The following is a 49892-nucleotide window of genomic DNA, read 5'->3' on the forward strand; positions in this document are numbered from 1 at the left end:
ATCGACGGGTTCTCGCTCTTCCGGGCGACCTTGTCGATCTCGTCGATGTAGACGATGCCGGTCTCGGCCTTCTTGACGTCGTGGTCGGCGGCCTGGATCAGCTTGAGCAGGATGTTCTCGACATCCTCCCCGACGTAGCCGGCCTCGGTGAGCGCGGTGGCGTCGGCGATCGCGAACGGGACGTCGAGCATCCGGGCGAGCGTCTGGGCGAGGTGGGTCTTGCCGCAGCCGGTCGGGCCGATCAGCAGGATGTTGGACTTGCCGAGCTCGACCGGCTCCTCCTTCGCGGGGTGCTGCCCGTTCCCGCCGGCTCCCGGACGGATGCGTTTGTAGTGGTTGTAGACCGCCACCGAGAGCACCATCTTGGCGTTGTCCTGCCCGATGACGTACTGCTCGAGGAACTCGTAGATCTCCCGGGGTTTCGGCAGCTCCCGCTGTCCTGCCTCGGAGGCCGCACCGAGCTCCTCCTCGATGAGCTCGTTGCAGAGCTCGACACACTCGTCGCAGATGTGGACGCCGGCCGGCCCCGCGATGAGCCTCTTGACCTGCTTCTGGTTCTTCCCGCAGAACGTGCATCTCAACAGGTTGCCGTCACCGGCGATGCGTGCCACGTGGAAAGGTCTCCTCAACGGTTGTGCGGTCCGGAACGCGGGAGGACCACGTCGGACCTGGATGGTCAGAGGATCACGGTCAGCGACGCCAGACGCCAGGTGCCCGGGTCGGGGACACGTCCCGTGGCCTGCGCGTCGGCGAGCGACAGATCGGGGAAGCGGCGCAGCAGCGCGGTGAGTGCGACCTCGGTCTGCGCCCGAGCCAGCGAGGCCCCGAGACAGAAGTGTGGTCCGTGAGCGTACCCGAGATGTCCCGATGGTCCAGCGACGCGGCCGATGTCGAATCGGTCGGGGTCGGCGAACGCGCGTGGATCGCGGTTGGCGGAGACGATGGAGGCGGTGACGGGCTCGCCTTTGAGGATCGACACACCGAACATCTCGACGTCCTCCCGCGGCAGGCGGGGAATGGTCAGCAGCTGCGGCCCGGACCAGCGCGTCAGCTCCTCGACGGCGCGGGGCATGAGGCCGGCGTCCTCGCGCAGCGCGGCGAGCTGGCCGGGGTGGCGGAGCAGGGTCTCGACGGCGTTGGCGATGAGGTTCGTCGGCGTCTGCCCGGCGAGGACCAGGTTCCAGACCAGGGTGACCATCTCGGTGTCGCCGAGCCGGCCCTCGTCGTCGGCCTGGGCGCGGATGAGGTCTGAGATCAGGTCGTCGCCGAGCTCGGCCCTCCGGCTCGCAACCGCGGCCTTGGCGCCCTCCATGATGCCGGGTATGGCGTCGGCGAACGCCTGGCCCCAGCCGGCCGCCACGGCGGCGCCGTACTCCCGCCAGCGGGGGCGGTCGATCTCGGCGATGCCGACCAGCTCGCAGATCACCTCGATCGGCAGCGGTCGCGCGAAGTGCGCCAGAAGGTCCACCGAGCCGCCCTCGGCATGGTTCGGCAGGTCGTCGAGGAGGCTCTCGACGATCGGTTCGATCCGCGGCCGGAAATCGACGGCGCGGCGCGGGGTGAACGCGGGCGAGACCAGCCTGCGCAGCCGCGCGTGCTCCGGTCCTTCCATCTCCTGCATGGTCCGCATGTAGGCCAGGCAGTGCTCGGGGATGCCGGGGGGCCGCATGAAGCTGTCGGCGCCGAGCTCGAACCGCGGGTCGCTCAGCATCGCCCTGGCGTCCTCGTGCCGCGTCAGGACCCACATCGGGCGCATGCCGGGGGCCAGGAGCCGTGCCAGCGGCGAGAGCTCCCGGACGCGTCCGTAAGCGGAGGCGGGGTCGCGCAGCACCTCGGGGTCGGTCAGGTCGATCCCGGGAACGTCGCTCGCATCGGTCATGGATGCTCCAGATTTTCAGATGATGTAATCAGATGGTCTCATCATATGTATGGTCCCGGGTATCTTTGATCCCGACGATCGGGCAGCCGGAACGAAGAGGACGATGGGTCGGTTCACCAGGGCGGAAATGCAGGAGCACAACCGTGCCAAGGTGCTGGCGGCGGCCAGGGACGAGTTCACCGAGCGCGGCTTCCGCGACGCCAAGATCGACGGCATCGCCGAGCGCGCCCGGCTCACCCGCGGCGCGGTCTACTCCAACTTCCCCGGCAAACGGGCCCTCTACTTCGCCGTTCTGGCCGACCTCGCCGAGCGTGACTCCGCGCCGCCGCACGCCGCGCCGCCGCACTCGGAGTCCGGTCGAACCGCCGGCGAGGCGCTCGGCGCGTTCGCCCGCGCCTGGGTCGCCCGGCTCCCTCTCGCCACCGAGGAGCAGCACAGCTCGGCCCGGCTCGGCATGGACCTGCTGTCCGAGGTCCTCGCCGACGAGCGGACCCGGTGGCCGTTCACGCAGCTGATGAAGCTCGACGCGATCCTGCTCGGACTGGCCCTGGAGCGGCTGCGCCCGCCCGGGGCGCCCGCCGGCCGCCTGGTGTCCGTGGCCGAGGTCGCGCTCACGACCCTGTACGGCGCAAGCCAGATGGCCGCCGCCGCGCCAGGTTTCGTCGATCCCTTCACCATCGTCAGTGCCTGCGAACAGCTCGCGGACCTCGATCTGGGCGACGCGTGGCAGCCTCCGCACCTCGCCTACGTCCCGCGGGCGCGACCCGCCGACGAGTCGTGGTCCCCGCCTCCCGCCGTGGACGCCGTCCGCGGCGAACCCGCGCGGCTCGCGGACGACGGCGTGGTGGCGATCCTCGGGCTGCACCGGCTTGAGGCCGCCGAGGAGGCCGTACGGGCCGCGCCGCCCACGGCCACGGTCACCGTCGTCCTGGTCACCGGCGACCCCGGCGAGCTGGCGCCGCTGGCACGGCTGGCCATCGCCGAGCTCCGCGTCTGCCTGCGCCAGGCCTTCCCGCCGTCGGCGTGGCCGCGCCTGCAGGTGGTGTACGACGAGTCCGGCACCCTCGCCGCGGCGGCCGGCGTGCCCGCCGTCAGCGACGGGACCGAGGCCGCCGTCCGGGTCGAGGCGGGCCGGATCGTCGCCCGGGCCGACGGCCGCGGCGCGTGCCACGCGGCCGCGGCGGCCGGCGAGCCCGATCGGCCCGGTCAGGCCGGCTGAGCCCGGCGAGCCCGGTCAGCCCGGTGAGCCTGATCAGGCGGGTGGGCGCGGCCCGGTCAGGCCCGGACCCGATCGGTGAGACACCGCGGGCAACCGGAGCGGGGATCCCGGCAGGGACCCCCGCTCCGCCGTTGATCAGGTCGTCGACAGCGCCTCGGTGGGCGGCAGGCGGGCGGCGCGCATCGCCGGGTACAGCCCGGCGACCGTGCCGATGACCAGCGTCGCGCCGACCGCACCGCCGAACGCCCAGGACGGCACCACCGCGGGCCAGTCCTTGGACGTCGCGTAGCCGAAGGTCGCCAGCGCGCCGAGCACGGCCCCGGCCGCGCCGCCGAGCATCGACAGCAGCAGCGACTCGGCGAGGAACTGGGTGCGCACCTGCCCGCGGGTCGCGCCGAGCGAACGGCGCAGGCCGATCTCCTTTCGCCGTTCGAGTACGGAGATCACCATCGTGTTGGCCACGCCGACCCCGCCGACCAGCAGCGCCACCGCGCCCAGGCCGAGCATGAGGTTGGTGAACGCGCCGGCGGCCGCCGCCTTGGCGACCAGTGCGTCCGAGGGCTGGCTGACGTTCACCTCCTCGGGATTCTCCGGGTTGACCGTACGCGGCAGCACGTCGCGCACCGCCTCGACGGCCGTGTCCGCGGACCGCTCGTAGATCGTGGTCGGGTGCCCGTCGAAGCCCAGGTAGCGGGCGGCGGCCTCGAACCCGATCAGCGCCGAGCGCTCGATCTCGGGCGCCAGGGGCAGCGCGCCGAGCGTGCCGACCACGGTGAACCACCGGCCGCCGATCCACACCTGGACACCAGGCCCGGTGACGCCGAGCCGCTCGGCGGCCACCGAGCCGAGCACGACCGCCGGGTAGCGCCCGGTCGCCGCGTTGAGCCACGTCCCCGAGCGCATCTCACCCTCCAGCGTGGTGAGCAGCTCGCCGTCGGCGGCCCGTACGGCGATGCCCCCGGTCACGTTCTCGGAGATCAGGCCGGTACGCCGGACCGTGGCGTCCACGCTCCCGGTCGCGGCCGCGGTGGTGACCGGCGCGATCCTGCGCACCATGTCCAGGGAGCCGGTCGGCAACCGGGTCTCGCCGCCGAACAGGGTCTGCCCCGCCTCGACGGTCAACAGGTTCGTGCCGAGCCGGTCGAGCTGTCGCAGCAGGTCCTCCCTGGAGGAGGAGGAGATGCCGATCACTCCGACCATGGTGGCGATGCCGATCGCGATGCCCAGCGCCGACAGGAACACCCGGGCCGGCCGGGCGCGCAGCCCGGCCGCGCCGACCCTGAGCACGTCGCGCCCGCGCAGCCGCGACGGCGACAGCCGCTCGCGCACCTCGCTCGCCTCGCTCATCGAGTGACCTCCCCGGCATCTTCCACGTGGTCGTCGGCGACGATGAGACCGTCCCCGACACCGGCTCCCGAAGGTGTCCTGCGCGGCCGGGGAGTGCCGTCGGCGACGATCAGGCCGTCCCTGACCCGTACGCGGCGCGGCGCCCACCCGGCGACCTCGTTGTCGTGCGTGATCACGGCGATCGTGGTGCCCGAGGCGTGCAGGCCGCTCAGCACGTCGAGCACCTCGGCGCCGGCCGCGGTGTCGAGATTGCCTGTGGGTTCGTCGGCCAGCAGCAGGGGCGGCTCGCCGACCACCGCCCTGGCCACCGCGACCCGCTGCTGCTCACCACCGGAGAGCCGGCCAGGCCGGTGCCCGAGCCGGTGCCCGAGCCCGACCCGCTCCAGCGCGGCGGCGGCCCGCTCGCGCCGCTCGCGCAGGCCGGGGCCGCTGTAGAGCAGGCCGTCGGCGACGTTGTCCAGGGCGCTCACCCCGGCGGCCAGGTGGAACTGCTGGAAGACGAAGCCCAGGTGACGCGAGCGCAGCGCGGACAGCTCACGGTCGGAGAGCCTGCCGACGTCGTGGCCGGCGATCCTGATCGTGCCGGCCGTGGGCCGGTCGAGGGTGCCGATCATGTGCAGCAGGGTCGACTTGCCGGAGCCGGACGGGCCGACGATCGCGATCAGCTCGCCGGCGCGGATCTCCAGGTCCACACCGCGCAGTGCCGCCACCTCGCCGGCGTACACCTTGGTCACCCCGGCGAGCTCAACGACGTTCACGACTTCGGCACCCCGACCTTCATGCCCTCGGACAGTCCCTCGCCCTCGATCTCGACGCTGCCGCCGCCGTACGCGCCGGTCTCCACCGGCACCAGCCGGGTCGCCGAGCCCTCCACGACCTCGACGGCGAAGCCGCCCTCGCGCAGGGCGAGCAGTGCCTCGACCGGCACCCCGAGCACGTTCTTCACTCGCTCGCTCTCCATCCTCACCGTCACCGGCGCCTGGTCCAGCTTCCCGGTGGAGCCCTTGCCGAGGGTGATCTCGACGTCGATCGTCGAGGACCCGTCGTCGCCCTGCTCGCCGCCCGCGGCGGCCTGGGCGACCGACCCGACGAAGGTGACCTTCCCCTTGATCTCGCGCCCGCCGGGCAGCTCCACGGTCACCCCGGCGCCCTTGCGGGCCATCTCCTGGTCCTCGGTGTCCAGGTCCACCTGGACGACCCTGCGGGTACCGGTCAGGGTGAGGACCGGCGTGCCCGGACGCACCTTGTCGCCGACCTCCACCGTCGCGGCGGCCACGCGTACCGGGCCGTCCAGGAAGACCACCTGGGTGGCGTCGACGCCACCGGTCTCGGGCAGGCCGTGGTCCTCCTGCCACTCCTCGACCGCCGCGTGCGTGGCGTAGGTGAACTCCTCGTCCACCGTCATGTCATCGCCGTAGCCGAGCGCCCTGAGGTTGCGTTCGAGTTGCTCGACATCCGGCCCGTCGTCCACGCCGAGCCGCAGCGGGCGGTACAGCGGCACCCTGCCGTACATCAGAACCAGCGGTCTGCGGTCCACCTTCAGCAGCGAGCGACCCCGCCGGACCACGCCGCCCTCGGCCGGCACCGAGGTCACCGTGCCGCTCACCTCCGCGGAGATCTTGTGCTCTCCCGAGTACGTCAGCCGCCCTCCCACCGACTTGGTGTCCACCAGGTCGCCCCGGGTGATCTCCGTCACCGACGGCACGGGGGGCGCGGTCGCCCCGGCCGCGCCCCCGGAATCATCGAGGCTCGCCGTCGCGACGGCCGCGCCGCCGAGCACCACGGCCACGGCGGCCCCGGTCAGCGCGGCTCCCTTGCGTCTCATCTCTCGCCCCCACCTCCTGCGGATCTCGTCATATGCCTGTCACCTCCGCGCCGGCAGGACGTACGCCCGGCGGCACGGTCCGATTTCTACGGAGGCCGGCGTTAGCGCCTCGTAAGCGGGAACCGGCTTACCGCGCCCTAACACGGGATGGTTCACGCTGGTCCGCGGAGGTGCAGGCATGCGCGTGCTGGTTGTCGAGGACGAGAACGAGATGGCCGATGCCATCGCCCATTGCCTGCGGCGGCGAGCCATCGCGGTGGACGTCGTCTATGACGGCGCGGAGGCCATGGATCGGCTGGGCTACGTCGACTACGACGTGGTGGTGCTCGACCGCGACCTGCCGGAACTGCACGGCGACGAGGTGTGCAGGCGGCTGGTCGCGATGGGCGGCGGCGGCAGGATTCTGATGCTGACCGCGATGGGCGGGGTGGCCGAGCGGGTGGACGGGCTCGGGCTGGGCGCCGACGACTACCTGCCCAAGCCTTTCGCGATCACTGAGCTGGTGGCCAGGGTGCGCACGCTGGCCCGGCGTACGGTGCCGGCCCGGCCGATCGTGCTGGAACGCGCGGGCGTGCGGCTGGACCCGGCGGGACGGACCGTGACCAGGGACGGCAGGCGCGTCACACTGACCCGCAAGGAGTTCGCGCTGCTGGGGGTGCTGCTGCGGGCCGGCGGCGAGGTGGTGCGCACCCGCGACCTGCTCGCCGAGGCGTGGGACGAGTACTACGAGTCGGGGACGGGGGCGCTGCGGGTGGCGATGGCGACGCTGCGCAGGAAGCTCGGCGATCCGCCGGTCATCGAGACCGTTCCCCGGCGGGGGTACCGGCTGTGACCGGCCACGACGCGCCGCCCCCGTTCCCGGCCGGCTCTGACGCGCCGCTCGCGTTTCCCGTCGGCTCCGACGCGCCGCGCCCGTTCCCGACCGGCGCCGGCGTGCCGCGCCGGTTCCCCGCCGGCCGCCTCGGGGCGCGGTTGCGCGAGCGGCGTGGGTTCGGGCTGCGGGCACGGCTCACCATGCTCTACGGCGGCCTGTTCTTCGGCGCGGGTGCGCTGCTGCTCTGGGTGACGTACGCGCTGACGGCGCGGGCCATGGAGCAGCGGATCGTCGCCCGGCTGTCCGCTTCCCAGCCCATCGGCCGGGAGCCGATGCCGCGGCAGAACCAGATGTTCGTCTACGTGGCCGACAAGCTGGCCCAGCAGGTGGAGACGGGCACGGCCGATGTGCTGGCCGAGCTGATGCGCAACTCGGCGATCGGGCTCGTGGTGATCGGCGTGCTGGCGACCCTGTTCGGCTGGATCATGACGGACCGGGCGCTGCGCCCGCTGCAGCGGGTGACCAGGACCGCCGAGCGGCTGTCGGAGAGCACCCTGCACGAGCGCATCGCGCTGGAGGGGCCGTCCGACCACGTCAAGCGGCTGGCCGACACCTTCGACGCCATGCTCGACCGGCTCCAGCGGGCCTTCGACACCCAGCGCCGGTTCGTCACCAACGCCTCGCACGAGCTACGCACGCCGATCGCCGTCAACCGGACGCTGATCGAGGTGGCGCTGGAGGAGCCGGACGCCTCGGACGACCTGCACTCGCTCGGCCGGGCGCTGCTCGGCGTCAACGCGCGGCACGAGCGGCTCATCGAGGGGCTGCTGCTGCTGGCCCGCTCGGAGAACGAGCTGGTCACGCGCAGGCCGGTGGACATGGAGCACGTCGCGGAGTCGGTGCTGGAGCAGCTCGACGCCAAGGCGGAGCGGCGCGACATCACGCTGCGGGCGGAGCTGTCGCCCGCGTCCGCCTCCGGTGACGCGCTGCTGCTCGAGCGCTGCGTGTTCAACCTGGTCGAGAACGCCATCAAGTACAACACCAGGGGCGGGCACGTCGAGGTACGGCTGGCGGCGGGGGAGGAGCTCACGCTCGTCGTGGAGAACACCGGTCCGCTCATCCCCGCGCACGAGGCCGGCGACCTGTTCGAGCCGTTCCGCCGCCTGCACGACCGGGTCGGTTCGGCCCAGGGCGCCGGCCTGGGCCTGTCGATCGTCCGGGCCATCGCGGTGGTGCACGGCGGCACCGTGACCGCCGTGCCGCGGGCCGGCGGCGGCCTGTCGGTCACGGTGCGACTGCCGCGGGCCCGCGACGCCGGCGCTCAGCCGGTGGGTCCTGCCGAGGTGGCCGGCCGCCCCGGCAGGTGATCCTCGCAGGCCTTCTGCGCCTTCTCCATGGCCGCGTCGTTGCCGCCCTCGGGGCGCCGCATCCTGACGGTGCCGCCCGCGATCTCGGGGTCGGGCATGTCGACGCCGTTCTCGCGCATGCACTTCACGAACGCGAGAAGCCGGTCCTGGTCTTTGGGGTCGATGCGTCTTTTCCCTTCTCCACCCCCCATGTACTTGCCGCAGGCCTTCTGCGCCTTCTCCACGGCGCCCTTGCCCTTGCCCCTGGCGTCGATCCTGACCGGGCCGCCCGGTTCGGGATCGGCCATCTCGATCCCGTTCTCGCGCATGCACTGGGCGAATTTGAGCGGGTCGGGTGACGTCGAGGGTGAGGCCTCGGGCGAGGCCCCGCCGGTCTTGGCCACCGAGGCGACGCCGACCTCGGCGGGAGCCCCGCCACACCCGGCCAGGGCCAGGATCGGAAACACCCCGAGGAGCAGTGCCGTACGCCGGAAAGTCATGTGAACGCACCTCCACCCCCGCGAGGTCGGGCGCCTCGCGGTGTGCGTCCATGTCTACGGAGGTGGAGGTTAGCGACATGTAAGTCCTTGAACCGCGATAGGCCGAGGCGCAACATAGGTTGTATATCTAACTAGCTTGCTTTACCGTCTAGATAGCACAGCACCTAAGGAGTCGCCCGATGTCGTTCACCCCCTTGACCCTCGTCCTGTCGACCGTCCTGGTCGGCTATCTGGCCTTCGTCAGCCCCCTGCTCGGCAGGCGCGGCTACGACAGGCTGGCCCGTTCCCGCGACCAGGACCCCATGGCCTACCGCCGGATGTGCACGCTCTGGTGCGCCGAGCTGTGGGCGCTGGCCGCCGTGGCACTGCTCGTCGTCGCCGTGGAACCGGGCCTCGACGCCGCGGGCATCGGCCTGGTGATCAAAGCTCCGCCGAGCGACACCCTCGGCACGATCGCCGGGTTCCTGGTCGCCGCCGCGGTCGGCACGCTTGTCCTCAGGCGGCTGGCGGCCAGGGGGAAGCCCATCCCCGGCCAGCAGGCCATCACCCACCTGCTGCCGCGCACCACGGCTGAACGCTGGTACGCGGCGGGCCTGTCGGTGACCGCCGGCATCACCGAGGAGATCGTTTACCGGGGCCTGCTCATCGCGGTCGGCATGGGCGCCTTCGGCCTGAGCGAGAATGTCGCCGCCTTCGCCGCCCTGGCGGTCTTCGTCGCGGGCCACCTCTATCAGGGCTGGCGCGGCATGCTCGCGGTCACCCTGATCGGATTCGGCCTGACCGCGCTCTATCTGAGGACCGGCAGTCTGCTCATGCCGATCCTGCTGCACGCTCTGATCGACCTGCGTGGCCTGCTGCTCTCTCCGCAACCGCGGCGTGAACTAGTTGGTAACGCAGGCTAGGTAGGATCGCTATCATGACGAGTGATCGACGTGCGAGCTGGCTCAAGGGTGTGCTCGACCTACTGGTTCTCGCCAGTCTGACGGCCGGCGAGAACTATGGCTACGAGATCGTCAAAGACCTCGCCGAGTCGGGCCTGGGCCAGATCAAGGGCGGCACCCTCTACCCGGTGCTCAACCGGCTGGAGGAGGCGGGGCTGGTCTCCGCCGAGTTCCGGGTGACCGAGCGAGGGCCCGGCCGCCGCTACTACCAGCTCACCGACCAGGGCAGGCAGACGCTCGCCGAGCAGGGCGGGCTCTGGCTGAGCTTCGACGAGTCGGTGCGCGCCGCGCTGGTCAAAGGCGGCGTCCAGACACCTCGGCCCGCGGATTCACACGAAGGGGAGATCCGATGAGCGACCACTCCGCCGAGACGGCTCGCGGTTACTTCGACGAGCTCGCCGTGCTCCTGGCTCGGGGGGGCATGCCGACCGACCGGGTCGAGGTCACGCTCGAAGAGCTCGCCGGCTACCTCGCCGAGAGCGGCGGCGACCCCGAGGAGGAGTTCGGCCAGGCGGCCGACCTGGCCCGGGAACTGGCCGTCACCTCGGCCCCGCCCGCCGAACCCGCCGCGGGTGCACGCACCTGGCGCTGGACCGCCGACCTGTTCCACGACGTCAAGATGCTCAACGAGTACGGCGCCCAGGGCTGGGAGGTCGACAGGGTCGACGCGAAGGGTCTGTTCGTCTGCACCCGCGACCCCGAGCACCCCCAGCAGTGGGAGTACAGCAGAGAGCTGATCACGCCCGGCCGACGCCAGGGCGTGCTCGACCGGCTCGCCCCCGACGGCTGGGAACCGTGCGGCACCTGGGTGCGTTTCGAATACTTCAAACGCCCCAGAGCCGCCAGCCTGGGACCCGCCGCGGAGCTGACCGCCCCGCCACAGGCTCCCCGGCGCGGGATCTTCCTCAGTCCGAAGTTCTACGCTCTCGTCGCCGCCGTGCTGGCGCTGGCGGTAGTGGTCCTGACGGCCCTGACGCGGCTCGGCACGTTGGACGGCGATCCGAGCACCATCCTGGGTCTGATCTCCGGGGCGGCCGTGGGAGCGCTGATCCCGATGATCGTGTTGTGGTGGGGTTCCCGGCGGCGCGGCGACGGGCGCTGAGTCCCTGCTTGTCGACGGGATCGCGGTTTGCCTGATCCGCCCTCATCTGCGGTCATGAGGGCCGATCCAGGGCATCGGCGGGGGCGGACTTGATCAATCCCTGACCTCGTCGTGGAGCATTCGCGTGATTACTCAGAGTAATTCTGGTGCATGAGGTCACATGCAAAATCAACCCTCAGCACTGACAGGAGCATCATGCGTATCCGTATCGCCGCGCCGGCGCTGGTCACCGTCGGCCTTCTCACCGCCCTGGCCACCGCAGCCAACGCCACCACCGCCGTCGCGGCCGTTCCCGCCGCTCCGGCACCGTGCGCCCAGCAGCAGCTCGCACTGATGAACGCCGAGGACGCCATCGAGAACGTCGACGCCGCCCCGGGGGTCAAGGCCGCCTACGACGCTCTGGTGAAGGCCGGTGCGGTCGCCGACGTCGACAAGCTCTCCCAGAAGATGGCCCCGAACCAGCTCGGGGCCAAGATGCAGGCGCTGACTCCCGCTGAGACGCAGGCGCTGCAGGCCTACAACGCCGCTGGGGACAAGTATCTGCAGATGCGCAACGCGGCGCTCGCGAAGGCGGCTCCGCAGCGGCAGAACTCCAGGGAAGCGCTCAGGAAGTGTCTCAGGGCCCACGTCTGACCCTGAGCGCGCATGACACGGCCGGAGCTTCCGAGACCACGACCACGGTGATCGGGGCTCCGGCCCGCGCGTTGCAGCTAGCAGGTATGTCGGCTCCCCAGCCCGCCAGGGGTGCGAATTCGTGTTAGCGGTGATGAATCCGGGGCCTTTCGGAGCGAAGCTTGATGTAGTCGAGAGATGTCACCGGAGGGCTGCTGATGAACGGTCACGCCGTCGGAGAGCGAGTGCACTCCGGTCTGGCGACCGCAGAGCCCGTGCCTGGCCCCGGCCTGACCGGAGGACGCCGGCATCGCAGTCGGTCATCGGACTCGACCATCCGATCGCACAGTCTCGACCCTCGCCATAGCGCTGTTTGACGAACACCAGGGCGCCGGGGATCGAACGTACATCCGACAGGAGAAGCACATGCGTTTCCACATGCGTCTCATCGCACGGGCGTCGGCATGGACAGGAGCAGCGGCACTGGCCGCCGCCCTCGGTGTGGTTCCGAGCGCCGTCGCTGAGACCTCTCACGCGCAGTCCGCGGGAGTCTGGCAGGTCGCTGCCGCCACGCAGTCGGCGGTCCTGAGCAACGACGGCCCAGGAAGCAACCATCGCCGCAGCCGGGGTGGCTCGGGCCTCATCAGTGACCGCATCAACAGGTGACCGCTGTGACCGGCGGGGCTCGAATCACCGTTTCGGCGGGGGAGTAGCCCTTTGAGGCACCCGGAATCCGATGAGAGCACCACAGGAAGTCAGTGAAGGGCCGGGGCTCAGCCCCGGCCCCTCGCGCGGAACGGACCGGGTTCCGGACCGTCCGCTCCACCACGCGGGCCCTGATCGCCGTGATCAGGCGTCGCGCGCCTCCGGTGACAGGAGGGTCGCGGTGGGCAGGGGGGCGGTCAGGCCTGGACGACCACCACCATCTTGCCGCCGGCCTCACCGGCCTCCATCACGCGATGCGCCTCGCGTATCTCCTCGAAGCCGAACACCCGCGACGGCTTCGCCTTGAGGCGGCCGGCCGCCACCTGCTCCGCGATTTCCTGGAGCGGCACGTCGGAGAGCGGGAAACCGGGGGTCCCGAAGACGAAGCTGCCGAAGAAGGTCAGATAGACGCCGCTGGCCATCTGCAGCAGCGGGTTGAAGTCGGCGATCGGATCGAGACCGCCCAGCCAGCCGGCCAGACAGGCGCGACCGCCCCGGCGCAGCATCGCGAGGGAGTCGAGAATGGTGCTGTTGCCCACGAGGTCGAGCACGGCGTCGATCCGCTTGGCCTCGGCGATCCGCCGGGAAAGCTCCGGCCCCTCCAGTTCGGCGCGGCCGGTGCCGAGCTTCTCCAACAGGGCGAAACTCTCGTGGTGGCGCGTGGTGGCGATGACCCGTGCGCCGGCGTTCACCGCGAGGTTGACCGCGGCCTGGCCGAAGGAGGAGGTCGCGCCCCGGATGACCAAGATCCGTCCCTCGGTGATCTCCAGGTTGCGGAACAGGCAGGTCCAGGCGGTGGCGTAGGTCTCCGGAATCACGGCGAGCTCCGCCCAGGACAGATCGGACTCGATGAGCGCCACGTTCGACGCCGGCGCCCGGGTGTATTCGGCGTAACTGCCGTTGACGGTACGGCCGAGGCCGCCCATCAGCGCCGCGACCTTGGCGCCGACCGGGAACTCGCCGCCGGGGCAGGACCTCACCAGCCCGACGCACTCGATGCCGCTCACCTCCGCGGCCTCGGCCCACTCACCTCTGCGCATGTGCATCTCGGCGTGATTGAGGCCGAACGCCTTGACCTCGATGACAACCTGACCGGCCATGGGTTCGGGCTCCGGCAGTTCCCTGTAGACGAGGCTGTCCGGTCCGCCGAATTCCTCGATGACGATGGCACGCATCACGGCTCCAGATGGATGGGCGGCGGGCTCGTTCGACAACGGCGGACGCCGCGGTTTTACGGGCCGGTTGGGACTTCAGCCGGAGAGGGACTCGCGGATCGCCCGAATCCCCTCTGCGCCGCGACGATGTCGTATCGTGTGCCCCTCTGTCCCTTCTTTCCCTCCGAAATCGACTCTAATGACGAGGCGGGCGACCCGGCCTCTTCCGTCTGATCGGCCATCTCGTGGTGGGCGGAACCGATGGGCCGGGTTGTCGCCGAGGGGGAGCGGCTCGCGGCACCTCCGGGGCGAGACGCCGCTCTTCCGCCGGGGACGGAGAACGGCGTTCCCCCGGCCGGGGCGCTCCGGCCGGGGCGCTCCGGCCGGGGGAACGGGCGGTCACGTACGGGATTCGAGTGCCGCCAGCTCGCGTTCGACGGCGCGCTGGTGCTCCTCGGCGTCCTCACGCGCCCGCCGGGGGCTCCAGCGTCCGGCCATGGCGAAGATGAACGGAAGGAAGACGACCTGACCTCCCAGGCACACCCACCACCAGATCTGCCACTGGCCAGGACCCTCCTGCGCGGCCTTCTGAACCTCGGCGCCGTGCTCCCGCAGGATCTTGAGCTGCGGCCCGGCCTGCTGGACGACGGCGAGCTCGGCGACGCCCACCTCCTGGGCCGCCCGGGCCGCGAGCTCGGGCGGAACGGAGCCCGCCGGATGCCTGGCCAGCTCGGCGAAGAGCTGCGGATGGGCGTTCACGATGGCCAGCGCCGGGCCCGCCTGCGCCTGCGCGGCCTGTACCTCGGCTCCGTGCTCCACGAGCGGGGTCACGGAGGTCACCACGAGCGGCACGAACGCCGCCGAGACGGCCACGACGATGCGCAGGATCCATCCCCACACGGCGAGCCCGGTCGCGGTGGCGGCGGGGTTGTGCTTCTCGACGGTCTCGGTGAAGCCCGCCATCCAGGGGGCGTACGTCAGGCCGCCGAAGATTCCGATGCCGACGAACAGCCAGGCGAAGCTGTCGTACGCCGTGTCCGGGCGGGTGGCGAGCATCGCGAAGATCGCGGTGACGACCACCGAGCCGACGCCGCCGACGAGCATCAGCGGCTTGCGGACGCGGAGCCGGTCCGACAGCAGCCCGGCCAGGATGAGCGCGATGGCGTTCGCCGCCCAGTACCAGTTGGCGAGCCCGTTGGTGCGCTGCTCGCTGTAGCCGAACGTCGCGGAGAAGTAGATGACGAAGTTGCCGACCGCCGCGTAGTACAGCAGCAGGTAGACGCTGATGGCGAAGGCCGAGCCGACCACGTCCAGCCGGAACATCTGCCGCCAGTGGCCGGTGAGCTGCTGGTCGGGGTCGATGCCCCGCGCGCGTGCCTCGATCAGGGCGCGGTCGCGCATGCTGACCATGACCTGGTCGCGCAGCCGGGGCGACAGCTCACGCAGGCCGAACAGCGCGATGACGAACACCACCAGGGCGCTGATCCCGGAGTAGCGGAGCTCGTCCTGCCAGGTCGAGGTGTCGAGCGTCGCACTGGTGACGGTCGTGACGACGAGGCTTCCGATGACCGGGCCCATCGTCCAGTAGCCCATGGCGGTGGCGCGACCGAGCTGAGGGGAGAAGTCGCGGATCAGGGCCGGGGTGGCGACCAGGACGATGCCCTCGACGAAGCTGAGTCCGGCGAACAGCAGCAGGTAGACGGTCTTGTTCGGCGCGTGCGGCAGGAGGAGGACCAGGACGCCGGCGATCAGCAGGCCGTACACGACCAGGTTCGCGCGGCCCCAGCGGTCGGCGAGCCCGGCGACCAGGGACGCGAACGCCCCGACCACGTTGCCCACCACCGACAGCAGGATGAAGTAGCCGAACGTCATCCGGTAGTGCGTGATGATCGACGTCGCGACGGCGTACTGGATGTAGAGCAGGTAGTACAGGACGATCGTGGTGACCACCACGATCGCGAGGTAGGCGTAGCGGCGGCTCGACTCCGGGTAGTGCGCGAGGTCACGGTGCCACAGCCGGGCCAGGAGACCGGGTGCGGCGCCGTCGTCGCGTGGTGGGACACCGTCGTCGGGGGATGGGGAAACGGTCATGTGCGGACTCCTCTGGGCGGTCTCCCCCGAGATTTGGTCCTGGAGCTTCAGGGCACTTCGAAAAAACGGCGCGGGACGTCCAGGAGCATCGTGGTGATCTGCTTCTCGGTTACGCCCCGCTCGCGCACGTAGGGCAGGACGTCCTCACCGAGGTGCAGGTAATGCCATTGGGGCAGGAACGGCATGACGTTCGGGTCGATCCAGTCGATGTAGCAGGCCGCGTCCTGCGACAGCACCATGTGGTCGGCGTAGCCGCGGTGGCACATCTCCACGAGCGTGTCGGCGCGCGCCTCGAAGGTGGTGTCCGCGTTGAGGCCGAATCGGTCCATGCCGAGGACGAACCCGGCGTCGGCGAGCTCGGCGAGCTGGTCGCAGTCGGTGGTGTCGCCGCTGTGCCCGAGGACGATCCGGGACGGCTCGACACCTTCCTCGTCGCACATCACCCGCTTGACCAGGGCTCCGGTCCGGGAGCCCGGATGGGTGTGCACGGTGATCGGCGCCCCGGTGAGCCGATGGGCGCGGGCGACGGCGCGCATCACCCGCTCGACGCCCGGCGTCAGTCCCTCGCGGTCGATCGCACACTTGAGCATGCCGGCCCTGATGCCGGTGCCGGCTATCCCGTCGGTGAGGTCGGTGACGAACATGTCGACCATCGGGTCCGGAACCTCGGTGCCGAGCGTCTCGTTGAGGGCCGGGCCACGGTGACGGAAGTAGGCCGGGACGCTGTCGTAGGTGTAGACCCCGGTCGCCACGATGATATTGAGCTCCGGCACCCGCTCGGAGATCCGCTGGATCCGCGGGATGTACCGGCCGAGCCCGATCACGGTCGGGTCGACGATCGTCTTGACGCCCTGCGCGGCCAGCGCCCGCAGCTTGGCGACCGCGTCGGCGACCCGTGTGTCCTCGTCGCCCCACTCGTCGGGATGATTCTGCTGGACGTCGGCGGTGAGGACGAAGACGTGCTCGTGCATGTAGGTCCGGCCGAGCTCGGAGGTGTCGATGACGCCGTGGACGGTGCTGACGAAGCTCATGCGCGCGGCTCCTTGCTGAAGCTCATGGTGCTCCCGGCTTTCGCACATACCGACCGCCCGGTATGTGCGGGAAACGTATCGCCGGGTCCGGCCGGTGTCAATGGACCTTTCATGGAAGGAGACATGGGCGGCGGGCGCCTCACAGGGATGCCCGGACGCCGGTGATGATCAATTCGAGGCCGTCGCGGAAGACACGGTCGCGGCGCTCTCCGGACCAGGCGTCGGCGCCGGTTTCACGGGCCTGCTGCTCGATCGTGTAGCCGTTGACGTAGGCCAGGACGGTGTCCACGGCGACGGCGGCCGTGTCCTCGGGGACGCCCGCGGCGGCCAGGGCGGCGATGAGGCCGTGGAAGGCGGCGACGGCCTCACCGCCGGGGTGGCGGAAGGTGGACATGAGGCGCGCGCCGTCGCGGTGGGCCAGCATGACCTCGCGCGCGCCGGTCGCGACGCCGCGCAGTCGCTCGTCCCAGGAGCTGTCGGGGATTGGGGCGGCATCGGCCGGCGGGGTGACCAGGTGCGCGACCATGGCGTCCAGCAGGGCCTGCTTGCTCGGGTAGTGCCGGTACAGCGCGCTTGCTCGCACGCCGAGCCGGCTCGCCAGGAGTCGCATGGTGAGACCGTCCAGGCCGACCTCGTCGAGCAGTTCGATCGCCGCCCGAAGCACCTCGTCACGCCGCTGTCCCATCGAGTCCTCCTGGCGGGGTTGACAGTCTGGCTTCGCCTACGTGAACAATGTACACGTGAACGTTGTTCACGTAGGAGATGGAGGACGTGATGACCGAGCAAGGCATGGACCGCGGGGACGCGGCGGTGGAATCCGGCAGGGAGGCGCGGAAAAGGCCGGTCCCGGCCGCAGGGGACGCGGTGAAGGACTCGCCGCGCACCCGTCACACCGACGGAGACGACGCCGTGCGCGAATACGGCAAGGGCCAGATCCGTTCCGCCGACGCGGTGAAGGACCCGCCGCGCACCGGCCGCACCGACGCCGTGCACGAACACGGCAAGGGCCGGGTCGGTTCCGCCGACGGGACCACGATCGGCTACCGGCAACGTGGACGCGGCCCCGGGGTGATCCTCCTGCACGGCGGAATGCTGGCATCGCAGCACCTCACGGAGCTTGCCGTCGCCCTGTCGGCCGAATACACCGTCTACGTGCCCGACCGTCGTGGACGCGGGCTGAGCGGGCCCCACGGCGATGACTACGGCGTCATGCGGGAGGTCGAAGACCTGCGGGCGCTCATCACGGCGACCGGGGCGTCACGGGTCTTCGGCCTGAGCTCGGGGGCGCTCATCGCGCTGCGCACGGCCCTCGTCACCCCCGAGCTTGAACGGATCGCCCTGTACGAGCCTCCGCTGTCCGTCGACGGTTCGGTGCCGACGGACTGGGTGCCGCGCTACGACGACGAGATCGCCGCCGGCAAGATCGCCGCCGGTCTGGTCACGGTGCTGAAAGGTCTCGGCACCGAACCGATGTTCGTTCGAATCCCACGATTTGTGCTCGCGCCGCTCCTGGCGATCGGCTCGCGGGTGCGGCGCGAGGTTCCCGAAGGCGAGGTGACGATCGAGGCGCTCGTCCCCACGCAGCACTTCGACATGCGGGTGATCCGGGAGATGGCCGACACGGCCAAGGACTACGCGGCGCTCGATGCGCGGGTTCTGCTGCTCGGTGGCGCAAGGAGCCCGGCCTACTTCGGCGTCGCGCTGGACGCGCTCTCCGCCACGCTCCCGCATGCGCGACGTGCCGCGCTCCCGGGCCTGGGGCACTCGGGACCGGAGGACGATGGAGCCCCCCTTGTCGTGGCCCAGGCCCTGCGTGACTTCTTCGGCGAGTGATCGGCGGCGGGGTCTCGCCTCACCTTGACAGCTCACGTGACCCTTATGAGACTTGAAACGTAGCGTCCTACGCGGTGGGGCGATGCCGGAGTGGCCTTCCGTCCGGTGGTTCACATACAGGCCGGAGTTCGCCGGCACGAGCCCGCTTCCCTGCTCGCGGTGATTCCGGCGCCGGCCCGACTTCATGGTCGAAGTCATCGCCGTTCGTCCCGTGGCCGAGGGCCGGCCGAACCTCTGCCGGCCGGACCGCGCACTCCAGAAGCATCGTGGCCCCGAACCGGCGGGGAGCCGTGCCGGTCGAAGGACCGGGGGAGACTTCCCGCCGGGCCGTCGCACCCCTCACGCGCCCGCGGTCCGGGCCGCCGACTCTTCGACCGGCATGAGCCCCCGTGGCCACATACCTGAACGATCGAGAGAAGGGGTGTCCCACATGACCAGCAGCCCTCAGCAGCTTGACATGATCGATCTCGCCGCCGCCGGAGAACTCGCCGCGCAGCTACGGGTCGACTCCATCCGGTCCAGCACGAGCGCGGGATCCGGACACCCCACGTCCAGCATGTCCGCCGCGGATCTCATGGCGGTCCTCATCGGCCGTCACCTGCGCTACGACTGGGACCACCCCGGAAACGACGACAACGATCACCTCATCTTCTCCAAGGGGCACGCCTCTCCCCTTCTGTACTCCATGTACAGGGCGGTGGGGGTGGTCTCCGAGGAGGAGCTGATGACGGGATACCGCCGTCAAGGATCACGCCTGCAGGGCCACCCCACCCCCGTCCTGCCGTGGGTCGACGTCGCCACCGGATCCCTCGGTCAGGGACTGCCCGACGGGGTGGGGGTGGCGCTGGCCGGAAAATACCTCGATCGGCTTCCCTATCGGGTGTGGGTCCTGTGCGGGGACAGCGAGATGGCCGAGGGCTCCATCTGGGAGGCCCTCGACAAAGCCTCGTACTACGGGCTGTCCAACCTGATCGCGATCGTGGACGTCAACCGGCTCGGCCAGCGTGGTCCCACCGAACTGCAGTGGGACCTCAAGGCCTACGCCCGCCGCGCCGAGGCGTTCGGCGCACGGGTGCTGATCGTCGACGGCCACGACCTCGCCGAAATCGACGAGGCCCTGGCCACCGCCGCGGACGCGTCCGGCACTCAGCCGACCGTCGTGCTCGCCCGCACCGTCAAGGGGCGCGGATTCTCCGAGGTCGAGAACCAGGAGGGCTGGCACGGCAAACCTCTCCCCGCCGACATGGCCGACCGCGCCATCGCCGAACTCGGCGGCGAGCGCAGCCTTCTCGTTCGCGGGCCGCTGCCCGATCCGGCCGCGCGGACCGAGCCGGCCACATCGAGGTCCGAGGCGCGCACCTCCGTGCCGATGCCGTCGTATTCGCCGGGGAAGAAGATCGCGACCCGCAAGGCCTACGGAGAGGCGCTCACCGCGCTCGGCGCCGCCCGCCCCGAGGTCGTGGCCCTCGACGGCGAAGTCAGCAACTCCACCTATGCCGACCAGTTCGCCAAGGCCTACCCCGGCCGTTACTTCGAGATGTTCATCGCCGAACAACAACTGGTCGCCGCGGCCGTCGGGCTCGGCGTCCGCCACTACGTCCCCTTCGCGTCGACCTTCGCCGCGTTCTTCACCCGCGCCTACGACTTCATCCGGATGGCCCCGATCTCGCAGGCGAACATCCGCCTCGTCGGCTCCCACGGGGGCGTCGAGATCGGCGCCGACGGGCCGTCCCAGATGGCCCTGGAAGATCTGGCGATGATGCGTGCCGTGCAGGGATCCACCGTGCTGTATCCCAGCGACGCCACGAGCACCGCGGCCCTCGTGCACGCCATGGCCGATCGGCCCGGCGTGGTCTACATGCGGACGACTCGCGGCGCCTACCCCGTCCTCTACGACGCGGAGGAGGCCTTCCCCGTCGGCGGGGCGAAGCTGTTGCGTTCGAGCCCGGCCGACGCCGTGACCCTGATCGGTGCCGGAGTCACCGTGCACGAATGCCTCGCCGCCGCTGATCTTCTCGCCCGTGACGGGATCGACGCCAGGGTCGTCGACCTCTACTCCGTCAAACCCGTCGACACCGAAACACTCCGCGCCGCCGCGACGACCACGCGTGGCCGGCTCGTGGTGGCCGAGGACCACCACCCCGAAGGAGGAATCGGTTCCGCGGTCGCCGAGGCTCTGTCGGAGGGGGACAAGACAACCACGGGGACCACGGGGGCCACGGAGGCACTGCGCATCTCGCACCTGGCCGTTCGTGACCTACCGGGTTCGGGCACCACAGAAGAGCTGCTGGCCACGGTCGGCATCGACGCCCGCCACATCGAAGCCGCCGCCCGCGCCCTGCTCGACGAAAGGTGACACCCCGGCGGCAGCCGGTACGGTGGCCAGACGACGCCGCCGTGGGGATGATGAGCATTGCCGGGCCCGCCGCGCCCGGCGGGCCCGGCAATGCGTCGGATTCGGTCCCGTGGAAGGACACGACATGGCACCTGCACGCAATCGAGTGACGCCGATGGGCGACGTCGAGGCGTTCCCGCTCCGCGGCGCCTGGACGGGCAACCGCGGCATCATCCATTCGGGCAGGCAGATCACCCGCTTTCATGCGAGTGACCTCTGGATCACGTGTGCGCTCGAGTTCCGGGGCCGCCGGCGCGAGCAGTGGCAGCCGCACCATTACACCTTCCTGTACTTCCATGACGAAGCGGTCTCCTTCGCCGCGGGGCATCGCCCGTGCGCGGAATGCCGCAGGGACAGCTACACCGGGTATCGCGCCGCCTGGGCGGAAGGGCTCGGGGGCGATGTGCCCTCGGCCGCGGCGATGAACCGGCGGTTGCACGCCGAGCGGATCGTGCGCGGCACCCATCGCCGGCGCACCCATGCGACCCCCTGGGCCGATCTGCCCGACGGCACGTTCGTCCGGCTCGACGATTCACCTGCCGTGGTCGTCGGCGCGCAACTGATCGAGTGGACGCGGGAGGGATATCGGGCCCGCCGGGCGCGGCCCATGCGAGGAACCGCGGACGTCATCACGCCGCCCTCGACCGTCGGCGTATTGCGCGCGGGATACCCGGTACAGATCGACGACTCCGCACGCGGGTGATCGTCGGCCGCGTGAGGCCGGGCCCGGATCCCGAGGGCATCGGCCAGGTGCCCGGGGTCGGCAGACACCCGTTTCCGGCCGATGATGACGCCTTCGGACAGGGCACGAGGGCCGCGTCACCCTCTTCTCCTCCATGATCCGTAGTAGAAAGAGCGTCTGAGGCACCGGAAGAATCGAGCTATTCTGCTGCATCGGCCGCAGTAGAGGATGTGCGTGTGACGTCACCATCGCGTGGACGCCGGGATCGAGGCGACCTGGAGGCCGAGGTGCTCGCCATCCTGGCCCGCGCCGAAGCCTCGCTGACCTCCGGCGAGGTGGCTCAGCGGCTGGAACGGCCCCTGGCCTACACCACGGTCATGACGGTGTTGAGCCGCTTGCACGACAAGGGGGCGGTCAGCCGCGTCAGAAACGGTCGCGCCTACGCCTACTCCTTCCAGCGTGACGAGGCCGCCCGCCGTGCGGCACAGATGCACCGCCTGCTGGATGCGGGGGAGGACCGGGCACGCGTCCTGGCCCAGTTCGTCGGAGAACTGGGCCAGGAGGATGAGGCGCTCCTGCAGCAGCTCCTGCGCGAGACCGGCGGCTAGCGGCATGCGCGTCGAGGTCTACCTGCCGTTGCTCACATCGATCGTGCTCGGCCTGGCGGCGCCACGTCTGTCGCGGTGGCTGCCGCCGGCCACCGCGACCCGCGCCCTGGTCGCCGCCGCACCGTTGTCGGCGGTGAGCACCGCCTACGTGCTCGCTCTGCTCGCCTGGACCCTCGTTGTGCGGATACCCATGGTCGCGGGGCTCGGCCGCTGGTCCGTCCACGTCTGGGACAGCGCGGACCCCGTGCCCTATCCGGTCGCCCTCGCCGCGGCGCTCGCCCTCGCGTTCACCGCTCTTCGAGTGGCTCGCACCGTCATCGGGCATCACCGGGCGATGGCCGAAGTCCGCCATATCGCCGAGGAGCTGGACGGTGAGCCGGGTGGGCTGGTCGTGGTCGACGACGTGAGTCCCAAGGCCTTCGCCATCCCGTCCAGACAAGGCGGGCGCGTGGTGGTCTCCACCGGGATGCTGAACGCGCTGACCCCGGCCGAACAGCGGGTTTTGCTGGCCCATGAGCGCACGCACCTCACTCACCGCCATCATCTCTACCGGGCGCTCGCGGACGCGGCCGCCTGCGCCGACCCGTTCCTGATCCGGCTTCCCAGGGCCGTCCGCTACGCCTCCGAACGCTGGGCCGACGAAGAGGCCGCCACCGCCGTGGGCGATCGCGCCCTGGCCGCCCGCGCCCTGGCCCGTGCCGCGCTGGCGTCGGTTCCCCGGATGGCCCCGGCGGCCGCGATGGGCTATCACCTGGCCGACGTACCCGCCCGGGTGCAGGCGCTGCTCCGCCCCCGCCAGTCACACCGGCCAGTGGTCATCGCCCTGCTCGTCGGCTTGATCGCCCTCACCCTCTGGGCCTCGTTCAACGCCGGCCACGACACCGAATCACTGCTGGAACTCGCCGGCTCCCCGGCCGCCGCGCCCTGCGCCTCCCACTGCTCTGCCTGAGCCCGTACGGCGCACGGAGCGATCGACGGAGTGGACGCCTGTGCGCGCTCGCCCATTTTGATCCGCACGCCGGGGGTCCCTCCGCTCGAAGACGGCCCGGGCCGCGACAATCCGCTGCGCCCCGCGAATGAGACCCGAACCGACGCCGTGCACTGCCGGCTCTTGGGGTGGTGATGACGATGACCTGGGATATCCGCCCCTGGCGGCGACACTCGAACCGCGCTCGTTACCAAACGTTAACCTGGACTTTTGTCCTAGTTTGGGGTAATTTCGGTGATCTACTACTCATCTTGTAGTTGTCGCCGTTGAGCGCGTTCGGCTTGGCCGTCTCCAAAAAGGCACATCCGTAGGCGTACTCGCGGAGAAGGAGTACAGGACCCATTGAACATGAGCATTTCACAGGGGCCACTCCGTAACGTGGCGGTCATCCTGGCCGGCGGCACCGGGCAGCGGATGGGGCTGGCGATCCCCAAACAGCTGGTGAAGGTCGCCGGAAAGCCGATCATGGAGCACACGCTGCGGGTGTTCCAGAGCTCCCCGCAGATCGACGAGATCATCATCGCGATGGCTCCGGGATTCGCGGCCGAGGTGGCCGCCATCGTCGCCCGTAGCGGGTGCACCAAGGTGTCCCGTGTGATCGAGGGCGGCGCCACCCGCACCGAGACGACCATCCGTGCGATCAACGCGGTGGCCGCCACCGCCGGCGGCGAGGTCAACGTGCTGTTCCATGACGCGGTCCGGCCATTCGTCGATCACCACATCATCGAGGACTGCGTCCGGGCGCTGGAGCGGTACGAGGCGGTCGACGTGGCGATCCCCTCGGTCGACACGATCATCAACGTCGACGACTACCGCGGCACCGTCATCAAGGGTGTGCCCCGTCGTGATCTGCTGCGCCGCGGTCAGACGCCGCAGTGCTTCCGCCTTTCGATCATCCGTGACGCCTACCGGCTGGCCATCGCCGACCCGGACTTCACGGAAGGCAAGATCTCCGCGACCGACAACTGCAGCATCGTGCTGCGCTACCTGCCCGATGTGCCGATCTTCGTCGTGCCCGGCAGCGAGCAGAACATGAAGATCACCCATCCGGTCGACGTCTTCCTCGCCGACAAGCTGTTCCAGCTCTCGTCCCACAATCCGCCGCCGCCGGGCACCCTGGAGGACTACACCGCCCGGCTGACCGGCAGGACCATTGTGATCTTCGGTGGTAGCTGCGGCATCGGCGCGAACATCGCGGAGCTGACCCGGTCCTTCGGCGCCCGGGTCTTCACCTTCTCCCGCTCCACGACCGGCACATACGTGGAGAACCCCGCCGACGTCGAGACCGCCCTGGCCAAGGCCTACGTCGAGACCGGCCGCATCGACTACGTCGTCAACACCGCCGGTGTCCTGCACATCGGCAGGCTCGACGACACCGACGCGGCCGTCATCGAGGAATCGATGAGGATCAACTACCTCGCCCCGGTCACCATCGCGCGGGCCGCGCTCCCCTACCTGAGGCAGACCGGGGGCCAGCTGCTGCTCTACACCTCCAGCAGCTACACGCGCGGACGGTCCGGCTACAGCCTGTACTCCTCGGCCAAGGCCGCCACGGTCAACCTCACCCAGGCGCTGGCGGACGAATGGACCGAGGACGGCGTCCGCGTCAACTGCATCAACCCCGAGCGCACCGCCACCCCCATGCGCAGCCGCGCCTTCGGCGAGGAGCCGGCGGACACGCTGCTGTCATCCTGCGACGTCGCATTGACCTCCATCGACGTGCTCATCTCGGATCTCACCGGCCACACCGTCGACATCCGGCGTCAGGACCCCCTGACCAGAGCCGCCCTGACCCCTCAGGTGAGCACAGCCGCCCTGGCCCCTCAAGGCGTCTCGTGAATCCACCCCGCCGCGGCCGATGGACCACCGCCGGGGTCACCGCGGCCCTGGTGCTCTCCTGCCCCGCCACGATGGTCGCCGCGCTGTGGCCGAACGCCTGGGTCTTCGCCCTCACCGCCGCGATCGGGTACGCCGCCGAGCCGTTGGCCTCCCGCCACGTGGCCGACCTCGTCGAGAGGCTGTCGCAGGTGAACGCCGGCATCACCCTGCGGTTCGCCATCCGGGAGGTGGCGCTCATCCTGCTGCTGATCCGCCTGGACCAGACGGGTACGGCGAGCTCCGTCATCCTGGTGATGGGATTGCTCGGCCTGCACGTGGTGAGAGGCGTCTACTTGATCCCGACGCTCCGGGTGGCCAAGTGGAGACGGCTCCCCCTGGTCACCCGGGGGATCGACCTGTCAGAGCTGGCGATCCCCGACGCTCCGCACCGGTTTTTCACGCTGCACCCCACCAGGACCATGCTTCATCTGGACGTGCCGGTCGTGGCGGGCACGCTGATCGGCCTTGCGACCGGGACCTCCTGGCCCGGTCTCGTCGGACTGGCCGTCGCCTACGCACTCGGCCTGGCCGGGGTCGCCCATCTGGCCCGCCACGCCCTGCGCAATCGTCACCTCGGCGACGACCAGCGGGTGTTCGACGTCGTCAACAGGCGGCTCGCCGAGCTCGGACCGGAGGTCGCGCTCTATTTCTCCGGTTCACGAGAGTCGGCCTATCAGGTCAACATGTGGCTGTCCACCCTCGACGACCTGGACCGCCGCACCCTGATCATCTTGCGGGAGCGGGCGATCGTCCCCCTGCTCGGCCCGACCCGGACCCCCGTGGTGTGCGTGCCGAAAACGCTGGACATCGTACGGCTCGACCTCTCCGGCCTGCGGTTCGCGCTCTACCCGGCCAACGTCGGCAACAATCTGCACCTGCTGCGGGTGCCCGGCATCCGGTCGGCCTTCATCAACCACGGCGACAGCGACAAACCGGCGAGCTTCAACCCCTTCGCCAAGGCCTACGACGAGGTCTGGGTCGCGGGACCGGCCGGGCGTGAGCGCTACCTGAGCATGCCCACGGGCGTCCGCGACGAGGACATCGTCGAGGTGGGCCGCCCGCAACTCGCCTCCATCCGGGTGGGCGCCGCGACGCTCGACCCGATGTTCACCGTGCTGTACGCCCCCACCTGGGAAGGCTGGTCCGACGACCTTCTCCACAGCTCGGTCGCGACGATGGGACCGAAGATCGTACGGGCGTTGCTCGACCACACACCGCACGTGCGGCTGCTCTACAAGCCGCACCCGCTCACCGGCACCCGGGACGCGCGAGCCATCGAGGCCCATCATGAGATCGTCGCGATGATCGAGCAGGCCAATGCCGCCCGCGTGGCGGGTGGCACGTGGGCGGTCGACGCCGAGCGGGCACGGGAACGCGGTCGCCTCGAGGGCCTCACCCGTCGGCTGGAGGCGCACACCGGCGACGGGGCCGTCGGCGACGAGGCCCAGATCTCACGCGACACCGGCGGATCCGCTCCCGCCGGCGACGGGCACGAGGTCGAGGACGTCTGGCACGAGTCGTACTGGAAGGCCGTCGACTGGTGGCGCCACCGCGTCATCACCGGCCCCCGGCCCCATGTGTACGACTGTTTCAACCGCGCGGACCTGCTCATCACCGACATCTCCAGCGTGGCCGGCGACTTCATCGTCAGCGGCAAACCCTTCGCCGTGACAAATGTGGGTGGGCTCGGGGCCACGGAGTTCCGCCGCCTGTTCCCCACCGCCGCGACCGCGGCATACCTGATCACACCGGACTGCGCCGAGCTGCCGAAGATCCTGGCGGAGGCCGACGGCCCCGAACCCGATGTCATGGCCGAACGCCGCCGCGAGCTCAAGGACCACCTGCTGGGCCCCGACGAGCCCGACTCGGTGACGAGGTTCGCCGCGGCCGTCGACGCTCTCGTCGCCAAGGATCCCGCCCGTGCCGGCGAGGGGCGATACGTCGCATGAAGGCCGCGAACGCCATGACCTCGGTCCGTCGGCGGCTCCCCGGCGACCAGCGGGTCGTCGCCGCCCTGCTCCTGTCCTACCCTCTGATCATCGTTACGGCGCTGTGGCCGGCCGTCTGGCTCTTCACCGTGCTCGTGGTTATCAGCTACGTCGCCGAGGCCGCGGCGGTTCGCCACGCGAGCCACGTCTCCGCCACGCTGACCCAGATCGGTCTCGGCCTCACGCTGCGTTCCGTGGTCCGGGAGGCGGCGCTGCTGCTCCTGCTCGCCCGCGACGCGACGCTGGACACCGGATGGATCGCCGCGGTGGCGATCGGGCTGATGCTCCTGCACGTGATCCGGGCCGCCCATTCATCCGCCGTCGTGCTGGTGAGCCGGCGGCGACGGCTGCCCATGCTCACCCGGGGAATCAACCTGTCCCCGTTGCGCATCCCCGCCCCGCCGCCGCGGCTGCTCACCAGGCAGCACACCCGGACCATGCTGCACCTGGACGTCCCCGTGGTGGCCGGCGCGCTGATCGGCACGGTGGCCGGCACGGCGTGGCCGGTCCTCGGCGGGCTGGTCATCGCCTTCGCGCTCGGACTCTCAGCCGTCACCGTCATGGTCTGCCACGCCCGGCGCAACCGCCACCTGGACGACAGGGGGCGGATCCTCCGGATGGTCGCGGACGAGGCCGCGAGGCACCTGCCGGAGGTGGTGCTGTACTTCTCCGGGGCGACCGACTGCATGTACCAGATCAACATGTGGCTCGAGACGCTCGACCGGCTGGAACGCAGCACAATGATCATTCTCCGCGAATCCGCGAACCTCCGCCTTCTCGGCCGGACCACCTCGCCCGTCCTGTGCATCCCGGGCGGCGCCGACATGATGAACTTCCCGATGCCGGACAGCGTGCGCGTCGCGCTGTTCCCGGCGAACGCCGGCAAGAACATCCACATGCTGCGCCTGCCGGACATCCGTTCCGTGTTCATCGGCCACGGGGACAGCGACAAGGCCGCCAGCTTCAATCCGTTCAGCAAGGTCTACGACGAGGTCTGGGTCGCCGGGCCGGCGGGGCGCGAGCGCTACCTGCGCAGTGACGCCGGCGTCCGCGACGAGGACATCGTCGAGGTGGGCCGCCCGCAGCTCGCCTCCATCCAGGTGGGCGTTCCGACGCCCGACCCGATGTTCACCGTGCTGTACGCCCCCACCTGGGAAGGCTGGACGGGGGACGAATTCCACACCTCCGTCGCGACGATGGGGCCGAAGATCGTGCGAACACTCCTTGATCACGCCCCCCACGTACGGCTGCTGTACAAACCGCACCCGATGGCGGGGAAGGACAGCCCCGCCGTACGACGCGCGCACCAGAAGATCGTCTCGATGATCAAAGAGGCCAACAGGGTCCGCGACGCCGGCGGCACATGGGGCGCCGATCGGGACCAGGCGTACTGGGAGGCCGGTGGCTGGTGGCGGCACCGCGTCATCACCGGCCCCCACCCGCACCTGTACAGCTGCTTCAATCGCGCGGACCTGCTCATCACCGACATCTCGAGCGTGGTGGCCGACTTCATGGCCAGCGGCAAGCCGTACGTGGTGACCAACGGGGCAGGCCTGGCCGATGAGGAGTTCCGGATGCGGAACCCCAGCGCATCGGCGGCGTACCTGCTCGGCCGGGACTGCTCGGAGCTCACCGCGCTGCTCGCGGCGGTCGCCGCCGGCGGCGACGACCCAATGGCCGAACGCCGCCGCGAGCTCAGGAACCATCTCCTCGGCGCGGATGCCCCGGACGCCGGCACCCGCTTCGCCCAGGCGATAAACGCGCTCATCAAGACCGAATAGGGCGCCTCGTGAGGTCAGTGCTTGACGGCCCGCAGGATGACGAACTTCGCGTCGCTCGTGACGACCTCGCAGTTACCGAAGAGACGGCGCAGCTTCGCGTGGTATCCGAGGTGCCGATTGCCGATGACCCACAGTTCGCCTCCGCGGCGCAGCGCGCGGCGTGACCCGGCGAACATGCTCCAAGCCATCGCGTCGCTCGTCGCCTGGTGCGTGTGGAACGGCGGATTGTTCATCACCAGGTCCACCGTCCCCGCCGGAACACCCGACAGGCCGTCACCCACCAGGAACTCCGCCGTGGCGCCGGTGTCGACGTTCGCCCGGAAGGTGGCTTCCGCCGAGGCCACCGCCTGGTAGGACTCGTCGATGAACAGCACCTCGGCTCTGCGGTTGGCCAGCGCCGCGGCCACTCCGATCACCCCGTTGCCGCAGCCCAGGTCCACGATGCGCTCGGGACCGCGGCTCAGCGGCATGTTTCGCAGGAAGAACCTGGTGCCGATGTCGAGGCGGTCGGCGCAGAAGATGCCGGCGTGGTTGGTGACGGTCCTGCCCGAGACCGCCCCGACGCCGGTGGGCAACGCGTAGCTCCGCGGCCACGGGCTGGGGATCCGGGGGAGCTGCGGATCCGGCGAGCAGAAGATGAGCCGTGCCTTCTTCTGCGCCAGTGACGTCCGGGTCGGTCCGAGGATCCGCTCGAACAGCTTCAGCGTCGAGGTGTGGATCTCGGTGACCATTCCGGTGCCGACGATGACGGTGCCGGTGTGCACGGAGGGCGCGAGGCGGTGCAGTTGATCCTCCAGGAGCGCGATGCTCTTGGGCACCCGGATCAGCAGCACGTCGATCCGGTCCGGTGGCGTGTCCCTGGTCGACAGGAGCCGCACCACGTCCGCGTCGACCCCGTTGCGCTTCAGGTTCGCCCGGGTCCCCTCCTGGGCGAGGAACGAGTCGGTGATCTGCGCCGGGCGGTGCTCGGCAAGCGTGGTGGCCAGAGCGCCCCACCGGTCGCCCACCACGACCACGGTGCCGGAAAGGTCCGTCGGCTCGCCGTCGGCTCCATCGAGGTGCCGCAGGAGATACTCGTCGGCGGCGTCCCAGGCTCGAAGCGTGTCGCGGGGATCTTCTGGAAAGCGGGTGAGATCGAACTCACCTCTTGACGTCGTCAAACGATTCATTATCCCCTCAGGCTAGCCGAGTCCCGCGGCCCGCCGGGTCATCGAGGACGGCACGGCAGATCTTCGCGCCCGGAATCGGCGGTATGAGCCAGATGGGTCCCGGCCGTTCGGCGGAGGCCGGCGGAGCTGATCATCGCGATCGGGCAGCTCGGCGGGTAGGAGGACGAACCCGGGCCGATCGAGCGGGCGTTCATCGGCCGAATACCGATCGTGTGGATCTTGGCACGTCTGTTATCGTCGTTCGCGTGAAGCGCGCTGCTATGACGACGACGCCGGAGAGTGTCCCGGCGCGCTGACTGCTGACTTAGTCCGAAGCCCCGGGGCGAGTGCCCCGGGGCTTCGCCGTACGGTCACTCGCCCGATATCCGCGAGGAGACCACGATGCATGATCACCGCAAGCTCGGCCGCGAGCTGGGCCTGTTCGACACCGACCCGCTGATCGGCGCGGGACTGCCGTACTGGTTGCCCGACGGCGCGACCGTGCGGCACACCCTGGAGGAGTACATCCGCACCGCCGAGCGGCGGGCGGGCTACCGGCACGTTTACTCGCCCGTGCTGGGCAAGCGGGAACTGTGCGAGATCTCCGGGCACTGGTCCCACTACAGCGAGGACATGTTCCCTCCGATGGATCTCGGGGGAGAGCAGGTCGTCCTGCGGCCGAGCCTCTGTCCCCACCACGCGGTGATCTACCGCTCCCGGGCCCACAGCTACCGCGAGCTGCCCCTGCGGATGGCCGAGCTGGGAGGCATGTACCGCTCCGAGCTGTCGGGTGTGCTCGGCGGGCTGACCCGGGTCCGGGCGATCCAGCTCAACGACGCGCACATCTTCTGCACCCTGGACCAGGTGACCGACGAGGCGCGGGCGGCGCTGGAGCTGATCCGCCGGGCGTACGAGGCGCTCGGCATCACCCCGGCCCGCTACCGGCTCTCCCTGCCCGGCCCCGGCGGGAAGTACGTCGCCGCCCCCGAGATGTGGCGGCGGTCCACCGCCCTGCTGACCGACGTTCTCGACCGCTCCGGCCTGCCCTACGAGGCAGCCGAGGGAGAGGCCGCGTTCTACGGCCCCAAGATCGACGTCCAGGTCGTCGACAGCGCCGGCCGGGAGTCCACCCTGTCCACCGTCCAGGTCGACTTCCACCAGCCCGAGCAGTTCGATCTGCACTACATCGGCGCGGACGGCGCGAAACACCGGCCGGTCATGGTCCATCGAAGCATCATCGGCAGCGTGGAGAGGGCCGTCGCGCACCTCATCGAGCAGCACGGCGGCGCCTTCCCCGCCTGGCTCGCCCCCACCCAGCTGGTGATCCTCCCTATCTCCGACGCCGAGCTGCCGAACGCCGAGGGGTTCGCCCGGCGATGCGCCGACCTCGGGCTGCGGGCCGAGATCGCCGGGCCGGAACGCGGCAGTTTGGGCGCCCGCATCCGGGAGGCCCGCCTCGTGCCCTACCAGGCGGTGATCGGCGCCAAGGAGGCCGCCGACGACCACGTCGCCGTACGCCTGCGTGACGGACGCCGCCTCGACTCGCGGCCCGCCGCCGAGGTCCTGGCCCGCGTCGGCGCTCTCGTCGGCGCTCACCGCACCGATCTGTGGGACGCCGACAGCCACGTGTAGAGAGCGAGCGGCCGTCGGAGGTGAACATCCGGCCGCGAGCGCCGCCCGTTCCTGAACGCCGGACACATGCGACGGCTCCGGTCCGTGGCTGACGCGAATATGGGCCGGATCGGTGTCGATTGCGGGCGGTCCCGTTCGCCGTGGTTGGTGAGGGCGCCGCCACCGGCGCCCGACAGCACCCGCGAGCAAAGGAAACGACATGCGAAAACTGACGGTGACCACGTTCGTGTCCGTGGACGGCGTCATGCAGGCACCGGGCGGCGGCGAGGAGGACCGCGACGGCGGGTTCGAGCACGGCGGCTGGGCCGTACCGCACATCGACGAGCGGTTCATCCAGCTGATGGCCGCGCTGACCGGCAGGGCCGACGCGCTCCTGCTCGGGCGCAGGACCTACGACATCTTCGCCGCCACCTGGCCGCTGGCCGAGGCCGGCGACCCGATCGGGGCGAAGATGAACGGCGTGCGCAAGTAGAAGGAGACCCCCGAAGGCGTGGCCGACATCCCGCCCGAGGTCATGGAGGCCAACCTGCGCGCCGGGGAGAAGATCGCCGCGATGGGCGCGAGAGTCGTCCACGAGCAGGCGCTGCAGCCCAGCGCGGCCACGCGGACGATCTATAAGAACGGCCTGGTCACCGACGGCCCGTTCATCGAGAGCAAGGAGGTGATCGCGGGGTTCTTCGTGGTGGAGACCACGGACCTCGAAGCGGCGATCGCCATCGGCAAGCTGCTTCCGATCATGGATGGCGCCGTCGAGGTGCGGCCGCTGCTCGCGGAGTGACCTCCGTCCAGCAGGCGGTCGCCGACGCGCACCGTCGCGAGTGGGCCACGGTGCTCGCCGCGACGGTGCGCGTCACCCGCGACCTCGACCTGGCCGAGGAATGCGTCCAGGACGCGTACGCCGACGCGCTCGACGCCTGGACGCGCGGCGGCGTGCCGGCCAGGCCGGGCGCCTGGCTGACCACCGCGTCCCGGCACAACGCGCTGGATGCCCTGCGCAGGGCCAGAACCCTGCGGTCGAAGCTGCACCTGCTGGTGGAGCCGGCGGCAGCAGACTCCGATCTTCCCGCCGGCCCGATGGTTCACGACGACCGGCTGCGGCTGGTCTTCCTGTGCTGTCACCCGGCGCTGGACACCAAGGCTCAGGTCGCGCTCACGCTACGGCTGGTCTGCGGTGTGACGACCCCGGACATCGCGAAGGCGTTCCTGGTATCCGAGACGACCATGGCGGCCCGGATCACCCGGGCGAAGAAGACGATCGCGGCGGCGGGGATCCCCTTCCGAATGCCCGCCCCCGGCGAGCTTCCGGATCGGTTGGACGCGGCCCTCACCACGATCCACCTGCTCTTCACCACCGGCCACACCGCACCGGCGGGACCCGCGCTGACCAAGGACGACATCGCGACACGCGCGCTCGACCTGGCACGCCTGCTCCTCGACCTGATGCCGGACGAGCGAGAGGTCCGGGGACTGCTCGCGCTGCTCCTGGCCGGCCACGCCCGCCGGGCCACCCGTACCACCGCGGGCGGGCGCCTGCTGCCGCTGGAGGAACAGGACCGTTCGGCCTGGGACCGGGAGGCCATCGCCGAGGCGCACGACCCGGTCCTGGGAGCGCTCCGCGGCGGCGATCCCGGCCGATTCGCCGTGCAGGCCGCCATCGCGGCGCTGCACGCGACCGCACCGACATACGGCGACACGGACTGGGGCCAGATCGTGGTGCTCTACGACGAGCTGTTGAGAGTGTGGTCGTCGCCGGTGGTCGCGCTCAACCGGGCCGTGGCGGTCGCGATGGTCAGCGGGCCGGCGACCGCGCTGGCCGAGGTCGAGGCGCTCGAACAGGACCCGCGACTCGCCGGCTACCGCTACCTGCCGGCGATCAAGGCCGACCTGCTGCGCCGGCTGGGCCGGAGAGCCGACGCCGCCGTAGCCTGCGAACGGGCGATCACGCTGGCCGACAACGACGCCGAACGCGCCTTCCTCGCCGCCCGTCTCGCATCGGGACCGGAGCCCGGCGGGGCCGGCTGATCGGCCGTGCTCGTGGAAGCAGGGCGGATCATGAGGGTCCGGGGTCGAACCGGACCGCCCCATCTCACCCGCGGGACGCCGTGGAGAACTCGGCAGACCAACCGTTGAGGCCCGCTTTCCGCGTGGCGGACACTACACGGTGTGAATGCGATGAATACTCAACGTCATGCGCGTCGACTTCGATCCCGAGGCCATGAGTGGGGCGGCTTTCTTCAGGTTCATGACCTCGGTCGTCGTTCCGCGTCCGATCGCGTGGGTCTCCACCGTCACACCCGACGGAGCGGTGGAGAATCTCGCTCCGCACTCCTTTTTCAGCATCGCCAGCACCGATCCGCCGATCGTGCAGTTCACCTCGATCGGCCGCAAGGATTCCCTGCGCAATGTCGAGGACACCGGAGAGTTCGTCGTCAACTTCTCCTCCGAACCGCTGCTGCACCTGATCAACGCCACCGCCACCGATTTCCCTCGGAACGTCAGCGAGTTCGGCTTCGCGGGAATCGGCCGCGAGGCCAGCCGCCATGTGCGGCCGTCCCGGGTGGCCGCCTCTCCCGTTGTCCTGGAGTGCCGTTCACACACCACCCTGCGCATGGGCAACTCCACCCTGGTTTTCGGCAGGGTCTTCCTCGCGGCAGTGCACGAGGAGTACATCGTCAACGGCCGACCCGATGCCGAACGGCTGCGCCCGCTGACCAAACTCGGCAGGGACGAGTGGGGGACGCTGGGCGGGATCCTGCACCTGAACCGCATTCCCTACGAGGAGCCGCATGCCGAATGACTCATTGAGTCCAGGCCTTTTATCCCTTCACTCAGGACCCCTCGGCCGAGGTGAACGTGCGATACCACCCGGTCGCGACCAGGTGAAGACCTGAATCGACCGGTACGCCGCTGAGGGCGAGGCCGGTCTGGAGACCCGGTCGTCGCGTCCGCACACGATGCCGGCCCGCACCGGCGACGAGGTTGGGCGGAAGGTGCTCGCGGCCCGCGCCGAGCACCGGTGCGGTCAGGACGTGCCCGGCCCGGAGGCCGGGTACACCTGGTGTCCGGATGAGCCACCGATGCGGTTGGCGCCGGGTGAGCGGGTCAGCCGAGCTTGAGCAGTAGTTCGGCGAGCTCGACCGGCATGGTGATCATGCAGTCGTGGCCGGTCGCCAATTCCCACACCTGCGCTGGGCTGCCGTTGGGCTGTATCGCGGGGATGGGTCGCCGGACAATGCCTTCCGGCACGCCGACAACGCAGTGGATGTGCGTCCGTGAGATCGTGTTCACGGCCGGGTTGTCCAGCCGGACCGGTTGCTGGAGGCAGCGCGCCGACTGATCCGACAGCATCGTGCGCAGCCAGGCGATGTCCGCCGGGTCGGTGACCCCGAACAGACCCGAGGGCGGTGGCATCTCGGGCAGCGGCGGAACCCGCCAGTCGATGTCGGACTTCGCGGCGCGGTCGATCAGGAGCTGGGTTACGGGTTGGACATCGACCGCGCTTTCGCCGTCCTCCGGGACCATCGCGTCGAGGTAGACCAACCGTGCGATCCGATCCGGGATCTGATTGGCCGCAGACGAGATGACCAGCCCAGCGTAGCTGTGTCCCACGAGTACCACCTCGGTGAGGTCTTCCTCGATGATCAGACTGACGATGTCGTCGACGTGCGTGTCAAGCCCTACCTCGCGGCTGAGCAGATGTGCCTTGTCGCCGTGACCGGTCATCGACGGCGCGACCACCCGATGTCCGGCCGACGCCAGCAACGGGATCACCCGCTCCCAGCACTGTCCACTGTGCCAGGCACCGTGTACCAGCAGATATGTTGACATGGTTTCGCTCCTTGCTGTGCTTGTCCGCGTTGGGGGCGCGGAAGGATAAGGACCACCGGCCGAGTTGGCCGGCGTCCTCCTGGAAGGTGCCGGTGGGGCCGTCCGCGCCGAGGACAGCCATGCGGACGACGACCTTTGCGCTCTCCTCGACGGGTCGGCCGCCGCCGATACCGGCGGTGAGGTCGGTGGCGGTGCAGCCGGGCTCGATCGCGTTGAACTCGACCTCCGGCACGGCCTTCGCGCCCTGGACGGTGAGACATCGAGGTCGGCTCGGTGGGCCGCTGACCAGGCTGCCGCCCAAGCCCTGACAGAGCCAAGGCCCCCGCGATCCTGGGGGTGGCAGGACCAGGCACGCGCCCAGTTGCGCGAATTACAGTGAAGAGATGACCGACGGACCGAACCTGCTGGGCGATTACGTGCGCGCCCGCCGTGAGCTCGTCACCCCTGAACAGGTCGGTATCCCCGTTTGGGGGGTACGGCGCGTGCCGGGCCTGCGCCGGGAAGAGATCGCGATGCTCGCCGGCATCAGCGCCGACTACTACCTGCGCCTGGAACAGGGCCGTGACCGCAACCCCTCCGTGCAGGTCCTTGAGTCCCTCGCCCGCGTGCTGCAGCTCGACCACGACGCGACGGCGTACCTGCTACGCCTTGGCGCCGGCAAACCCCGACGGCACCGGCGCCGACCCCGGAAGGAGACCGTCCCTCCGGGCATCGCCAAGCTCGTCGCCACGCTCCCGCTACCCGCATACGTCGAGGGTCGTTACTTCGACGTCCTCGCCGTCAACGCCTTGGCGACCGCTCTGTCACCGCGCCTCACGGTGGGAGCCAACCGTCTGCGGGACGTGTTCCTCGACCCCGCTGAGCAGGCGCTCTACCCGGACTGGGAGAACGCCACCGAGGGCATGGTCGCCGGCTTCCGCGAGTCCGTAGGCACCGACACGGACGACCCCCGATTCATCGAGCTCGTCGGCGAGCTCTCCCTCGCCAGCCCCCGCTTCAGCCGGCTCTGGGCCCGCCACGACGTAGAGGCGTGCGAAGGCGCACCCAAGCACATCGACCACCCCCAGGTCGGTGGCCTACAGCTGAACCGGGAGAGGCTGGGCGTCGGCAGCACGGCAGGCCAGACGCTCGTCGTCTACCACCCGGACCCCGGCACTGACAACGCCGACAAACTGGCGCTCCTCGCCTCCGCCGTGCAGACACCGGCTGTGCCCGGTCAACGATGCGAGACGAGCCACTAGCTCGGGGTTTCGCCCTTGCCGGATGAGTGGTGGTTTCACGGTGCAGGGCGGCTGCGTGATCCTCGCCGTGACCGTCACGGCGGACTCGGCGCAGCTCGTGGGTCACACCGCGGCGGTGTTCCGGACGTGGCGGATCCGGCTCGCCGCCCTCCTCGAAGAGGGCGGACTAGATCATGAGGACGCGGTCGGCTTCTCGGCCACGCTCATCGCCGCCATCGAGGGAGCCGTGGTGTTCGCTCGCGCCGAGCGGAGCATGGACCCGTTCGACCTGATCTCCCGGCAGATGCTCGACCAGGTCGGGCGACTGAGGCGTGATCGGTGAACCATCTGATCGCGGCCACAGGCCTTCGGAGCCCGGGTCATACCCTGAGAGCATGACGCCTGTTCGAGGGGGAGACGTCGTGGACATCGATCTTCGCAAGCTGCGCTATTTCGTGGCCGTGGCAGAGGAACTGCATTTCGGACGCGCCGCCGAGCGGCTGCACATCACGCAGCCGGTGCTCTCCCGGCAGATCCGCGCCCTTGAGCATGAGATCCGTGCGCAGCTGTTCTCCCGGGACAGGCGGTCCACCGAGCTGACGTCCGCCGGGTGCCAGCTGCTGGAGGACGCCCGCCCGCTGCTGGCCTCCGCCGAGGCGCTGCACCGCCGCGTTGAGCGGGCGGCGCACGGGACGGCGACCTTCACCGTCGGCTTCATGCCCGGAATCACCGTGACCGCCGCGGTCCGGGCCTTCGCCGCCCGGCATCCCGAGCTGAGCGTCGAGGTGGTGCGGACGTCCTGGGACGATCAGACCGAGGTCGTGTACGACGGCCGGGTGGACATCGGCTACGTCAGGATGCCCGTCGACCAGCGCGGCCTGCGACTGCGCGCGCTGTTCAGCGAGCCGCGCGTCGCCGTTCTCTCCACCGATCACCGCTTGGCCGGCAAGCAGTCGATCGGCATCGCCGAGCTGGCCGCGGAGCGCATGCTCCAGGACCCCGACACCGTTCCCGAATGGCGCGATCTTCCCGAGCGATCGAGTGCGGAGCGCGCCCGGCCGCGGCCCGCCTTCCACACCGTCGAGGAGAAACTCGAACACGTCGCGGCGGCCCGCGGGGTCATCGTCCTGCCCCTGTCGGTCGCCACCTTCTACATCCGGGCCGACATCGCCCACGTCCCCATCGAGGACATCGGCCCCAACCAGGTCTGCCTCGCCTGGAGCGCCGACCGGCGCTCACCGCTCGTCCGCGAGTTCGCCGCCGTCGCCGCCGAACAGGTGTGACGCGCCCCGTTCCGCCCGAGGCGCGTGATGCCCATAGGGCATCACCGACGCAGAAAGAGGTCTTGGACGCCGCGGCGGTTCCGGAGGGAGGGTGGATCTACGGCGAAACCCTCGCCGACCAGCGGAAAGGACCAAAACGATGAAGGTCTTCATCACGGGCGGCTCTGGATACATCGGCCGCTCCACCATCCGGGCGCTGACCCGGAGGGGAGCCGAGGTGAGCGCCCTGGCGCGCGGCGAGCACGCCGCACGGACCGTGTCAGAACTCGGGGCGACCCCGGTACGGGGAGATCTGACGGACGTCGAGGTGCTGACCCGGGCGGCCGGGCAGGCCGACGGAGTGATCCACCTGGGCCAGGTCTACAGCGACGACACCGCCGAGGTCGACCGCGCCGCGGCCGACGCGCTGCAGGAGGGCGCCGGCGATCGGCCGTACGTGCACACGGGCGGGGTGTGGGTGTACGGCGACACCGATGGCGTCGCCGACGAAGACGCACCGTTGAGCCCGCCGCCGATCACCGCGTGGCGGCTGGAGAACGAGAAGCGCGTGCTCGCCCGGGCAGCCACCGGAGGGCGCCCCGTGGTGGTGATGCCGGGCCTGGTCTACGGCCGCTCCGGCGGGCTGACGCAGACGTTCTTCGTCGAGCCGGGGCGCGCCGCGGGCGCGGTTCCCTGCATCGGAGAGGGGACCAACCACTGGGCGCTGGTCCACGTTGACGACGTCGCCGAGCTGTACGCACTGGCGCTGAACGCCCCCGCCGGGGCCGTCTACGCCGGCGTCGGCGACCAGAACCTGCCGCTGGCGGACATCACCCGGGCACTCAGCCACGCGGCCGGCCACCCGGGAAGGATCCGGCACCTCACGCCGGAGCAGGCCCGCGAGCAGATGGGTCCGATCGCCGAGGCCTTCGCGCTCGACCAGCGCCTCACCGGCGCCCGCGCCCGGCAGCAGCTCGGCTGGGCGCCGACCCACCTCGACGCCCTGGCCGAACTCGCCCAGAGCTGAACAGAACCGGCTGATTGTGACCTGGCGCGTGTTGCCTTGACGCCGGTGACAAGGTTCTACCGTGTCTGCGATGAGCGATCGGCGCGTGAGGAGGCCCCGGCGTGGCCGCGGTGCCGGCCACGCCGGCCGGCGACCGAGCGGCCATCGCATCGGCCGACCGGAGGAATGACGATGAAGTTCGCTGTCAGCTACAACCCCGCCTTCTACGGCGTCGACCCCGACAGGATCATGACCTATGCCCGGCACGCCGAGGACTGCGGCTTCGAGTCGCTGTACCTGCCGGAGCACGTCGTGCTGTATCCCGGTGCCAGGTTCGGAGCCTTTGAGCTCTCGCCGTCGCTGCCCTACCTCGATCCGCTCGACTGCCTGAGCTTCGTCGCCGCGGCCACGGAGCGGATCCTGCTCGGGACGGGCGTGCTGCTCCTGCCGTACCACCATCCGGTGATCCTCGCCAAGCGCCTGGCGACCATCGACGTGCTGTCCAAGGGACGGATGCGGCTGCTGACCGTGGGGATCGGCACCCTGCCGGGAGAGGCCCGGGCGGTGGGGGTCGACTTCGGCACCCGCGGTCGTCGCACCGACGAGGCCATCGACGTGATGCGGCTGCTCTGGGCCGGCGGCGAAGACGGCGTCAGTTTCGCCGGGGAGTTCTTCGCCTTCGAGGACCTGTGCAGTTTTCCCAAGCCCCTCGGGGTCACCCACCTGCCGATCCACATCGGCGGATCGAGCCGGGCGGCCGCACGCCGAGCCGGGCTACGCGGCGACGGCTACTTTCCCGGCGGCGCGCTCGATCCGGACGAGCGCGCCGCCCAGATGGATCTCGCCCGGTCGGCCGCCGTCGAGGCCGGCCGCGACCCGGAAACGCTGGAGTACACGCGGTGGGGATCGATCGACATGACCGCCGAACAGGTCGGGGCGTTCGCCGCGCAGGGCGTGACCCGCCTCGTCGTGAGCCCCACCACCGCCGACCCGGACCGGCAACGCGATGAGCTGTCCGCGTTCGCCCAGCGATTCGCGCTCCCCGAGTCCGTTTCCCCGCCGCGGGCCGAAGCGCTCGAATCCTGATCGGACGGCACATCGCACCGGCGTTCAGTAGCGGGCGCCGACCACCCGAAGGTGTTTGACACTCTCGGCGCCCTGCTCGTGGCGGGAATCACCGTGGGTTTCGTCGCGAGGCCGACGACAAGGTGGTTACGGGGTCTCCGGGTGTGAGCGTTCGTCGAGAAGCTGGGCCAGCCATTCCTGGCTGGCGCGTGCCACGCGCGAGGGGACGCCGAGGCCGAGCACCGCGATGACCGGTGGGGCGGCGGTCACGGCTGCGCCACGGCGGCGGAGAGCGCCCGGAATGCCTCGATGACGCTCTGCAGGTGAGCGTGCATCGCCGCCTCGGCGGCCGAGGGGTCCTTCGCGACGACGGCCTCGACGATGGCCTCGTGCTGCGGAAGCGAGACCGACGGCCGGCCGGGGACCAGCGAGAGCGAGAACTGGTGCCTGACGGTCTGGTCACGGAGCTGGCGGAGCAGCCGCGCGGAGGTCTCGTGGGCCGCGATGTCGCGGATCGCCCCATGCAGTTGTTTGTTCAGATCGCTGTACCGGAGAAGCTCCGATCGGCTGACGGCGGCTCGCATGTCCCGGGTGATCTGTTTGAGCGCCGCCGCCTCGGCTTTTGTGACGCGCTCCGCCGCGCGCGCGGCCTCGAAGCCTTCGAGCATCCTGCGGACCTCGGTGATCTCGATCACTTCGGCGAAGGTGATCTCCCGCACGCGGGCGCCGCGGTTCGGCTGAAACTCGACGAGCCCGTGTGACGCGAGATCCTGCAGCGCGTTCCGGATCTCGAACCTCGAGGAGCCGAACCTCTCGCACAGTTCGGCCTCGATCAGCCGCTGCCGCGGAGCGTAGTCGCCGCGCAGGATCGCGCCGCGAATCGCCTCCTGGACCGCCGCTCTGTCGTCGCCGCTTGGCATCCTGGGACCTTTCCCTATGAGGGCGCGGAAGCGCCCGTTCACGCCGGAGCGAGAGACACACCTGCAGACCGGCAACTCTGTCAGCAATAATGTTAACAACCTGCCGGGGACCGGGTACGGCCCTCGCCATGCCGGCGGGAGACGCTCGCTTCGAGCGGTCGCCGGCTACCGGACCGGCGGGGTCCCGTGAGTGTGGAAGGAGCTGATCGTCTTCAACCCCCAGGCCTGCCCCTTGGCCCGCTCGGCCTCGCTCCAGGTGACCGTCTCCCAGTCGGGAGCGAAAATCAGCCGTGACATGGGGTTGCAGAGCTCGATCCGGTTGCCGCCGGGCTCGTACAGGTAGAGGAAGAACGTCTGCTGGATGGCGTGCTTGTGGGGGCCGGTCTCGATGAACACGCCGCGGTCCACCGCGATGTCCGCCGCGCGAAGGATGTCCTCGCGAGTGTCGGTGGCGAACGCGATGTGGTGCAGCCGCCCGGACGAGGAGGTCCAGTCATTGGTCCAAACGAGATCGTAGGACTTCTGAGCGAAGTGCACCCACTGGGCGGAGATCGTGCCGTCGTTGAGCATGATCTGCTCGGTGACCCGTCCTCCCAGACATTCGCAGGCGAAGCTGCCGTTGGCCTCGGCGTTCGCCGCGAGATAGTTGACGTGGTCGAGCCTGCGAACGCTGAACGCGCGGGCGGGATAGGCCTGCGCCTGGTTCTTCAGGGCCGGGCGGAGCTCGGCGGGCGGCCGGTACCGCTCGCTCTCCCAGTACAGCTCGTACTCGTGACCGTCCGGGTCGCGGAAGAGGTAGGTGGGTCCGATTCCGGGTTCGCCGTCGATCCATCCGACGCCCAGGCCCGCCTTCTCGACGGCCTCGACCCGCCGCGCCAGCGCTTCGGCGCTTGAGGCGCGCAGCCCCGTCCGCCGGATTCCCGAGGTGGTGGAGGCCGTGAGTTTCAGGCTGTGGTGTTCGTAGTCGTCCCAGGTGCGGAGATAGACCGAGTCGCCGCTCCTGCCGTTCTCGGTCAGGCCGAGGTAGTCGGTGAAGAAGCGGAGGCTCTCGTCGGGTTTCGGGGTCAGGAGCTCGACGTGACCCAGGTGCGCGATGTCATGCAGGAGAGGGGGCATTGTTTACTCCGGTGGGGTCGGATGACTCGCCGAGGGATACACGGTGCCGTCGAACAGTTTCCGTGCCGTTCTGATCACGCCGGCGCTCAGCACCGCCGGCGGGCTGCTCACCGTGTCGAGTTCGAGGTCGATGAGCAGGTGGCCCGTCGGGTGCTCGACGTCGATCACGCTCCCGGAGAGTTCCGCGAGCTCCGCGCCGACGCCGCCGGGGAGGAGGAGGGCGGAGGCCGCGCTGAGGGCCCCGAGAACTCCGATCGCGGTGTGCGGGTGCGACGGGATGAACGTCCGGGTGCAGATCGTCCCGCCATCCCGGGGAGGAGCGACCAGGGTCGTCTTCGGCACGGTCAGACCGGCGATGTCGCCCAGTCCCATGAGCCTGCCCGCGGCGAGGCGGAGCCTCTCGACGCGATCTCGGAGCGACGCGTCGGCGGCGAGATCCTCGTGGCTCTCGTAACCGGTGATCCCGAGGTCGGCGGCGCGGGCCACGACGACGGGCATGCCGTTGTCGACGCAGGTCACCTCGGTGCCGTCGATCACGTCGACGGCGCGCCCGGTGGGCAGGAGGCTGCCGGTGGCCGATCCGGCGGTGTCGGAGAACCGCAGGGTGATCGGGGACGCGGTGCCGGGCGCTCCCGCGATGTGGGTGTCGCCGCGGTAGCGGACGACTCCGGCGGGTGTGGCGAACGTGGCGGTCACGACGCTGCCGGAGTTCACCATGCGGACGCGCACGGCGGTGGTCTCCCGGCCGGCGGGCACCAGGCCCCGCTCGACCGCGAAGGGGCCGACCCCGGCGAGTACGTTGCCGCAGTTCTGCAGGTCCGTGACGGTGGCCTGCTCGACTCCCAGCTGCAGGAACAGGTAGTCGACGTCGGCCGTGTCGTCCTTCGACGGCGACACCACCGCCACCTTCGAGGCCAGTGAGTGCGCGCCGCCGATCCCGTCGATCTGCAGGGGGTGTCCGCTGCCCATGATGCGAAGGAGCAGGTCGTCGCGTTCGCGTGGATCACGCGGAAGGTCCCGTGCCAGGAAGTAGGCCGCCTTGGACGTGCCGCCGCGGAGCAGCGCGCACGGCACACCCGCCTCGTCCTCGGGGTCCCAAGTCTGGGCGCTAGCGCTCATGAGCGGCGCGCATGGCACGCCCGCCTCGTCCTCGGGGCCCCGAGCCTGGGCGCTAGCGCTCATGAGCGGCGCGATCCGCGTGGCTGACGTACTCGACGCCGAGGTCGGCCAGCGTCGCCCGGAGGCCGTAGCGGTCCAGGCCGAGATCGCCTCGCTGGAACGCGGCCCGCGAGGCCTCCTCCTTGGCGGCCCGGGCGCGCGCCGCGACCACGGTTTCGGGCACGAGGGCCCGCGGTACGACGACCACGCCGTCGTCATCGGCCAGGACGGCGTCGCCGGGCCGGACGATCTGCCCGCCGATGCCGATGGGGACGTTGACCGAGCCCGCGGTGGCCTTCACGGTGCCCTGCGCCGACACCGCCGAGGAGAAGACCGGAAACCGCATGGCGTGAAGCTCAGCGACATCGCGGACCCCGCCCGTCGTGACCAGGCCGCGCACGCCCCGGTGCCGTAGCGCGGTGGCGAACAGCTCCCCGAAGGAGCCGTCCGAGGAGGGGGAGGTCGTCGTCACGACCAGCAGATCGCCCGGCCGGCACTGCTCCACCGCCGCGTGGATCATCAGGTTGTCGCCGGGCCAGCACACGACGGTCACCGCCGTCCCGCCGACGCGGGAGCCGAGGTGGACCGGCCTGATGTGCGGTCCGAGGTATCCGGTGCGGCCCATGGCCTCGTGAACGGTCGCGACGCCGAACGCCGCGAGGGCGTCCACGTCGGGCAGTTCCGCCCGCGGGCAGTCGGTGACTATCACGTTCCTCACTTGAGCACCCCGGTCACCTGCGGGTAGAGGCGCATGTACGCCTCGGCCATCACCGAATGGGGGAGTCCGAGGTTCGGTCCGGCGTTGCGCCGGAGCTGGGTCCCTCGCCGTTTGGCGAGATCGGTGTAGTAGTCCCACATGTGCTCCTGAGCGCCGAGGCACTCCATCGCTCTGCGCTTGACCCCGAACACGTCGGTGATGTCGAGCAGGACCTGCGGCTTGAAGTCGCACTGCTCGGGCTGGTGGGGCTCGAAGAAGAACACCGGCGGAGCGCCCAGAGGGTCGCCGGGCGCGTCGTAGCCGATGGCCTGGGCCAGGACGCGGGCCTCCAGCGCCATCCGCGCGGCCGCGGGATGATCCCCGTTGTAGGGGTCGGCCGTCGGGTGGGTGAGCACGACCGTCGGTTGCGCCCTGCGATAGACCCGGACGATCCGGTCCACGAGCTCGGCGCTCTCGCGCAGGGGATAGTCGCCGGCGTCGAGAAACTCGATGTCGGCCCCGAGGACCTCCGCGGCTCTCGAAGCCTCCTCGCGACGGAGCGCCTTGATCTCGTCCAGCTTCTTGCCCGCCAGCCATGCCTTCGCGGACTCACCGCGCTCCCCGTAGCTGAGACAGAGCACGAGGGAACGCTCGCCGCGCGAGGCGGCCAGGGCGAGTGCGCCGCCGGCACGCCAGACGAAGTCGCCGGCGTGCGCGCTGACGACCAGCAGGCTCTCAGTCCCTTGATCATCGGGCGTGGTCATCTACGGCCTCCGAAAGTAGGCGGAAACAGCACCGCGAGCCTCGCGGAGCCGGGGGAGCGACGCCACCTCGCAGGAGATCGGGTACGGGGAACCGCACCTGGGGCTCGCCTGACGGAACCTAATTGATTGTCCGCAAGATTGTCAACGATTTACATGTCAGATTCAGATGGAATCGCCTCCCGTGAGCGTCGTTCCCGCGAAGGTGTGAGCCCGGGTGGGGCAGCAGGTTTCCGAGGATCGGGAGCATCGCAGAGCCCCCATCTGGTAAGGCTTCTGCTGCTCCTGGCCGCTACTGCGGGCTTCAGTGGAAGTCGTCCCGCGACCGAAGGGCCGCCGGATAAGGCTCATGGCGAGATTGTTAACAAAAATGAGAAGCTCTCGTGGGCTCCCAGCCGGTTCGGCACCGCGACCCCTCCGCTGAACCGCTGAGCGGGCTTGATGCCCACGGAACCGACGGTCATGTGACGGTCGAGCCGCCCCCGGCGATCACGATCGGCTGATCGCCGCTTCACCTGTACCGCTGCCGGATCCGGGCAGTGCGCGCGGTTGCCGATCTTCAAGGTGGGTGACGGTCTGCCGGCGCGAGTCCGAGGCCGCGTCGATCACCTCGTCCAGAACGTCGCGGGAACGGACCAGATCGGCCATCATCCGATCGATGCGCTCCCGTTCCTCGACGAGGTCGTTGACCAGCCGCGGCGTGGCGATCTCGGACGGACCGCCGTCCGCGTCCCGCATGCAGGGGAGCAGTTGCACGATCTTCTTGCTGTGCAGTCCCGCGGCGAAGAGCTCCTGGATGCGGATGACCCGGTCGACCGCGCCGTCGGAATAGTCGCGATGGCCGCCCAGGGTGCGCTCGGCCGTCAGCAGCCCCTGCTTCTCGTAGTAGCGCAGCGAACGCTCGCTCACTCCGGTGCGCTTGGCCAGCTCGCCGATCCGCATTACCCACCTCGCATGCCAAAGCAGGACTTGAATCTGACATTGATGATAACTCTTACCGTGCGGGCATGACGAGAACACAGATCTCCTCCCGCCTTTTCGAATCCACCCGCCTCGGCGCACTGCGTCTGCCCAACCGGCTGGTGATGGCGCCGATGAGCCGCAACCGCGCGGACGACGACGGCGTCCCGTCGCCGATCATGGCCACCTACTACGCGCAACGCGCCTCAGCGGGGCTGATCGTCGCCGAGGCCGCCACGCCGAACGCCGTGGGGCAGACCTACCCCAACATCCCCGCGATCTACAACCAGGCACACGTGGCCGGATGGCGGCAGGTCACCGATGCCGTACGCGCCGCGGGCGGCCGGATGTTCCTGCAACTGGAGCACGGCGGCCGGATCGGCCACCCCGACACCAGCGGGCTGATGCCGATCGCGCCCTCGCCGGTCCCGCTCCCGGACACGATCTTCACTCCGAACGGGCACCTCGCCTCCGTGGTCCCCCGTGAGATGACCCTCGACGAGATCGGCTCCACCGTGGCCGACTTCGCCTCCGCCGCCCGAAACGCCATCGAAGCGGGCTTCGCCGGAGTGGAGGTGCACGCCGCCAACGGCTACCTCATCCAGCAGTTCCTGGCGCAGGGCACCAACCACCGCACCGACGAATACGGCGGCTCCGTGGCCGGCCGCATCCGCTTCGCGCTCGAGGTGGTCCAGGCCGTCGGCGACGCCATCGGCCCCGAGCGGGTGGGCCTGCGCATCGCTCCCGGCGTCACCGTCAACGGCATCCGCGAGGGCGACACCGGCAGCATCTACCCGGCGCTCCTCGGCGCCCTGGCCGACAAGGGCCTGGCCTACCTGCACGTCGTCTTCGCCGACCCGGACCAGCCTCTCTTCCACGACATCCGCAGGATCTGGCCGGGCACGCTGATCGCCAACCCGGTCCTGCCGTGGCCGGGACCGCTCCCCGCCGACGGCGGCAGGCACGAGGGCGAGCGGCTGCTGGCCGCGGGAGCCGACCTGGTGGCGCTCGGCCGTGCGTTCCTGGCAAATCCCGACCTGGTCGAACGGCTGCGCGCCGGCGCACCGCTCAATCCGGTGCGAGACAGAGGTCTGATGTACATGGGTGGAGAGACCGGGTACACCGACTACCCGGTGCTGGCCGGAGGATGCGACCGGGCGCTCGAACCGGCCGCGTCCTGACCACCCGGGCCTGGAACGCCGCGTTCGACCGGGGCAACGCGGCGGTGGAGCCGTACTCCTGTGTCGTGGGCTCCGAACCGGATGGCTCAGGCGTCCGCGAGCCGGGTGTCGGCGGGGATGCCCAGCAGTGCCAGGCAGTTGCGCCACATCGCCTCGATCTGGCCGGGGTCGTTGAGCAGTTTCGCGAACAGCACCTGCCCTTCCAGCTGGGCCACGATGGATCGTGCGGTGGCGCGGGGGTCCACCGTGGCGGCGGTGTCGCCGCGCTCGCGTGCCTCGGCGACCACCTGCTCGATCAGGTCGATCTGCGCGTCGAAGATCTCCTGCAGCCGGTGCCGTATGTCTTCGGCCTGGTTGCTGAGCTCCAGGGCGAGGTTGCCGAACAGGCAGCCGACGACGGTGCCGTTGTCCTGCTGCCCGAGGCGCTGCACCGTCTCGGTCGCCTCGAACAGGTCCCGCAACCGGTGTAGCGGGGGACGGTCGCCGCCGAGCAGTTCGGTCCACTGCCGGCGCTGGGCGATCCAGTGCTCGTTGATGACGGTGAGCGCGAGGGCCTGCTTGGACTCGAAGAAGTGGTAGAAACTGCCCTTCGGCACGCCCGCCGCGGTGCAGATCTCCGCGACCCCCAGGGCGGTGTAACCGCGCCGTTCGATCAGTGTCTGCGCTGCGGTGAGGATCTTGTCTCGTGCGTCACTGGTGCGTCCCATGTTTGACAGTATACGACCAGTCGTCTAGCTTTTTAGTAGACCGGTCGTCTCGTTGATCGGCGGATCGAATCTCCTCACCTGAAAAGCCGGAAAAGGAAGTGGTAGCCATGGGTACCGATCGGGGACAGAAAGTCGCTGTGATCACCGGAGCATCGCAGGGCATCGGCGCGGGCCTGGTCGACGCGTTCCGCAAGCTCGGCTACGGGGTCGTCGCGACCTCGCGCTCGATCACGCCCTCCGCGGACGCGGACGTCGTGACCGTACAGGGCGACATCGCGGAGGCGGCCACGGCCGAACGCGTGGTCGCGGAGGCGCTGAGCCGCTTCGGCCGCATCGACACCCTGGTCAACAACGCCGGTGTCTTCGTCGCGAAGCCGTTCACGGACTACACCGACGACGACTACGCCACGGTGGTCGGCGTGAACCTCGCGGGGTTCTTCCACCTCACCCAGCGCGCGCTGCGCCCCATGCTCGACCAGGGGAGCGGTCACGTCGTCAACATCACGACCAGCTTCGTCGACCACCCCAACTCCAACGTGCCCTCCGTGCTCGCCTCGCTGACCAAGGGCGGCCTGGCCTCCGCCACGCGGTCGCTGGCCATCGAGTACGCGACGCGGGGCGTGCGGGTGAACGCCGTCTCGCCCGGTGTCATCAAGACCCCGATGCACCCCGTCGAGACCCACGAGACACTCGCGGGCCTGCACCCGGTCGGCCGGTTGGGCGAGATCGGCGACATCGTCGATGGAGTGATCTATCTCGAGTCGGCGCCTTTCGTGACCGGCGAGATCCTGCACGTCGACGGCGGCCAGAGCGCCGGCCACTGAACGCGCCCACCCCACCGACACCGGACAGGAGCGACCGATGCCATTCGTCACGATCCAGATCACCCGCGAGGGAACTGAGCCCGGCGCGGACTCCGCCACCGCCGAGCAGAAGGCCGCGCTCATTCACGGCGTGAGCAAACTGCTGCTCGACGTACTCGGCAAACCGATGGAGTCCACTTTTGTGGTCATCGACGAGGTCGAGCTTGAGAACTGGGGCCGGGGCGGCCTGCCCGTCGAGCAGTTCCGTGCCAGGCAGCGCTCACGCAACTCCGAATAAGAGGTCGCGCGGATAGGCGCGGTGGGGGCACCCCCGACGGCCAAGCAGGCACAGGTCTTGGCGTCGTCGGCGACTCCATCGTCAAGGCCGCCTATCCGCGCGGCCTTTCGACGATCCGGCCGTCCAGAATCGGCGATCCGGCGTTCACGGCCGTCCTGACCCTCTGTCACATCCGGCGTCGAGCCAGTTCAGAAAGCTGTTTCCCAACCGTTGACGTGTCCGTATCACGTATGTAACATTTGGCCAGCGCTGCGCAAAAATCTTGCAAATTAACATCGAATTTCTCGCTGTTCTCCGCAACTTCAGGGATGCATTGCGTCCGTGCATCTGCCCCTCCGCCGTGCAGGCGGAACACACCCCCCCTCATCGCTCCACCTGTCGTTCCATACGAGAGATTGAGAACTGAATGAGAATGAAGCACGGACCGTTACGGCTGATCGCGACATTGTTCGCGGCCGGCGCACTCGTACTCGCGGGGTCGGTCGTACCGGCATCCGCAGCGGGCGGCCCCAACCTGGCGTCGGGTAAGACGGCCACGGTCAGTGGCGTCAGCGACGTCTACGGGGCCGGCAACCTCAACGACGGCAACGCCGGCACCTACTGGGAGAGCACGAACAACGCCTTCCCGCAGTGGGCCCAGATCGACCTCGGAGCCGCGACCAGCATCGACCAGGTCGTCTTGAAGTTGCCGCCGGCGACGGCGTGGGCGACCAGGACGCAGACCCTGTCGGTGCTGACCGGCACGACCAGCCCGCCTGCGACCACGACCGTCGCGTCCGCGGGGTATGCCTTCAACCCGGCGACCGGTAACACGGTGACGATCAACTTCACCGCGACCAGCGCCCGGTACGTGCGGATCAACGTCACCGGTAACACCGGCTGGCCGGCCGCCCAGATCTCCGAGTTCGAGGTCTACGGCGCGAGCGGCCCCGTGGACACCGTCGCCCCGTCCGCCCCGTCGAATCTGGCCTACACCCAGCCGGCGAGCGGTCAGATCCGGCTGACCTGGAGTGCCTCCACCGACAACGTCGGGGTGACCGGGTATGACGTCTACGCCAACGGCGCGCTGCGCGGCAGTGTGGGCGCCGGTGTGCTGACCTACACCGACACCCAGCCGGGTACCGCGACGGTGGCCTACTACGTGCGGGCCAAGGACGCCGCGGGCAACGTCTCGGGCAACAGCAACACGGTGACCCGTACCGGCACGCCGGGTGGTGACACCCAGAACCCGTCCGCTCCGTCGAACCTGGCCTACACCCAGCCGGCGAGCGGTCAGATCCGGCTGGCCTGGGGCGCTTCCACCGACAACGTCGGGGTGACCGGGTATGACGTCTACGCCAACAACGCATTGCGTGGCAGTGTGGGCGCGGGGGTGCTGACCTACACCGACACCCAGCCGGACAGTGCGACG

General features: G+C 70.0%; 50 protein-coding genes (1 of these 50 only partly in view). 30 read left to right on the forward strand and 20 right to left on the reverse strand.

Annotation, left to right across the window (positions count from 1 at the left end; genetic code table 11):
- Positions 1-611, reverse strand: the 5' end (the start) of a protein-coding gene (gene clpX / locus CHC08_RS19055; protein WP_089208655.1) for an ATP-dependent Clp protease ATP-binding subunit ClpX. It extends 685 nt beyond the left edge of the window; 611 of the gene's 1296 nt are visible here — the first part of the coding sequence; its start codon is at positions 609-611; the stop codon falls past the left edge of the window.
- 65 nt (positions 612-676) lie between these two features.
- Positions 677-1879 carry a cytochrome P450 family protein gene (locus CHC08_RS19060; protein WP_089208656.1) on the reverse strand — a complete coding sequence of 401 codons (1203 nt, stop codon included), beginning with the start codon at positions 1877-1879 and terminating at the stop codon, positions 677-679.
- A 103-nt stretch (positions 1880-1982) separates the two neighbouring features.
- Here CHC08_RS19060 and CHC08_RS19065 point away from each other — a divergent pair, with 103 nt between their 5' ends.
- On the forward strand, positions 1983-3098 hold the full coding sequence (locus CHC08_RS19065) for a TetR/AcrR family transcriptional regulator (RefSeq protein WP_089208657.1): 1116 nt from the start codon (positions 1983-1985) through the stop codon (positions 3096-3098).
- A 135-nt stretch (positions 3099-3233) separates the two neighbouring features.
- Here the strand turns inward: CHC08_RS19065 and CHC08_RS19070 are convergent, their stop codons facing one another.
- The 3 genes from CHC08_RS19070 to CHC08_RS19080 are packed head-to-tail and all read right to left on the reverse strand — an operon-like array spanning position 3234 to position 6270.
- Positions 3234-4445, reverse strand: a complete 1212-nt coding sequence (locus CHC08_RS19070; RefSeq protein ID WP_089208658.1) for an ABC transporter permease — start codon at positions 4443-4445, stop codon at positions 3234-3236.
- Positions 4442-5203, reverse strand: a complete 762-nt coding sequence (locus CHC08_RS19075; protein WP_089208659.1) for an ABC transporter ATP-binding protein — start codon at positions 5201-5203, stop codon at positions 4442-4444. Before CHC08_RS19075 ends, CHC08_RS19070 begins: the two co-directional genes overlap by 4 nt.
- Positions 5200-6270 (reverse strand): efflux RND transporter periplasmic adaptor subunit, encoded by a 1071-nt coding sequence (locus tag CHC08_RS19080; RefSeq protein WP_089208660.1) that lies wholly within the window; start codon positions 6268-6270, stop codon positions 5200-5202. Before CHC08_RS19080 ends, CHC08_RS19075 begins: the two co-directional genes overlap by 4 nt.
- 178 nt (positions 6271-6448) lie before the next feature.
- Here CHC08_RS19080 and CHC08_RS19085 point away from each other — a divergent pair, with 178 nt between their 5' ends.
- Both CHC08_RS19085 and CHC08_RS19090 read left to right on the forward strand, forming a co-directional pair.
- Positions 6449-7102, forward strand: a complete 654-nt coding sequence (locus tag CHC08_RS19085) for a response regulator transcription factor (protein WP_089208661.1) — start codon at positions 6449-6451, stop codon at positions 7100-7102.
- Positions 7099-8451, forward strand: a complete 1353-nt coding sequence (locus tag CHC08_RS19090; RefSeq protein ID WP_089208662.1) for a sensor histidine kinase — start codon at positions 7099-7101, stop codon at positions 8449-8451. Before CHC08_RS19085 ends, CHC08_RS19090 begins: the two co-directional genes overlap by 4 nt.
- On the opposite strand, the gene CHC08_RS19095 is transcribed toward CHC08_RS19090, so the two are convergent.
- Positions 8406-8930 carry a hypothetical protein gene (locus CHC08_RS19095; protein ID WP_089208663.1) on the reverse strand — a complete coding sequence of 175 codons (525 nt, stop codon included), beginning with the start codon at positions 8928-8930 and terminating at the stop codon, positions 8406-8408. The two genes, CHC08_RS19090 and CHC08_RS19095, sit on opposite strands and share 46 nt — an antisense overlap.
- A gap of 179 nt (positions 8931-9109) precedes the next feature.
- Between CHC08_RS19095 and CHC08_RS19100 the strand changes: the two genes are divergently transcribed.
- From CHC08_RS19100 to CHC08_RS19120, 5 genes are all read left to right on the forward strand, one after another.
- Positions 9110-9832: a CPBP family intramembrane glutamic endopeptidase gene (locus tag CHC08_RS19100; RefSeq protein WP_089208664.1), complete on the forward strand. Its 723-nt coding sequence runs from the start codon at positions 9110-9112 to the stop codon at positions 9830-9832.
- A gap of 14 nt (positions 9833-9846) precedes the next feature.
- The gene (locus tag CHC08_RS19105) at positions 9847-10224 is read left to right on the forward strand and encodes a PadR family transcriptional regulator (protein ID WP_089208665.1); all 378 of its coding nucleotides are present in this window, start codon (positions 9847-9849) and stop codon (positions 10222-10224) included.
- The gene (locus tag CHC08_RS19110; protein WP_089208666.1) at positions 10221-10973 is read left to right on the forward strand and encodes a hypothetical protein; all 753 of its coding nucleotides are present in this window, start codon (positions 10221-10223) and stop codon (positions 10971-10973) included. Before CHC08_RS19105 ends, CHC08_RS19110 begins: the two co-directional genes overlap by 4 nt.
- Positions 10974-11168: 195 nt before the next feature.
- Positions 11169-11606, forward strand: coding sequence for a hypothetical protein (locus CHC08_RS19115; protein ID WP_089208667.1), 438 nt, complete (start codon positions 11169-11171; stop codon positions 11604-11606).
- 405 nt (positions 11607-12011) lie between these two features.
- Positions 12012-12251: a hypothetical protein gene (locus CHC08_RS19120; protein WP_089208668.1), complete on the forward strand. Its 240-nt coding sequence runs from the start codon at positions 12012-12014 to the stop codon at positions 12249-12251.
- Between the two features lie 236 nt (positions 12252-12487).
- On the opposite strand, the gene CHC08_RS19125 is transcribed toward CHC08_RS19120, so the two are convergent.
- From CHC08_RS19125 to CHC08_RS19140, 4 genes are all read right to left on the reverse strand, one after another.
- Positions 12488-13465: a zinc-binding alcohol dehydrogenase family protein gene (locus CHC08_RS19125; RefSeq protein WP_089208669.1), complete on the reverse strand. Its 978-nt coding sequence runs from the start codon at positions 13463-13465 to the stop codon at positions 12488-12490.
- Positions 13466-13843: 378 nt separating this feature from the next.
- The gene (locus CHC08_RS19130; RefSeq protein WP_089208670.1) at positions 13844-15535 is read right to left on the reverse strand and encodes an MFS transporter; all 1692 of its coding nucleotides are present in this window, start codon (positions 15533-15535) and stop codon (positions 13844-13846) included.
- A gap of 47 nt (positions 15536-15582) precedes the next feature.
- The gene (locus CHC08_RS19135) at positions 15583-16566 is read right to left on the reverse strand and encodes a phosphotriesterase family protein (RefSeq protein ID WP_089208671.1); all 984 of its coding nucleotides are present in this window, start codon (positions 16564-16566) and stop codon (positions 15583-15585) included.
- A 139-nt stretch (positions 16567-16705) separates the two neighbouring features.
- Positions 16706-17251: a TetR/AcrR family transcriptional regulator C-terminal domain-containing protein gene (locus tag CHC08_RS19140; protein ID WP_089208672.1), complete on the reverse strand. Its 546-nt coding sequence runs from the start codon at positions 17249-17251 to the stop codon at positions 16706-16708.
- An 89-nt stretch (positions 17252-17340) separates the two neighbouring features.
- Here CHC08_RS19140 and CHC08_RS19145 point away from each other — a divergent pair, with 89 nt between their 5' ends.
- The 8 genes from CHC08_RS19145 (at position 17341) to CHC08_RS19180 (ending at position 28719) form a co-directional block, all read left to right on the forward strand.
- Positions 17341-18399 carry an alpha/beta fold hydrolase gene (locus CHC08_RS19145; RefSeq protein WP_218825371.1) on the forward strand — a complete coding sequence of 353 codons (1059 nt, stop codon included), beginning with the start codon at positions 17341-17343 and terminating at the stop codon, positions 18397-18399.
- Between the two features lie 430 nt (positions 18400-18829).
- Complete coding sequence (locus CHC08_RS19150) at positions 18830-20755, forward strand: transketolase (protein ID WP_089208673.1); 1926 nt, start codon at positions 18830-18832, stop codon at positions 20753-20755.
- Positions 20756-20909: 154 nt separating this feature from the next.
- Positions 20910-21497: a hypothetical protein gene (locus CHC08_RS19155; protein WP_218825372.1), complete on the forward strand. Its 588-nt coding sequence runs from the start codon at positions 20910-20912 to the stop codon at positions 21495-21497.
- 215 nt (positions 21498-21712) lie between these two features.
- Positions 21713-22084 (forward strand): BlaI/MecI/CopY family transcriptional regulator, encoded by a 372-nt coding sequence (locus CHC08_RS19160; RefSeq protein WP_089208675.1) that lies wholly within the window; start codon positions 21713-21715, stop codon positions 22082-22084.
- A 4-nt stretch (positions 22085-22088) separates the two neighbouring features.
- On the forward strand, positions 22089-23033 hold the full coding sequence (locus tag CHC08_RS19165; protein WP_143653275.1) for a M56 family metallopeptidase: 945 nt from the start codon (positions 22089-22091) through the stop codon (positions 23031-23033).
- Positions 23034-23420: 387 nt separating this feature from the next.
- Positions 23421-24911 carry a bifunctional cytidylyltransferase/SDR family oxidoreductase gene (locus CHC08_RS19170; protein WP_089208719.1) on the forward strand — a complete coding sequence of 497 codons (1491 nt, stop codon included), beginning with the start codon at positions 23421-23423 and terminating at the stop codon, positions 24909-24911.
- Positions 24908-26899 (forward strand): hypothetical protein, encoded by a 1992-nt coding sequence (locus tag CHC08_RS19175; protein WP_089208677.1) that lies wholly within the window; start codon positions 24908-24910, stop codon positions 26897-26899. Before CHC08_RS19170 ends, CHC08_RS19175 begins: the two co-directional genes overlap by 4 nt.
- A complete protein-coding gene (locus tag CHC08_RS19180) occupies positions 26896-28719 on the forward strand; it encodes a CDP-glycerol glycerophosphotransferase family protein (RefSeq protein WP_089208678.1) in 1824 nt (607 codons plus the stop codon). The genes CHC08_RS19175 and CHC08_RS19180 overlap by 4 nt, the downstream gene beginning before the upstream one ends.
- Positions 28720-28733: 14 nt before the next feature.
- Here the strand turns inward: CHC08_RS19180 and CHC08_RS19185 are convergent, their stop codons facing one another.
- Complete coding sequence (locus CHC08_RS19185) at positions 28734-29888, reverse strand: methyltransferase (protein ID WP_089208679.1); 1155 nt, start codon at positions 29886-29888, stop codon at positions 28734-28736.
- Between the two features lie 363 nt (positions 29889-30251).
- On the opposite strand from CHC08_RS19185, the gene thrS reads away from it, so the two are divergent.
- The 5 genes from thrS (at position 30252) to CHC08_RS19210 (ending at position 34296) form a co-directional block, all read left to right on the forward strand.
- On the forward strand, positions 30252-31499 hold the full coding sequence (gene thrS, locus CHC08_RS19190) for a threonine--tRNA ligase (RefSeq protein WP_275937191.1): 1248 nt from the start codon (positions 30252-30254) through the stop codon (positions 31497-31499).
- Between the two features lie 199 nt (positions 31500-31698).
- Entirely contained in the window at positions 31699-31971 is a 273-nt protein-coding gene (locus tag CHC08_RS19195) for a dihydrofolate reductase family protein (RefSeq protein WP_143653276.1), read from the forward strand.
- A gap of 18 nt (positions 31972-31989) precedes the next feature.
- Positions 31990-32277: a YciI family protein gene (locus CHC08_RS19200; RefSeq protein ID WP_218825373.1), complete on the forward strand. Its 288-nt coding sequence runs from the start codon at positions 31990-31992 to the stop codon at positions 32275-32277.
- Positions 32274-33521: an RNA polymerase sigma factor gene (locus tag CHC08_RS19205; protein WP_089208681.1), complete on the forward strand. Its 1248-nt coding sequence runs from the start codon at positions 32274-32276 to the stop codon at positions 33519-33521. Before CHC08_RS19200 ends, CHC08_RS19205 begins: the two co-directional genes overlap by 4 nt.
- Before the next feature lie 166 nt (positions 33522-33687).
- Positions 33688-34296 carry a flavin reductase family protein gene (locus CHC08_RS19210; RefSeq protein ID WP_089208682.1) on the forward strand — a complete coding sequence of 203 codons (609 nt, stop codon included), beginning with the start codon at positions 33688-33690 and terminating at the stop codon, positions 34294-34296.
- Positions 34297-34601: 305 nt separating this feature from the next.
- On the opposite strand, the gene CHC08_RS19220 is transcribed toward CHC08_RS19210, so the two are convergent.
- Positions 34602-35327: an alpha/beta hydrolase gene (locus CHC08_RS19220; RefSeq protein ID WP_089208684.1), complete on the reverse strand. Its 726-nt coding sequence runs from the start codon at positions 35325-35327 to the stop codon at positions 34602-34604.
- A gap of 383 nt (positions 35328-35710) precedes the next feature.
- On the opposite strand from CHC08_RS19220, the gene CHC08_RS19230 reads away from it, so the two are divergent.
- From CHC08_RS19230 to CHC08_RS19250, 5 genes are all read left to right on the forward strand, one after another.
- Positions 35711-36568, forward strand: coding sequence for a helix-turn-helix domain-containing protein (locus tag CHC08_RS19230; RefSeq protein WP_089208686.1), 858 nt, complete (start codon positions 35711-35713; stop codon positions 36566-36568).
- A 22-nt stretch (positions 36569-36590) separates the two neighbouring features.
- Entirely contained in the window at positions 36591-36890 is a 300-nt protein-coding gene (locus tag CHC08_RS19235; RefSeq protein ID WP_089208687.1) for an LmrA/YxaF family transcription factor, read from the forward strand.
- A gap of 52 nt (positions 36891-36942) precedes the next feature.
- Positions 36943-37830 carry a LysR family transcriptional regulator gene (locus CHC08_RS19240; RefSeq protein ID WP_218825374.1) on the forward strand — a complete coding sequence of 296 codons (888 nt, stop codon included), beginning with the start codon at positions 36943-36945 and terminating at the stop codon, positions 37828-37830.
- 139 nt (positions 37831-37969) lie between these two features.
- Complete coding sequence (locus CHC08_RS19245) at positions 37970-38836, forward strand: NAD-dependent epimerase/dehydratase family protein (protein ID WP_089208689.1); 867 nt, start codon at positions 37970-37972, stop codon at positions 38834-38836.
- Between the two features lie 171 nt (positions 38837-39007).
- Positions 39008-39901: a TIGR03619 family F420-dependent LLM class oxidoreductase gene (locus CHC08_RS19250; RefSeq protein ID WP_089208690.1), complete on the forward strand. Its 894-nt coding sequence runs from the start codon at positions 39008-39010 to the stop codon at positions 39899-39901.
- Positions 39902-40027: 126 nt separating this feature from the next.
- Here CHC08_RS19250 and CHC08_RS52445 read toward each other — a convergent pair whose 3' ends face one another.
- From CHC08_RS52445 to CHC08_RS19280, 7 genes are all read right to left on the reverse strand, one after another.
- Entirely contained in the window at positions 40028-40150 is a 123-nt protein-coding gene (locus tag CHC08_RS52445; protein WP_275937188.1) for a hypothetical protein, read from the reverse strand.
- Complete coding sequence (locus CHC08_RS19255) at positions 40147-40800, reverse strand: GntR family transcriptional regulator (protein WP_089208691.1); 654 nt, start codon at positions 40798-40800, stop codon at positions 40147-40149. Before CHC08_RS19255 ends, CHC08_RS52445 begins: the two co-directional genes overlap by 4 nt.
- Positions 40801-40965: 165 nt before the next feature.
- Positions 40966-41916 carry a VOC family protein gene (locus CHC08_RS19260; RefSeq protein WP_089208692.1) on the reverse strand — a complete coding sequence of 317 codons (951 nt, stop codon included), beginning with the start codon at positions 41914-41916 and terminating at the stop codon, positions 40966-40968.
- A gap of 3 nt (positions 41917-41919) precedes the next feature.
- The gene (locus tag CHC08_RS19265) at positions 41920-43098 is read right to left on the reverse strand and encodes a 4-oxalomesaconate tautomerase (RefSeq protein ID WP_245878408.1); all 1179 of its coding nucleotides are present in this window, start codon (positions 43096-43098) and stop codon (positions 41920-41922) included.
- Complete coding sequence (locus CHC08_RS19270) at positions 43088-43792, reverse strand: 4-carboxy-4-hydroxy-2-oxoadipate aldolase/oxaloacetate decarboxylase (protein WP_089208694.1); 705 nt, start codon at positions 43790-43792, stop codon at positions 43088-43090. The genes CHC08_RS19265 and CHC08_RS19270 overlap by 11 nt, the downstream gene beginning before the upstream one ends.
- Positions 43789-44535 carry a PIG-L deacetylase family protein gene (locus CHC08_RS19275; protein ID WP_089208695.1) on the reverse strand — a complete coding sequence of 249 codons (747 nt, stop codon included), beginning with the start codon at positions 44533-44535 and terminating at the stop codon, positions 43789-43791. Before CHC08_RS19275 ends, CHC08_RS19270 begins: the two co-directional genes overlap by 4 nt.
- Before the next feature lie 486 nt (positions 44536-45021).
- On the reverse strand, positions 45022-45474 hold the full coding sequence (locus tag CHC08_RS19280; RefSeq protein ID WP_089208696.1) for a MerR family transcriptional regulator: 453 nt from the start codon (positions 45472-45474) through the stop codon (positions 45022-45024).
- Between the two features lie 65 nt (positions 45475-45539).
- Between CHC08_RS19280 and CHC08_RS19285 the strand changes: the two genes are divergently transcribed.
- On the forward strand, positions 45540-46673 hold the full coding sequence (locus CHC08_RS19285; protein ID WP_089208697.1) for an alkene reductase: 1134 nt from the start codon (positions 45540-45542) through the stop codon (positions 46671-46673).
- Positions 46674-46759: 86 nt separating this feature from the next.
- On the opposite strand, the gene CHC08_RS19290 is transcribed toward CHC08_RS19285, so the two are convergent.
- Positions 46760-47380, reverse strand: coding sequence for a TetR/AcrR family transcriptional regulator (locus tag CHC08_RS19290; RefSeq protein WP_089208698.1), 621 nt, complete (start codon positions 47378-47380; stop codon positions 46760-46762).
- 107 nt (positions 47381-47487) lie between these two features.
- Here CHC08_RS19290 and CHC08_RS19295 point away from each other — a divergent pair, with 107 nt between their 5' ends.
- The 3 genes from CHC08_RS19295 to CHC08_RS19305 all read left to right on the forward strand — a co-directional run.
- Positions 47488-48204: an SDR family NAD(P)-dependent oxidoreductase gene (locus CHC08_RS19295; protein ID WP_089208699.1), complete on the forward strand. Its 717-nt coding sequence runs from the start codon at positions 47488-47490 to the stop codon at positions 48202-48204.
- Between the two features lie 37 nt (positions 48205-48241).
- The gene (locus CHC08_RS19300) at positions 48242-48481 is read left to right on the forward strand and encodes a tautomerase family protein (RefSeq protein ID WP_089208700.1); all 240 of its coding nucleotides are present in this window, start codon (positions 48242-48244) and stop codon (positions 48479-48481) included.
- Between the two features lie 406 nt (positions 48482-48887).
- Positions 48888-49892: galactose-binding domain-containing protein (locus CHC08_RS19305; RefSeq protein WP_179282111.1), on the forward strand; the 1005-nt coding region annotated here is incomplete at its 3' end.

The organism is Streptosporangium subroseum (assembly GCF_900188345.1).
Taxonomy (GTDB): Bacteria; Actinomycetota; Actinomycetes; order Streptosporangiales; family Streptosporangiaceae; genus Streptosporangium; species Streptosporangium subroseum.

What these genes read in the sequence shown, in the direction of transcription:
- CHC08_RS19060 (WP_089208656.1), bottom strand. Translation starts at nt 1,879, where the DNA reads ATGACCGATGCGAGCGACGTTCCCGGGATCGACCTGACCGACCCCGAG.
- CHC08_RS19065 (WP_089208657.1), top strand. Translation starts at nt 1,983, where the DNA reads ATGGGTCGGTTCACCAGGGCGGAAATGCAGGAGCACAACCGTGCCAAG.
- CHC08_RS19070 (WP_089208658.1), bottom strand. Translation starts at nt 4,445, where the DNA reads ATGAGCGAGGCGAGCGAGGTGCGCGAGCGGCTGTCGCCGTCGCGGCTG.
- CHC08_RS19080 (WP_089208660.1), bottom strand. Translation starts at nt 6,270, where the DNA reads ATGAGACGCAAGGGAGCCGCGCTGACCGGGGCCGCCGTGGCCGTGGTG.
- CHC08_RS19085 (WP_089208661.1), top strand. Translation starts at nt 6,449, where the DNA reads ATGCGCGTGCTGGTTGTCGAGGACGAGAACGAGATGGCCGATGCCATC.
- CHC08_RS19095 (WP_089208663.1), bottom strand. Translation starts at nt 8,930, where the DNA reads ATGACTTTCCGGCGTACGGCACTGCTCCTCGGGGTGTTTCCGATCCTG.
- CHC08_RS19100 (WP_089208664.1), top strand. Translation starts at nt 9,110, where the DNA reads ATGTCGTTCACCCCCTTGACCCTCGTCCTGTCGACCGTCCTGGTCGGC.
- CHC08_RS19105 (WP_089208665.1), top strand. Translation starts at nt 9,847, where the DNA reads ATGACGAGTGATCGACGTGCGAGCTGGCTCAAGGGTGTGCTCGACCTA.
- CHC08_RS19110 (WP_089208666.1), top strand. Translation starts at nt 10,221, where the DNA reads ATGAGCGACCACTCCGCCGAGACGGCTCGCGGTTACTTCGACGAGCTC.
- CHC08_RS19115 (WP_089208667.1), top strand. Translation starts at nt 11,169, where the DNA reads ATGCGTATCCGTATCGCCGCGCCGGCGCTGGTCACCGTCGGCCTTCTC.
- CHC08_RS19120 (WP_089208668.1), top strand. Translation starts at nt 12,012, where the DNA reads ATGCGTTTCCACATGCGTCTCATCGCACGGGCGTCGGCATGGACAGGA.
- CHC08_RS19125 (WP_089208669.1), bottom strand. Translation starts at nt 13,465, where the DNA reads ATGCGTGCCATCGTCATCGAGGAATTCGGCGGACCGGACAGCCTCGTC.
- CHC08_RS19130 (WP_089208670.1), bottom strand. Translation starts at nt 15,535, where the DNA reads ATGACCGTTTCCCCATCCCCCGACGACGGTGTCCCACCACGCGACGAC.
- CHC08_RS19135 (WP_089208671.1), bottom strand. Translation starts at nt 16,566, where the DNA reads ATGAGCTTCGTCAGCACCGTCCACGGCGTCATCGACACCTCCGAGCTC.
- CHC08_RS19140 (WP_089208672.1), bottom strand. Translation starts at nt 17,251, where the DNA reads ATGGGACAGCGGCGTGACGAGGTGCTTCGGGCGGCGATCGAACTGCTC.
- CHC08_RS19145 (WP_218825371.1), top strand. Translation starts at nt 17,341, where the DNA reads ATGACCGAGCAAGGCATGGACCGCGGGGACGCGGCGGTGGAATCCGGC.
- CHC08_RS19150 (WP_089208673.1), top strand. Translation starts at nt 18,830, where the DNA reads ATGACCAGCAGCCCTCAGCAGCTTGACATGATCGATCTCGCCGCCGCC.
- CHC08_RS19155 (WP_218825372.1), top strand. Translation starts at nt 20,910, where the DNA reads ATGGGCGACGTCGAGGCGTTCCCGCTCCGCGGCGCCTGGACGGGCAAC.
- CHC08_RS19165 (WP_143653275.1), top strand. Translation starts at nt 22,089, where the DNA reads ATGCGCGTCGAGGTCTACCTGCCGTTGCTCACATCGATCGTGCTCGGC.
- CHC08_RS19170 (WP_089208719.1), top strand. Translation starts at nt 23,421, where the DNA reads ATGAGCATTTCACAGGGGCCACTCCGTAACGTGGCGGTCATCCTGGCC.
- CHC08_RS19180 (WP_089208678.1), top strand. Translation starts at nt 26,896, where the DNA reads ATGAAGGCCGCGAACGCCATGACCTCGGTCCGTCGGCGGCTCCCCGGC.
- CHC08_RS19185 (WP_089208679.1), bottom strand. Translation starts at nt 29,888, where the DNA reads ATGAATCGTTTGACGACGTCAAGAGGTGAGTTCGATCTCACCCGCTTT.
- CHC08_RS19195 (WP_143653276.1), top strand. Translation starts at nt 31,699, where the DNA reads ATGCGAAAACTGACGGTGACCACGTTCGTGTCCGTGGACGGCGTCATG.
- CHC08_RS19210 (WP_089208682.1), top strand. Translation starts at nt 33,688, where the DNA reads ATGCGCGTCGACTTCGATCCCGAGGCCATGAGTGGGGCGGCTTTCTTC.
- CHC08_RS19220 (WP_089208684.1), bottom strand. Translation starts at nt 35,327, where the DNA reads ATGTCAACATATCTGCTGGTACACGGTGCCTGGCACAGTGGACAGTGC.
- CHC08_RS19230 (WP_089208686.1), top strand. Translation starts at nt 35,711, where the DNA reads ATGACCGACGGACCGAACCTGCTGGGCGATTACGTGCGCGCCCGCCGT.
- CHC08_RS19235 (WP_089208687.1), top strand. Translation starts at nt 36,591, where the DNA reads ATGAGTGGTGGTTTCACGGTGCAGGGCGGCTGCGTGATCCTCGCCGTG.
- CHC08_RS19240 (WP_218825374.1), top strand. Translation starts at nt 36,943, where the DNA reads ATGACGCCTGTTCGAGGGGGAGACGTCGTGGACATCGATCTTCGCAAG.
- CHC08_RS19245 (WP_089208689.1), top strand. Translation starts at nt 37,970, where the DNA reads ATGAAGGTCTTCATCACGGGCGGCTCTGGATACATCGGCCGCTCCACC.
- CHC08_RS19250 (WP_089208690.1), top strand. Translation starts at nt 39,008, where the DNA reads ATGAAGTTCGCTGTCAGCTACAACCCCGCCTTCTACGGCGTCGACCCC.
- CHC08_RS19255 (WP_089208691.1), bottom strand. Translation starts at nt 40,800, where the DNA reads ATGCCAAGCGGCGACGACAGAGCGGCGGTCCAGGAGGCGATTCGCGGC.
- CHC08_RS19260 (WP_089208692.1), bottom strand. Translation starts at nt 41,916, where the DNA reads ATGCCCCCTCTCCTGCATGACATCGCGCACCTGGGTCACGTCGAGCTC.
- CHC08_RS19265 (WP_245878408.1), bottom strand. Translation starts at nt 43,098, where the DNA reads ATGAGCGCTAGCGCCCAGGCTCGGGGCCCCGAGGACGAGGCGGGCGTG.
- CHC08_RS19275 (WP_089208695.1), bottom strand. Translation starts at nt 44,535, where the DNA reads ATGACCACGCCCGATGATCAAGGGACTGAGAGCCTGCTGGTCGTCAGC.
- CHC08_RS19280 (WP_089208696.1), bottom strand. Translation starts at nt 45,474, where the DNA reads ATGCGGATCGGCGAGCTGGCCAAGCGCACCGGAGTGAGCGAGCGTTCG.
- CHC08_RS19285 (WP_089208697.1), top strand. Translation starts at nt 45,540, where the DNA reads ATGACGAGAACACAGATCTCCTCCCGCCTTTTCGAATCCACCCGCCTC.
- CHC08_RS19290 (WP_089208698.1), bottom strand. Translation starts at nt 47,380, where the DNA reads ATGGGACGCACCAGTGACGCACGAGACAAGATCCTCACCGCAGCGCAG.
- CHC08_RS19295 (WP_089208699.1), top strand. Translation starts at nt 47,488, where the DNA reads ATGGGTACCGATCGGGGACAGAAAGTCGCTGTGATCACCGGAGCATCG.
- CHC08_RS19300 (WP_089208700.1), top strand. Translation starts at nt 48,242, where the DNA reads ATGCCATTCGTCACGATCCAGATCACCCGCGAGGGAACTGAGCCCGGC.